This window comes from Exiguobacterium sp. Leaf187 (genome assembly GCF_001423925.1).
Classification (GTDB): domain Bacteria; phylum Bacillota; class Bacilli; order Exiguobacteriales; family Exiguobacteriaceae; genus Exiguobacterium_A; species Exiguobacterium_A indicum.
Genome location: NZ_LMPR01000009.1, coordinates 782,167 through 839,837, shown reverse-complemented (window position 1 = coordinate 839,837; position 57,671 = coordinate 782,167). Strand labels below are relative to the sequence as shown.

Below are 57,671 nucleotides of genomic sequence, written 5' to 3'. Positions count from 1 at the left end.
GGACGTCGAAATCAGCATCCTCGAAAAAGGACTAGGTCGAGCGGATGCCCGGCAAAAAGCAGGCGAGTGGGATAAGATCCGCTCACATTACAAGGTCCGGATTCAAAGCGGGAAAACATCGCCTTCGAAATCGAACAAGGCATTCGTCCGTCCGATGAGCGGTGGCTGGATGGGACGGAAGCAATTCAAGACACCAGCTGGTCATTTCGGGATCGATATCCTGATTGACCGCGCGAAGACCGGAAAAGTACGTTTGCATCCAGTCGCGGATGGTACCGTGACACGATCAGGTTGGTCAACGTCATATGGTTGGGTCGTCTATATCGTCCATTCAATCAACGGTCAGACATGGGAGAGTGTCTATGCTCATATCCACGCGAAGCCAAAGGTGAAGGTCGGTCAGAAGGTGACGGTGAACACGACGATCGGCTATGTCGGGAACACGGGTTGGTCGGATTGGCCGCATCTTCATTTTGAACTCCACCGCGGTCGATGGACCTATAGCAAGAGCCATGCGGTCAATCCGCATACGTACATCAATTTCTAGGAGGGACGAGCATGAAAGATCCAGCTACCCGTTTCAGTCAACTGTTTTTGACACCAACGACATCACAAGAACATATCTTGATTGGGACGGTCGTCCAAGTCGAACCGCTCGTCGTCAACATTTCAGGTGTCGGCGAACGGGACGCGGATGCCTTCGTCATGGATGCGCACTTCTTCGTTAAAGGAGAACTCGTCATCCTGCAGGCAATCAGCGATACCGGCGCAAGTGGTTCCCAGTGGATATTGCAACCGGTGCGACAAGGTGGCTACGTCGGCATCTGCTCGTCGGCGGATTTCATGATCGATGAGAAACGGGTGGCACGTGCAGACGTCTTCGATCCGATGACGACAGCAACGGGAGACCATGTCTTGTTGATGCCGATCCGGAACCGGACAGAAAAATGGATGGTGGTGACCAAATGGCGGACGTAGAAGAACAAGAGGGACTATTACCGGAAGTCGTCGTGGATGACGTCTATGCCGAAGAAGAGACGGAACAAGCGGGTGGCATGTTGACACCGCTATTTGATTTCGAAACAGGCGAGTTCGTGAAAGGCTCGAATGACGAAATCTTTGTCGATGACGGGATCGATGGACTCAAGAACGTCATCTCGAAGATGATCCTGACACCGCGGGATGCCTATCCGATCTATTCGGAGGATTACGGGTGCGAGGCGAAGGATGACATGCGTCTTGACGTCTCAGACGATGTCAAGCGCCTGTTCATCGCGGATAGCTTGATGGATGCAATCGTTTATGACGACCGCATCGTCTCGGTCGACGAGGTCGATGTCATCAAAGTAGAACGGCGTTTCGAGGCGACGATTGATTTGAATACGATCGTCGGCGAAACGACGACGACAGAACAACTGAAGGAGGAAGGACCAGATGGCGAATCTATTGGATCTACCTGATCTCCCGGCACCACTGCAAGAAGACGAGGATGTCATCCTTGACCGAATGCTCAGCATGACCGACCCGAAATGGGACCGACGGGAAGGTTCATACATCTACGACGCCCAGGCACCGGTGGCGAACCAACTCGCGATGCAGCGTCTCTACATGCAGAACATCATGCGGGCGTCCTTCGCGAGTACGGCAGAAGATGAGAACTTGGATCGTGTCGTCCTGAACCGGGTACCGACACTTTCCCGTATCGAGGCACAACCCGCTCGAGCACTCGTCGATATCGAAGGAGCACCAGGGAACGTCATTCCAGCGGATACGACGTTCTCGACCGTCGTTCTTCGGGAGGACGAGGAGGCGATCGAGTTTGAAATCCTCGACCAGACCGAACGTGTCATTCCAGAGAGCGGTCGACTCTCCATCGAAGTCGTGGCAATCGAAGCGGGTGAAATCGGTCGGGTACCTGCTGGTGCGATTCAGCTTGCGTCAGACATCGGCATCAATACGGTGACGAATCCCGTCGCCGCGACGCTCGGTGCAGAAGAAGAGGACAACGACAGTTACCGTTCCCGTTACTTCGCATATGTCTCAGAAGAACGTGGTGGAGGGAATGACGGCGATTACGTGACGTGGGCACTTGGCGTCGACGGCGTCGGTAAAGTAAAAGTCATCCCGCTCTGGGCGGGACGCGGTACCGTGAAAGTCTTGATTACGAAAATCACCTATGAGAAACCGACTGCTGACATCATTGCTGCAGTCAAAGAAAAGATTGACCCAGTAGCAGGAGAAGGACGCGGAAAAGGTGATGCGCCGATCGGTGCGACGGTCACGGTCGTCGGTTCAGAAGAATTGCCGCTGCAGGTGACAGCGACGTTGCAACTACAAGGCGTCTCGCTCGATTCCGTCCGTTCGCAGTTCGCAGAGAAGATGGCCGTGTACTTAGAAGAGTTGAACCAACGGGCGTGGGAAACGAATGACGTGGTCGACTTCCGCGTCAACTATGCGAAGGTCGGTGCACTGTTGATCGATATCGACGGCGTGGTTGATTACACCGGATTGACGCTGAACGGTTCAGCGACGAACGTCGTCGTTCCAGGTGACCGCGTCGTGACACAAGGCGTGGTAAATCTCCATGAATGAAGAAGAATTAAAGGAACGACTGTTTGAGCATGTCTATCCAATCTATCGTCAATCAGCTGTCTGGCAATCCATCTATGGAGCGCAAGCGAAGGAATTGATAATCATCGAGACGTTGCAAGAAGAACTCGAGGCACAACTCGATCTCGAACGTGCAACCTGGGCGTTGTCTTTATGGGAACGTGATTACCGGGTCGCATCATCAGACGGGACGGAAGAAGAGCGGCGAAAACGTATCAAGTCCAAGATTGGGCAGGGCGCGACGCCGAATGAACGATTGATTGAGACGATCGTCGACAGCTACTTGGAAGCGTTCATCTCGAGAGTCGAGAACATGCCGAACGAGTACGCCTTCTGGATTAACTTCCCGGTCGAAGCGATGAAGAACTTTTCTGACATGCGAACAGCCATTCAGAAAGTAAAACCGTCACATCTCGAGATGGTCTTGCGACTATCTTCAGCGGAAAGTCTACACATCGTGGATCGAGTCCGGATCACGGCGCGGACGTATCGGAAAGTAAACGAGTGGCGTGTCGGTCAGGCAGTACTCAAATCAGAGAACGAGGTGATCGTATGACCCTACAGACGACCTATCTATCACGAATCGCGGCAGATTTAGCAGGACGCATCCAGACCATCAAGCTCAATGACACCATCGTCGTACAGAAGGATAGCATCGTAGCGGAAGGACCACTCGTCACGGTCAAAGCATGTAGCTTGAGCGGTATTTCACGGATAACGTCCATTAAGGCGTATGACGAGAATCAGAACTTGATCAATGCGAAGTCGATTGATGTCGCGATTGCCGCGGATCAGTTGATTGATTTCGTATTCACTTGGGAGGTGAAGGCTTGAGTTACACAGCAAAAACGAACTGGCAAGGGAATGATCCCGTTACTGAGAGTGATATCAATCGCTGGGAAGTTGGGATTGAGGAAGCCCATAACGATGCCTCGGTTACAACTAAAGGACGAGTTCAATTATCAAATGCAACAGACAGTAACAGTGAGGTACTTGCTGCCACTCCAAAGGCTGTTAAAACAGTAGCAGATCAAATTGGCGTTTTATTGGATAAGACGGACGATTTGAAGACTATCAAAACGAATAAAGACGCCAACGGCATCTATACGATAGTGACGTATCGTCGCAAGTCTGATAATTCTTTATATGCGACATCCGTCCTCTCGGGCGGTTCCAGTCCAAGTTATACGACGAGAACCATCACATATTACGAGCAGAATGGAACGATAGTTCGAAAGACTGTCACCTTCACTCTTTCATATGATACCGATGGTGTACTCATTTCGGAGGTGTGATCATGCCAGATATTCGAGATCATGGTGGGAACTATGGAGGTAGAAGTCCGAACTTGAAACCAGAGAACATCAAACGAGATGTAAACATCTCCGGTGTGATTGGAACATTGGATCCGGCAACAGCAATTGCTGGTACTGGGTTCATGACGTCTGGTGCGTCTTCCAGTTTAGTGACCGCAAGAGACACTACTTTTACGAAGTACAAAGAAATAAAAGTTCCGGTCAGCGGACAAATTTTAGTTACTTTTAGTTTGTCGATGCCGGGTTCGCAGGGTTTCTCATCCGGTAAAATCTACAAAAATGGAATCCCGGTCGGTGCAGAGCGTCTTTCGGGAAGTGGTTCTTATACAGTTTATTCCGAACTAATCACCGTTTCAAAAAACGATTTAATCCAACTATATTTGAAACACACTGATGGTATTGGTTACGCAGCCGCACGTGACTACAAAGTAGAATACGGGTACACAGCACCGCCAGCACCGACCGTAATTCAATAAAGGAGCGTGATTTCATGTATTACTTGGAGTATGAAAATGATACGAAAATTGTGACGCATATCCATGAAAAACTCCCCTCGCCAATTAAAGAAGGTCATAGTGTTGCAAAGAGTGACCAATTTGAGATTGGTATGGAACTGGAGTTCATGATTACAGTGGACACAGTGAATAAAGAGGGGATTGTATCTGCTTCTAGTACAACTAAACAAACTGTACCAGCATATCAGCTTTTACAAAAAATAAAAGAATTGCAAGACGACAACAGTTCACTTCGTAATCAAAATGAAGCACTCACATTGACGTTAGACAACATTTTGACAGACGTAATTCCAACTCTACTAGGATAAAAGGAGAATACGAAAATGATTACATTTATCGCAGGTCGTATTGAAGCAGAAGCAGACAAGTCACTCGAATTGGGGCAAGCAAAATATCGGGCGTATTTCGTCAACACATTGATTTATGCAAAATACAAACCGGATGTCGATGCGATTCTTAATCAAGATGGATATGCAGATTGCATCGTCGGAGCAGTTCAACAACTCGAAGTACCGACCGAATAAAATCCATCGTACCCGCCAATCGCATCATCTTACATTAAGATAGTACATCTCCACAGCGTCCTTCAGGGCGCTTTTATTTTAACTAAGAAAGAGGTTATTTATGAGAACACATCATTTAATCGAGGGTGCATTTGCTGTAATAGGTACCGTAGTGACGGCATTGTTCGGAGGATGGGACGCTGCATTGAAAATTCTAGTGTGTTTGATGATCGTGGATTATTTAACCGGATTTTTAGCGGCTTATAAACATAAGCGTGTCAACAGTGATGTGATGTTCTGGGGTGGCATTCGAAAAGGAATCGTCTTCATCGTCATCATCATCGCCGTATTGGCAGATGAATTGATCAACGGTGGATTACCGATCATCCGGACATTAGCCCTGTATTACTATATCGCGCGCGAAGCCTTGTCGGTCGCAGAGAATCTAGCATTGTTGAATGTACCGATGCCGCAACAGCTGGTCGATGCTTTAACACAATTGCAAGGTGAGAAGGAACCGCGTGCTGTCGACTCGATCATCGAGACAGCAGCCACACAAGAAGAACAAGTGAAGCCGATTTCAAGTGAGCTGAGTATCGCTGAGGTCAAGGACGACAAAGAACAAGACAAGGCATTATAAGGAGGACGTATCCATGACCGTATCACTTCAATTCGTACAGGAAAAAGCGAACCGCAAACTTGACGACCCGGGACTCAACCCGGTCGTCCGCGAGATGGGGAAACAACTCGTCAAACTCGCGCATGCCCAGGGCGTTCCCGTCTGTATCACGCAAGCGTACCGTTCGAAAGCAGAACAGGACGCCTTGTATGCACAAGGACGTACGAAAGCCGGGAAAATCGTCACGAACGCACCGGGAGGGTATTCGAACCACAATTATGGACTCGCGATCGACTTCGCGCTTTATACGCCGAGCGGACAAGAAGTCACGTGGTCTGAATCCGCGGACTATGATCGGGACGGGGAAGCGGACTGGAAAGAAGTCGTCCGGATCGCAAAGAAACTTGGATTCGAGTGGGGTGGGGATTGGCGGGGATTCCGCGATGCACCACACCTCGAGTACACGTTCGGGTTGACAATTGCACAACTTCGAGCGGGTAAAAAACCACCAACTACCAAAAATGGTACCATAAAACCAGTAACAAGTGTTCCTGTTACCGGAAAATCGTCCACTCATAGAATCGTCGCAGGAGACACCTTAATCGGTATCGCGAAGAAATTCGACGTCTCGGTCGATGAACTGCAGAAATGGAACAAGCTGAATGGCACGACAATCATCAAAGGGAAAGAACTGATCGTCAAAAAACCGGCAGCTAAACCGGCAACTGCATCCGGTGCGAAAGAAGCAATCGTCGACTACCCAGGTGTCGCACTCTACCAAGGGGCAAAAGGGATGAAGACGGAAGACATCACACGGATTCAGAATGCGGTCAAGGTACCGGCCACTGGTCAATTCGATGCGGCTACGACGAAGGGCGTCCGTAATTATCAAAAGCGGAAAGGATTAGAAGTTGATGGAGTAGTTGGACGTGTTACTTGGAATACTTTATTTTAAGATAAACAATCAATTAAATATGAATAAACTCTACCTTCTTCACGGGTAGAGTTTATTTTTTTTGAAGATGAGGTTTCCGACAATGTTTCGATTAAAGCCTTGTATATTTGAATCATCTTCAAATTCCACTATGTATTGCTCTTTAGAAATCTCAAAGTTTTCATTTTTATAATTTATACTCATCAATAATTTTGGCTTATTTAATGGTTTCTCACTATTTTTAGTGACAGCATATACATTAGACAAGACAATGAAGTAGCGAGGTATGTAGATGCTGATGGAATCTCCAGCTTGAATAATAGGCTCGAAATGTTGCAGTGTGTGAACACGAAGTGGGTCAAATTCTCTGCCATCGGCATAATTAGGAACGTTCATTACATTTACATAAAAGTCATCTAAGTTTGCTAATGCGACTTCTTCAAAGTTTTCTACTAAGAGAAATATTTGATAATCAGTTATTTTATTGTGGTAGTGGTAATTAAAAGAGTCTATTCCACCAACTAACTCAAAAGCGATATTGACATCAAGAGCAAAATTTTTACCTACGTTTAGTAGATTTACTTTAAATTCGCTACTATCCAAATGATAATTTGTAGAGCTGATACGATTTTTGACCCAATCAAAATGAATTCCGTAAAAAGGAAAATTAATTGTTTCTGTTAGCGGTATTACTTTTGGATTTTCAAGAACTTTTTGACGTTCTGTTTGATTATTGAACTGATCAGAACTGACTTTAGCTGATTTTAAAGCAGCATATGCTGCAATGGCAGAAAATAAGATACCTCCAGAAGATATAGATAGTGTAATTAATTCCATCGTTTCTTTCTCCATAGTGTTCACCTCATGTATTTCAATGAATTAAACATAATGTTATATCCATAAAAATACAATGCTTATTAAAATGGGTAAATAAGGTAATTTAATGATATACTTAAGTCTCCCACAAGGGAATCCAGGGGAAGGTCGGGCGAAGTCGGTTCAAGTCGACTGGAATTCGCGAAAGGGGACCTCCCCTTTCCCGCTTAATCAAACACAAAGGTAACTTGCTCATTCGTGATTGCTTCCTTTTTACTTGGGAGAATCACGTTTATTTTTTTCATGCATGATGTCTTGAGCAATAGGTCGACCTGACTCCCTACAGTCAACGTCTCGATGACACGATTAATCTCTGTGGCGTCTCCTGTGATCGCTAACTGGTTCTCTCCGAGCAATAGTATCTTCATCCTCAGATGACCTCCCGTTCCCATGACGAGCTGATGCGCACTAATCAGATTAATGAGTATTTACCACGTATTCCCCGCTTAAAAACGAATAAGGTGTGCAATTTTTCATTGCACACCTTATTGCACACTCATTAAATTTCCCTTCTATTGCACACCTTATTGCACACTAGCTACATATCGGAAAACAACCGGAAAAGCGATTCTGAACAGAGCGGANNNNTTCATGTGACTTCCTATTATATAGAGTAGCTATTTCGAACCCCCGTCTCATCGACGAACATGATGTATTTCTTCGGGGCAGGGGTTGAATTCTTAGGAAATCCTTTGACGTCAACGCCTTTGACGTTCGATTGTACCCGTTTGTTCAAATGAATCTCCTCCAATTGCACAATAATTACACAGTCTTTTCGAAAGAAATGCTCTTGATGCCACTTTACACGCTAGGCGGCTGAAAAGCTATAGCCTGATAAGTGAAACCGTAGAAACATTCTCTCGTATGATTAGGTGTTCGACTTAAGGAAGATAATTCCTGTTTTTTAATCGTTATTCTTCACCATTCATCAAGCGATCGATATAACGAACGGATTTAATCGTTTCATTGAAGCGTTTCAGACTCGTTTTTGGCTGAAATGCTTGAACGGAAATTTGCTTTAGTTGATCCACGGCGCTTTCGACCATGCTAGGTCGTAAGTAAGGACTATCCTGGGCATTCGTTTGCCACTGTGCAATCAGTTGATCCGCTCGTTCAACGAACGGTACGACGTCACGATTGAAGTCATATTCGGTTCCGGCACGTCCTTCTTGATAAATACGTTCAATCTCTTGTAATAACGGTTCAATTGTCATTGGTTTTTAACTACTCCTCTCGGCCGATACGGTACAATCACATATCATGGTACAATAAACGCGATAGGAGGGGAATCGTTTTGAATTACCCGAACGGGAAAAAATTTCAAAAGCCACTCGAGTCGCATGGAACCCGAATCAAGAAGGCGCGATCAACCGATTCGACCTTTTCGAATCGAGGGATGACGCTCGAAAAATTATTGAATGAAAGTAATACGTTTTACCTGACCCATAATCGGGCAATCATTCACAAGAAACCCACTCCGTTACAAATCGTCCAAGTCGATTATCCAAAACGGTCGGCAGCGGTCGTCAAGGAAGCCTATTTCAAGCAACCGTCGACGACGGACTATAACGGTGTTTATCGCGGAAAATATATTGATTTCGAAGCGAAGGAGACGACGAATAAAACATCCTTCCCGATAAAAAATTTTCACCCCCATCAAATCGCACACATGCGCCAATGTGTCGAACATGGAGGAATTTGTTTTGTCATCATTCGTTTCAGTCTGTATAATGTGCAATATGTGCTTTCAGTCGAGCACGTGTTCCCCTGGTGGGATCAGCTAGAAAGCGGACGAAAATCTATTCCGCTGACGGTCATTGAACGAGACGGTATCAAAGTCGAGACTGGCGCGTACCCTGCCATCGATTATTTAAAGGCAGTGGACGAACTATATTTCAATTCAGACACTTTTTGATTGAAGGAGAAGGATAGCATATGGAAAGAAGTCGTGTCGCACGTCGTGAAGAGACGAAGTCATCTGAGAAAAAGATGAAACGGACGAAACGTCCCCAAAAGAAAAAGTCAGGTGGAGGTTCCGGTGGGAAAGGTCCACTTTGGAAAAAGTTATTACTGATTGCTACCGGTCTATTCATCTTAATGATGCTGATTGGTGGCGGTTTTGCAGCATATGCCGTAGCTACTGCTCCTGAGCTGGATGAAGCAGAATTACGTGATGCTTTGCCGCTAAAAATTTACGCAAGTAATAAGAAGGAAATTACGAAAGGTGGAACGAGTCGGGAATACGTCTCGATTGATGAAGTCCCTGAAGTCGTCAAGGACGCATTCATTTCGATTGAGGACCGTCGTTTCTATCAGCACAATGGAATCGATTTCCGTCGTCTTGGCGGAGCCATCATCGCGAACGTGACGGACGGATTTGGTTCTGAAGGGGCTTCGACAATCACGCAACAGGTCGTCAAACAGTCGTTCCTGACTTTTGATAAGACGATTACACGGAAAGTCCAAGAGCAATGGCTCGCGATTCGTTTAGAACAGGACTATACAAAAGATCAAATTTTAGAGATGTACTTGAACAAAAACTACTATGGTCAAAATTCATTTGGCATCCAAACCGCTTCAAAAGCATACTTCAATAAGCCTGTAAATAAATTGAATTATGCGGAAGCCGCGATGCTCGCAGGACTCCCACAGCGTCCGACGGCATACGATCCAATTAAAGGAGATCCGAAGTTAACGAAATGGCGTCAGACGCAAGTACTCAATGCGATGCAGACGACAGGCGTCATTACAGAAGCACAACGGGATAAAGCAGTGAAGCAGCCAATCTCAAAATTGATCAATCCGGCACCGAAGTCAACAAAGGATGAATCTTACGATAGTGTCATCTTCGATATGGTATCAAAAGAGTTAGAAGATGATTTTGGCTTGGAAGGAAAAGACATCTATGGTCAAGGTTTAAAAATCTATACATCGATCGATAAACCGATGCACGATTATATGAACGAAGCCATCAAAAAAGACCAAATCGTTAAAATGCCTGAATATGCAGAGACAGCTGCTTCGGCAGTGAATACACAAACGGGTGAGATTTTAGCTGTCGTAGACGGAAAAAATCCGGGTAAGGGAACAGCGAGACGAAACTACGCAAATGAACCGCACCAACCGGGATCGTCCGCAAAACCATTCTTCGCGTATGGTCCAGCGATCGAGAACGATAAATGGTCGACTGCGAAGCAATTGACGGATAAACCAACAGAAGTCAATGGAAAAGAGATTGGTAACTATTATGATGGATACCGTGGCACGAATACGATACGCCACTGGTTAAAAATTTCAGCGAACACACCGGCCATCCAAACGTATCAAGAAATCGGTGGTGACCCAGTTCAAGCATTCGCTGAAAAATCAGGTTTGAAATTAGAAGACGATGAGTCGATTTCACCAGCTTATGCGATTGGTGGGATGAAGCATGGTTTCAATACGACTCAAATGGCTGGGGCTTATGCGACACTCGGAAACGGTGGCGATTATATCAAACCGCACCTGATCAAATCGATTGAATACAGTGATGGATCAAAAATCAAATCACCAGTCAAATCGAAAAAAGCAATGGAAGACTACACGGCGTATATGTTGACGGACATGTTGCGTGATGTCTTGAAACCAGGCGGTACGTTCCCAAGCGCTGGATTATCGTTTGACGCAGCTGGAAAAACTGGGACGACGAATGCTTACAAAGATGTCTGGTTTGCTGGATACACATCAGACGTTTCAATCAGTGTATGGACAGGAACTACGAAGTCCGGCAATAACAATGGTGCAGGGCTCAGTGGTCCGTATAACAGTACGATGGCGCAACAAATCTGGAAAGATTTCATCACGAAGACACGTGATCGTACGCCGGCACCATTTGAACAACCTAGTTCTGTCCTCAGTATCGGAAACGAATTGTACGTGAAAGGGACGAAGGAACCTGTCGTTGAAAAAAAGACGGTACCCGCTCCGACTGGATTACAAGCATCTTACGATGAAGACACAAAGAGCGGTGAACTGACTTGGAACTATAATGATGCTGCGCTTCGTGCCAATGGGTATGACGATGTCTCGTTTGAAGTGACAATGACGGATGCTGATGGTCAATCATCGACAGTCGGAACGAGCTCGACGAATCGAATTGCGATCAGTGGATTGAAGCCAGGTCGCTCGACATTCCAAGTCGTCGCGAAGGCTTCTGGAGAAAAATCAGGTCCGGTTTCGACGACAGTAACGGTCACGGATCCTGAAGCAGAAGAACCGACAACGGACGAACCGACAACGGACGAACCGACAACGGACGAACCGACGACGGACGAACCGACGACGGATGAACCGACGACGGATGAACCGACGACGGATGAGCCGACGACGGATGAACCATCAACGGACGAGCCGACGACGGACGAACCGACGACGGATGAACCGACGACAGATGAACCATCAACGGACGAGCCGACGACGGATGAACCGTCATCGAATGATGGGGCGAATGCTCAAAATAACTCAAATGTACCAGCGGAACGAAACAACAATCCGAACAATCCGAATAACAGTGGAGACGACTCTGAAGATTAATAAAGGAGCGTCACTTGTAAAGTAGACAAGACCAAAGACGAGTAGTTCGTTCTTTGGTCTTGCCTCTTTTTTTGTATAATGAGAAGTGGAAGGAAGTGAAGGCATGCAAGCGAAACAAACGCTCGTTGCATTTCTCGAAGAATTGAAACAGGACCGCTCGTTCATGGAGCGGATTACGTATATGAAAACGATGGAAGCGACAGCTGGGCGTTATGTCGATTTTCCAGAACGACTCCCGGAGCGTTTACGACAAGCCCTTCGCACACGTGGGATCACACAATTGTATCGTCACCAAGGGTTAGCGTTTGAACGTGTACAAGCGGGAGAATCGACGGTCATCGTCACACCGACTGCCTCCGGAAAGACCTATTGTTTTAACTTACCGGTCCTATCGCACCTGCTCGAGCATCCGAACGCGCGGGCATTATATCTCTATCCGACAAAGGCCCTCGCACAGGATCAAAATAGTGAATTACTTGAACTGATCGATCAATTAGAGGCGCCGATCCGATGTTTTACCTATGACGGAGATACGTCACCGACGATTCGAACAAAAGTACGAAAAGCTGGTAATATCGTCATCACGAATCCGGATATGCTACATTCCGGCATCCTACCACACCATACGAAATGGATCGAACTGTTCGAGAACTTGAAGTATATCGTCATCGATGAGCTTCACACCTATCGTGGCGTGTTTGGTAGTCATGTCGCCAATGTCATTCGTCGCTTACGACGGATTTGTCGGTATTATGGTAGTGATCCCGTCTTCATCATGACGAGTGCGACGATTGCCAATCCCAAGGAACTGGCAGAACGTCTGACGGAAAAAACAGTCGGTTTGATTGATGACAACGGTGCGCCAACAGGACGTAAACATTTTCTTGTCTATCAACCACCGATCGTCAACGCACAACTCGGCATTCGACGTTCTGCGACGCTTGAGACGAAACAACTGGCGATGCGTTTCATCAAGAAAAAGTTCCAAACGATCGTCTTTGCACGGTCACGCGTTCGCGTTGAAGTCTTACTGACGTATCTAAGAAGCATCTATCCGCATGAGCTCGGTCCGCGATCGATCGAAGGGTACCGGGGCGGTTATTTGCCGAGTGAGCGTCGCGATATCGAACGACGGTTACGTCAAGGAGAGATCACCGGTATCGTCTCGACGAACGCTCTCGAACTTGGTGTCGACATCGGTCAACTGCAAGTCTGTATCATGAATGGTTATCCGGGAACAATTGCTTCGCTTTGGCAACAAGCAGGACGCGCGGGACGTCGTCAAGATGATGCGTTAATCATTCTTGTCGCTTCTTCCGGTATGCTCGATCAATATGTCGCAGAACGACCAGAGTTATTCTTGAATCAATCCCCGGAAGCAGCCCGACTTGATCCGGATAATCTGATCATTGCCGTTGATCACGTTAAATGTGCAGCGTTTGAATTGCCTTTTACGAAAGGCGAATCATTTGGAACGCTTGAGACGGAAGATATCCTCGAATACTTAGTCGAAGAGCGTGTCCTGCACGAACGGGGCGATCGATTTTATTGGATGAACGATGCGTTTCCGGCTCATGGAATATCGCTTCGGTCGAGTGATCAAGAGAACGTCATCATCGTTGATCAGACCGAGGTACCGAATCGAGTCATCGGTGAAATGGATACGTTTAGTGCGATGACGTTGTTACATGACGAGGCCATCTATCTTCACGGAGCCGATCAATACCAAGTGGAACATTTGGATTTCGAAGAGAAAAAAGCGTTCGTCCGTGCCGTGGACGTCGATTATTATACGGATGCTAATTTTTCAGTCGACCTTTCCGTGCTCGAAGAAGATGAACAGTATGCAGAGGGAGAATATAGTGTTGCACGCGGTGATGTCAGCGTCCGCGGAATGGCGACGATGTTCAAGAAGATTAAGTTCGGTACGCATGAGAACATTGGGTCAGGTCCGATTCACTTACCGGAACGAGAAATTCATACGACAGGTGTCTGGTTCACGTTACCCGATCACGCACGCTCTTCGACAGAGCTCGAACAAGTGTTAGAAGGAGTCGCGAATAGTCTCAGACGTGTCGCGCCGCTTTATTTGATGTGTGATGCCAGTGATGTCTTCGTCGTGCCACAAGTCAAGGCGACACACACGCAACAGCCAACTGTTTATCTATATGATCGTTACCCTGGAGGTGTCGGTCTCGCGGAGTCGATTTATAAGCAACGTGGTGTCATGTTGCGTGCCGCCCGTGATTCGATCGTCACATGTCCTTGTCAGGACGGTTGTCCAGCTTGTATCGGTATGGTTGGCGTAGCAGACGAGAAAGAACGAACGATTCAGTTGTTGGCAGAAATGGAGAAGGAACTATCATGAAAAATCGTCTTAGACGTATGCTGAAATCTACATCAGACGCCGCACCGGAGGATCAAGTGTCTTCCGCTCCTGAAGTGGAGACGCTGAAAACACCAATCGGGTGGACTGACGAACAGCAAGCCTGGATTGATCGTGGGGCCGATATCTTGACGTTCGAAGAAGAGTGGATTGTCAGGATCGACAAGCGATATGCATTAACAGATCGGCATGGAGACCGAAGCTTTGCTGAAGTGTATGAGTCCTTACAACTTCCTCATCCACCGCTTGCACTAGATGTTCCACTTGAGCAAGTCATTTTCTTTGATACGGAGACGACAGGATTACGAGGAACTGGAACGACGATCTTTTTACTCGGGTTCGCGCGCTTTGAGCAGGGCGGATTGCTGATGCGACAATATTTCTTACCGCATCCGCACTTTGAAGCTGCCTTTTACCATCACTTCCTGCACGATATCGGAGATGATGTCCGCTTTGTGACCTATAACGGGAAAAGTTTTGATTGGCCGCAAATCAAGACACGTCATGTCTTCGTTCGGGAACGTGTTCCGCGTTTGCCGAAAGTCGGTCATCTCGATTTACTTCATGTCGCGCGACGAATCTTTAAAGGAATGTATGATTCCTATCGATTGACAGCGATGGAAGAGCGAATCGGATTTGAACGGGAAGGGGATTTACCTGGATTTTTGGCGCCGATGCATTACTTTCAGTACGTCGAACACCAGCATCCGGATATCATGACAGGGGTCTTGCAACATCATCTGGATGATTGTCTGACGCTTGTCGGACTCTATGATGCGTGCAACCGACTCGTCACACATCGAGCGGAGGCGCCTTCCCCAATTCAAGAAAACATCGCGATTTGGCTGGCAGATCTCGGAATTCATGAAGGATCACACGCTCATTTTCAGCAAGTCAAAGAACTATCAGCAGAAGGATGGTTGCGTCAAGGATATTTGCATAAAAAAATGAAGAACCATGAACAAGCTCGAGAGTGTTTCTTGAAGAGCGACAGTTATTTAGGGTATGTCGAGCTTGCGAAGTGGGCAGAGCACATTGCAAAAGATCCGGTGCTTGCTTATGATTATACGGAACGAGCACGACAACACGTCGAGCGCCATCATTGGTTGATTACGAAAAAAGAACGAATCTTAGCAGAGCTGGATCATCGAGGACGTCGGTTGAAAAGGAAGTGTGACGTGTGAAAGTTGTCGCCATCACAGGATATAAACCCAATGAACTAGGTATCTTTGATCAAAAACACCCTGGGATCCGGGTCTTAAAGGCAGCATATCGAGAGCGGATGATTCGCTTAATTGAGGATCGAGGCACAGAGTGGTTTATCACGAATGCCTCACCGGGTTGCGAAATCTGGGCATGCGAGGTCGTACTTGAATTAAAGGAAGAGTATCCCCATATTCGTCTCGGTATTCTGTTGCCGTTCTTGGAACAGGAAGCACGCTGGAAAGAGCCAGTTCAAGCGCAGTACCTTTCCATTCTTGAACAAGCTGACTTCGTCGAAGCAATCAGCCAGAAACCGTATACGGATCCATCGCAGTTACGTAATAAAACCGAGTTCATGATTCAAAAAAGCCAAGGATTATTGTCGGTTTTTGATGAAGAACATGGAGGATCAGCGAAATTTTTAGTAGAGCGTGCTAGAATAGAAATGGAACAATCCGATTATCAGTTGTTTTTAATTACACAAGATGATTTATCTTGGCTCGAACAAGAATTACAATACAATGATCAGTGGGAGTGAAGAGGATGTATAAGCCATTGTTGACAGCGGACGATATTTACAAAAAGGAATTCAAAACCGGCCTCCGTGGCTATGTCATCGAAGATGTCGATGGATATTTGGATCAAATCATTAAAGATTATGAAGGATTCGAACGTGAGATCGAACGTCTGAAGAAAGAGAACGAGGCGTTAAAACAAGCACCAGCACAACCGATAAAACGTGAAGAGCGCCGCGTCGAGCAAGCGGAGCCACAAGTATCAAGTTCATCGAACTATGACATGTTACGTCGTATTTCAAATTTAGAGAAGGCCGTTTTCGGACGTCCGCACCAAGATTGACGCATCAAAAAAGACATTTCTGTCAGATCAGAAGTGTCTTTTTTTATTTCCTTCTTTTTTGAAAGAATCGTCATCTGAGTGAAAACGGTGTTAAGATAACTAATAATACATACTACAAAGGATGATGAACCATGTTACAAGTCATGACTGCTTCTGTTCCTCAACCACCGCGCCGTCGTTTTTTTGCAAGTAAACAAGTGAGTACGACGACGAGTGAAACGGATGCACTCTGTAATGAAATCCGTCATGTTTGTCGTTTTGATTGGATGTTGTTTGATCGGATTCGTCTTTCTGACACGATAGTCATTCCTTTTGCGCTGATCGGACCAAAAGGATTATTCCTCGTGTTACAAAACGATGCGGTCGTAGAATGGATGACGGAGGAATCTTGCCATGTCATGGATGATGAGCATGGAAGAAAAGTGTTTGCACCTCATCCCATCCATCAGTCGAAACAAATCGTTCAAGCGGTTCGAAAAACGCTAAAAGAACAAGGGATCATCATTCCGATTCATGGCATTACACTTTTTCCGAATGCACCACAGATGCGGACGGAACGAATTAAATTCCCGACGGGGAACAGCTTTAAAGATGTGCGGGCGTTCATCGTCTCAAAGAAATCCTCCCCTGTTCAAGAGCAAGAACGAAAACAAGTTGCGTTTTATCTCGCGCAGCAACAGGAATGAACAAAGGCAGTGAAGCGCTCGCTTCACTGCCTTTTCGTTTGAATTCATCGTCTTGGTCGAGACGCAAGAATGTCTTCAGCTTGATCCAAGTCTTCTTTCAAGACATACACCGCTACGCGATCATCCAAGTCTTTACTGAAACGTCGGAATAAAAACGAAGTCTTGACGCCGCGTTCGACTCGAATCTCTAAGTCAGCTGCTTCGAGTCGCGCAGCGTCCTTTAATAAATCTTCTCCTTTTTCACCAAATGCTTCCCCGATCAGTGACCATCGAAGGTTTTCCTTCGTTCGTCTGCTGACGATGACGAGAAATGCAATGACTAAAAGAATGATTAAAACCGTTCGAACTAGCTGTATATCCATCTTTGCCTTCACCTCACCTACTATCATACCGAGTTAACGCGCATAAAGTAAACGTTCAACATAGCGGGCGAACGATTTACTTTTCAAACCTTGTTGGCGATACGCGATATAACCGTCAGGGCGAATCAAATATAATCCGGATTGCTTGATGCCAAAGCGTCGTGCCAGTTCACCACCTTGATCGACGACACCATCCTCTTTAAGGGATTGATGGATCGGTACCGTCTCAAATAGATCGGGATAGGTATAGGCGAGTTCCTTGAATGGCTCAAGAAGATCATCGGTTGCGTTTTTTGGTAAGAACAGCAGTAATAAGAAATTCCGATCGGCACGACGTAATAATAGTTCGTTCTTTTTTGTCCGCGGATGGACGACTTCACTGTAAGGCATCGGTTCACCTGGTTTTGGTGTCAACGGACTAAAGTGTCCTTGTGTGACGAAGGTCGAACTCGCTGGGTAGTGGCTGTTGAGCTGAGCAATCCGGTTCGTCACGAAATGATGTAAGGGTGCGATCTTGAGACTATTTCGAATGACTTTTTCCTGCAAGGGCAATAAAAAAGGGATATTGATTTGCAAGAGTTCCGTCGCAAGATTGGTTGATCGTAAAATACCTTGTGCTGCTTCTCGGCGTTCGACGCTGTAAGAATCAAGTAACGGAAAACTCGCCTTGAACTGATGGACACACCATAGTTTCCAAGCGAGGTTCATCGCATCAGCAATTCCGGTATTCATTCCTTGACCACCGACGGGTGAATTGATGTGTGCTGCATCCCCGATCAAATAAATCCGGTGGTGTCCGAATTTCTCGATAATCCGGTTATGGACGCGAAACATCGAATACCAATGGACTTTTTTGAGCTCAAACGGTACTTTGGCTCGATTTTGTAAAAAATCGTCAATCGCTTTATGGTCGGTCGGAACAGGTCCGCTCGTTAGATTGCCGGTAATCCGGAACAAGTTCGACTGGAGAGGGAACGACTCGATAACGCCATGATCAGAGAAAAAGATATGAACCTCCTCAGAAGAGAGCGGCCAGTCGACCTCGATGTCAGCCAGTGCCCACGATTCTTTAAACGACTTCCCGCTGAACGGAAGCCCGAGCTCACGACGGACGAAACTGTTTGCACCATCTGCTCCGATGATGAAGGAAGCGTCGACCGTCTCTGTTTCTCCTTTATGTTGTAAGGATGCTGTAACGAATGTTGGAAATTGAGCAAACCCTGTTAATTCTGTTTCGCGCTCGACTACGTGTCCATATTTGGCGAGTTGCGCTTCGAGAATCCGTTCCGTCTCACTTTGAGGCAACAGCGTGACGAACGGAAAAGGTGTATTCAAATCCGTAAAATCAAGTTTTGCCTGCCATGCACCATTGACATAGAGGTTTCCTTGATTGATTTTGATTGCATTCTCCATCAAGTCTTCTGCAACACCAAGCCTTGCGAACAACTCCAGAGAACGCGCTTGAATCCCGATCGCTTTTGAGACGACAGATGGTCCGCTTGCACGTTCGACGATGCGAAAGGATAATCCATAGCGTGAGAGTGCGAGTGCGAGTGTTAAACCGGTTGGTCCGGCACCGATAATGAGGACATCTAATTTTTTATTCACGGATAACCCCCCTTAATTTACATCTTAGCCAAAACTCGTTACCATTAAACTATTGATGACACGCTTGACGTGTGAAAGGATGAAACTTGTGAACGAACAACTTTTTACGACAGAACGATTGATTGCGAATTTTAAAGAATATATCCGTCAGAATGAGGCACATCTGACGAAACGACATGCGTTAAACGCCTATTACAAGACGGTAGCAGGATCGATTTTATCGGACCGGATTGCTAAGAATGCGGATCTCATCGTCCGTATGCGCCATCTGGAAGAGGCGTACCAACACGTTGCACAAGAAGGGCGATGAAACAGGTGAACTTAGCCGATATCCGAAAGCATTACGTAGATTCTGAAGAACGTTTACCTCGTCATGCGGCAGCTGTACTCGTTCCATTAGTCGAGCAAGATGGCGAAGTCTATTTGTTATTTCAAGTGAGAGCTAAGACACTACGTTCGCAACCAGGTGAAATCGCTTTTCCAGGTGGTCGGATCGATGGTGGTGAATTACCGAAAGCAGCAGCTGTCCGTGAAACGGTCGAAGAATTAAATGTCAGTGCTTCTGAGATTGAAGTGATTGGAACGCTTGAACCACTCGTGACACCGAACCGGTCGATCATTTACCCGTATCTTGGTATTCTTCATGCGACGGACTTTAATCCTTCGCCGGCCGAAGTCGATCATGTGTTTCTCGTGTCATTAACGGAATTGATGACTTCGAAGCCGATTAAAGGAGATATGGAGTGGCGGATCCGCCCCGGTAAGGAAGTGCCAACCGAACGCATGGCGAATCGAGAAGCCTATCTGGATCGTACGTATACAGTCACGGAGCACTTTTATGAGCACGGGGATTATCTGATTTGGGGATTAACCGCTAAAATCTTGCGCCAGTTCTTAGCTCAATTGACGCGTGACTAGCTTTTTCGGTCGTTATTTTATATGATTAACTGTAATTGAACGTGTCAGGAGATGAGTCAAATGGAAGAAACAGAAGAGTTATTCGATTATATCGTTGGCGATATGGTAAAAACGAAAGAAGGCTGGGTAGCGGAAGTAACGGCAGTATTGACAAATACGGTCGTTGGTGATGTATCCCACACGAAAAACTTTGAGGCACTCGGATTAGAGTTTGAAAAACAAGTCTTATTAAAGTCAGAGATTGAATTGTTAGAACGTAAAACAAAGTAACACATGAAAGCACACCACATGTTGGTGTGTTTTTTTATGTTCATCCAGCGAACTGAATAATAATGAAATCCTACATTCTTTTGATTTTTGAAGAATTGGACAAAATGACTGAAAACATCGAAAAGATACATTTATTACAAAAGAGTAACAAAGATTAATTCGTAACAGAACGGTTACAAAATATAAAAACGTTGATATACAACGATTGAGAGCGTTTTTTGTAAGCGTGTAACCATTTCGTTACTTTTTAACAGATATATTTCAATTCATGGTGTTCGCTTTTCAAACTATTTGTCACCGTGATACGTTGTGCGGGTCGTAAAACGGCGAGAAAGGTTGGCATCAACATGAAACGAACATCATTCCTTTTATCCCTTTGTTTAGCGGGATTCATATTTATTCTTTTGCCGCATCATGAAGCGTCGGCAGCACAAATCGGGATCGGTACGGAGAAAACGATTGTACAAAATCCATTAGAGATGAAGCGTCAAGCTGCTCAAGAGAAGCGTGAACAAGCAGAGGCGAAAAAACAAGCGCGTCTAAAAGCCTTGGCTAAGCAAAAAGCAGACGCAGAGCAAAAAGCAAAAGCAGCACAAGAAGCCAAAAAGGAAACACGACAGGTAAAGAAACAAAGTCGAACACAAGCAAACGCTAACCGTTCCACAAAGCGTACGGAAACGTTTGAGACGACAGCATATACGACGAATCCAGAAAACAATGGAAGCCGTTTGTATAATGGTCGTGCCTTAACAGCATCGGGTTATGACGTCACGAATACGATTACATACGAAGGACGTCGCATCGTTGCTGTCGATCCATCGGTCGTACCGCTTGGAACTAAGGTACATGTAGAAGGTTTCGGCGACGCAATTGCGCTCGATACAGGTGGTGCGATTCGCGGGAAAATCATGGATCTTCTTGTCGGTTCAAAACAAGAAGCTTTAGAATGGGGTCGCCGTCAAGTCACGGTGACGTTCGAATAAGAGCAGTATACGGTTAGGCGATGGATAGTTTCCATCGTCTTTTTTGTTTTGAGGAAGGATAAAAAAACGATCTGTTCGATGTTGGATTTAGAAAACAGGGGAAAGAGTGGACGGAATAGGTTTTAGAATGTCCAAGAAAGGGGAATTTTACAAAGATAATAAACCGGGAAACGAGGGATGGTTCGTGATTGAATTCAAGGATGTCGGCAAAACGTATGCAGACGGAACAAAGGCAGTGCAACACGTGAATTTTACGGTTGAACAAGGCGAGATTTTTTGTTTGATCGGTCCTTCAGGATGCGGTAAAACAACGACGATGAAAATGGTTAATCGATTGATTGATCATACGGAAGGACAAATTTGGATCGATGGTGAACCGATCATGTCGATCAATGAACATGAACTCCGTCGGCGAATTGGCTACGTCTTACAACAGATTGCCCTCTTTCCACATATGACGATTGAGGAGAACGTCAGCGTCGTACCTGAGTTATTGAAGTGGAATAAGGAGAAAGTAGTACAACGGGTCGATGAATTATTTCGGTTGACTGGGTTAAACACCTCACTTAAGAAAAAATATCCAAGTGAACTCTCTGGTGGACAGCAACAACGTGTTGGGGTTATGCGGGCACTCGCAGCAGAACAAGACGTCATCTTGATGGACGAACCATTTTCTGCTCTTGATCCCATTTCACGGGAACAATTACAAAATGATTTGTTGCATCTAAACGAAGAGCTTGGTAAAACAATTTTGTTCGTCACGCATGACATGAATGAAGCGTTGAAACTAGGGAGTCGCATCTGTCTGATGAACGCTGGAGAGATTGCTTTCATCGGTACGAAGGACGAGGTACTAGCCAGTAACGATCCGTTCGTTCAAGAATTCATGCGTCAAGTCAGGGGGAGTGTCGAATGAATGGATTGATCGAAACGTATCAAGACCGGAAGACTGAATTGCTTCAAGCGCTAATCGAGCATATTCAATTATCGGTCATTTCCTTGCTGATCGCATGTGTGATCGCTATTCCACTGGGGATTTACTTATCACGCAATAAACGTCTGAGTGAGTGGTCGATTGGTGTAACCTCTGTCATCCAGACGATTCCATCACTCGCGTTACTCGGTCTGATGATACCACTTGTCGGAATCGGTACAGTCCCGTCGATTATTGCACTTGTCTTGTATTCTTTATTACCGATCGTTCGAAACACTTATACAGGGCTTGCCGAAGTTGATCCTTCGATTAAGGAAGCGGCACGCGCATGTGGGATGACTCCGATGCAGAGCCTTTGGAAAGTCGAGCTCCCACTAGCTTTACCTGTTATGATGGCCGGGATTCGGACCGCGATGGTACTGATCATTGGTACGGCGACGATTGCCGCCCTGATCGGTGCTGGAGGATTAGGCTCGATCATTCTTCTCGGGATTGACCGTAATGATAACTATCTATTATTGCTCGGTGCGATTCCAGCAGCACTGCTCGCGCTTTTATTTGACGGCTTATTACGTCAAACGGAAGTAGCGACTCGTAAACGACAAACAGCACGTCTCGTAACGGCAGTCGTCTTGATGGTTGCGATCGTCGTCGCACCTTTTGCTGTCGGTCGCAGTGAACGACCAGATCTCGTCGTCGCTGGAAAACTAGGTGTAGAACCGGAAATTTTAATGAACATGTATAAGATTGTCATTGAAGATGAAACGGATTTGACGGTACAAGTCAAACCGAACTTCGGGAAGACGACCTTCGTCTATAAGGCGCTCGAATCAGGTGATATCGATGCGTATCCAGAGTTTACAGGAACGGTGCTCGCTAGTTTGACGAATGAAAAACCGAAGTCGAATGATGCAAAAGAAGTGTATGAACAGGCAAAAGCCGGTCTTGAAAAACAAGATTTAGCCTTGCTACCACCGATGAACTATAACAATACCTATGCTGTAGCTGTTCCAAAGAAATTAGCAGACCGTTACGATTTGAAGACGATCTCTGATTTAAAACAGGTTGCGAATCAGTTGACGGCTGGATTCACGTTAGAATTTAAGGATCGACAGGATGGGTATAAAGGGATTCAAGATAAATATGATGTCAATTTCCAGAAAGTCGTCACGATGGAACCAAAATTGCGCTATAAAGCAATCGAGTCAGGTGAGATCGATGTCATTGATGCTTACTCGACAGATCCGGAGATTGCGAAATACGACATGGTCGTCTTAAAAGACGATCAGCAACTATTTCCTCCATATGAAGGAGCTCCTCTTCTGCGACAAGAGACGATCGAGGAGTATCCAGAAGTAAAACAAGCACTTGAGCAATTATCAGGTAAAATTTCAGATGAAGAGATGTCAAAAATGAATGAAGCTGTCGCATACGGCGGAAAGACGGCGAATGAGGTCGCTCGTGATTACCTGAAGAAGGAAGGCGTCATTCAATGAAACTTTTACTGATCAGTAACCCGACAGCTGGGACGAACGGCACCGGATTACTTGGAGAAGTCATCGAACCATTAAGTACATTATTCGATGAAATCGTCATCAAGAATACGAAGCAAGCTGGAGATGCGATGCAATTTGCGGAAGATTCATCCGCATTTGATGCGGTCGTCGTCATCGGTGGAGATGGAACGGTGTTTGAGACAATCAACGGGGTCGCAAAATTGGATGATCGCCCGATACTCGGTATCATTCCTGGAGGGACCTGTAACGACTTCGCTCGAACGCTTGGCTTACCGATGGCTCCTCGGCTTGCTGCAGAAGCGATCGCGATGCAACACGTTGTTCAGGTCGATCTCGGACAAGTCGAAAATAGCTATTTCTTGAATTTCCTTGGTGTCGGTCTTGTCGCAGAGGCATCGATTGGCATCGATACAGAAGAAAAAGCACGCCTCGGGAAGATGGGATATTATCTATCGACGATTCGCTCAAGTCTAGAAGCACAACCCTTCGAATATGAACTGATTTTAGATGAAGGTCGTCACATGACCGGCGAAGCGGTTCTCATTCTTGCGGCAAACGGAGAATCGCTCGGTGGAATCGAGACGAACTTATCAGATGGAGCCTATAATGACGGGAAACTTGATTTAGTGATCGTCGATGAAGTAAATTTAACAACCATTCGAGATGTGATCCTTCAAAAAATTGGTCTTGCCAATGATCCTTCCTTTACACATATCTTGACGAGTGGGTTTCAGTTGAAAACAAAAGACGCAAAAGTGATCGATACAGATGGTGAAAAAGCCATCCATACACCGGTTACAGTTAAAGTATTGCCGGAGTATCTGCGCATGTATGGAGGCACACAATAATATAAAGTAATGAATGAAAAGAAGGTCGTCATAAAAAACGGCCTTCTTTTTTATCTTTCAGTACATATATGCGGTTATGCTTTGACGCTTTAAAGAAAATATTTGATAAAGGATGACTTTCAATGATTCTTTCTGTACAATGAAAAAGTATTTTGAAAAGGAGGTGGAGCACCATGAAAGGAAACGCATGGGCTTCAAAAGTTGGATTTATTTTAGCAGCAGCGGGATCCGCCATTGGTCTGGGGGCCATCTGGAAATTCCCGTACACGACTGGAACGAACGGAGGAGGCGCGTTTTTACTCTTGTTCCTCGTGTTTACCTTATTACTTGGACTGCCCGTTTTAATTGCCGAGTTTTTAATCGGTCGTACGAGTGGAAAAACAGCACTTCAAGCGTTCTCGGCACTTGGTCATAAGAAGTTCACATTCATTGGTGTACTGGGTGTCATCGCCTGTTTCTTGTTGCTCTCTTTCTACAGCGTCATCGGAGGATGGGTTTTGATTTATACCATTCTTGGTTTCACAGGTCGCCTGACGACGATGGACAGTGGTGCGCTTGGTGAATTGTTCGGAACGATTTCCGCCTCACCGTTATATGTCATTTCAGGGCAATTGATTTTCCTCGCTTTGACATGTTGGATCGTCTTACGTGGTGTTCAATCCGGTATTGAAAAAATGAGTAAAATCATGATGCCATTATTATTCGTGTGCTTCATCATCCTTGTCGTTCGATCATTGACACTTGATGGTGCAATGGAAGGTGTTAAATTCTTCATACAGCCTGATTTTTCGGTCCTCAACCGAACTTCTGTCCTGAGTGCGCTTGGCCAAGCGTTCTTCTCCTTATCGCTCGGTGTATCAGCGATGCTGACGTATGCTTCCTACATGAAGGAACGTGGCGAGATTAATCGTTCCGCCGCATGGATCGTCGCGATGAATGTCGCGGTTTCATTATTAGCTGGATTCGCGATTTTCCCAGCTGTTTTTGCTTCGGGTCTTGACCCTGCAGAAGGACCGGCATTGCTTTTCATCGTATTGCCGACTGTTTTCAGTCAGATCCAGTTTGGCTCGTTGTTCTTAACACTTTTCTTCCTTCTGTTTGCTTTCGCATCGATCACTTCATCGATTGCTATGCTTGAGGTCGTTGTTGCTTCATTAACGGATCGTAAGGAGAATGCGACATCGCGTGATAAAAAGCGGACGACATGGCTTGCGACACTTGCGATTGCGATCGTCGGAATTCCGTCCGCACTCTCGTTCGGTATGTTGAGTGATGCTCAATTCATGGGGAAAACGTTCTTTGACAGCGTTGATTTTCTTGTCTCGAATATTTTAATGCCGATTGGTGCTTTACTGATTTCGATTTTTGCTGGGTACAAGCTCGATCGAGCTCTTGTCGAACAGGAACTCGTGACGAGTCCATTCATGAAAAAAATCGTGCCTGTGTGGCGTGTGAGTGTTTGTTACTTGAGTCCGATTGCAATTTTGATCATCCTTGTATGGCCAATGTTCGGATAATAGATCACTTTTTTTGGGTAGTCGACAATTTTGTCGACTACCTTATTTGTTGTCAAAAGAATCATGCGAAAGAAAGAACGAATAGTTCATTCTTCGGTCTGATGCGATATTTTTAAAAGTATGTTGAAATATAAATACACGAGGCGTAACATTTCGGAAAAACGGGAAACTTTTTGTTAGACGTTACGTAATGTTAAAATAAAGACACGTAAACCTGATAGAAGAATCAGTACGAAGGAAGAGGGGATGACATGAAGTCTTCATGGTGGATATTTGGTTCCATCGGTATGATGTTCGTATTTCTACAATTGGCCGATACGTTCAACTTCTCGGGAATCTTCATCGCTCTTGGTTTGTGGTTCATTTGGAGCGGTTATCGAACAAAACCAGGTCGACGATATCGGACAGAACGGAAATCGACCGAAATCAAGCGGAAAAATGTGAAAAAGAAATTACTACTTGATGACGAAGATGAGTTCGTCGGAAGTGTCATTTTAAAACCGGAACGGGCGACACGCCGATTTGAAGAGACGGATGATTTAGAACTTCAAGTATTGCAACGGACGATCGAAGAAGGATTTACAAAAATCCAGACGTACGATCAAATCGTTCCCTCTATTCGAGATAGTGAAATCAGAAGTGAGATGCGCATCGTCTCACGGGAAGCACATGTCTTGTTCGAGGAGTTATATGAAAGTCCACGCGACGTCAAAAAAGTTCGGGACTTCTTTACGTTCTATCTGGATTCCTTACTGTCGATTTCAGAAAAATATGCCGATTTGGAACGCCGTGGCGCTCAAGTTCAATTGGATACGAAAAATCAATTGATTTCGAACTTGAAAATGATCGGACAAAAATTAAAGCAACAACAAACCTTGTTGCTTGAAGGGGATACCGTTGATTTAGAACGGGAACTCTTAACGATTGAAAAGGTATTGACGCAAGAGACTGAACAACGAAAACAGGAGGAGAGTTACCGACATGACCCATTCTGATAAAGATACATGGCAACAATGGCCTGATGAGCAAGATCAACCGACGATTTCTGATCCGTCGGTCGACTTAAACGTAGCGGAGACACCGCCCAAAATGCCGGCTCGCCCTGTCGAAGAAATGATTCCTTCGGATGTTCCGGCAGAACAACGACAAAAGATTGAACGTCTACTGCAGGTGATCGATCTACAAAAAACGGATGCCGTCATGCAATTCGGGGCGCCCGTTCAGCGTGAACTATCCCAATTCTCTGATCAAGTCTTAAGTGAAGTGAAGATGAAGGACGGCGGGGAAGCAGGGAAATTACTGAGTGACTTAATGCAGCGTGTCCGCCAAATGGATCCAGATACGCTTCAAGAAAAAAAGAGCTTCTGGTCGAACGTGCCGGTCATCGGTCGGGCGAAGAAAAAAGCGGAAACGTATTTCTTGCAATACGAGAAAATGAGCGCTTATCTCGAAGAAGTCGTACACAATCTTGATCGATCAAAATTTGGATTGATGAAAGACATCACGTTACTCGATCAAATGTATCAAAAGAACAAGCGTTATTTTGAGGAATTAAACGTCTATATTGCAGCTGGCGAGACGAAAATCGCTCACGTTCGTCAACATGAAATCGAACCGTTACGAACGGAAGTCGAGGTATCGCGGGATCAAACGAAGTTACAGGAATTGAATGACTTGATTCAATTGACGGATCGTTTTGAAAAGAAAATCCATGATTTAAAATTATCCCGAACAATTAGCTTGCAGATGGCACCGCAAATTCGTGTCATTCAACAAAATAACCAAATTCTAGCGGAAAAAATTGAATCAGCAGTCGTCAATACGATTCCACTTTGGAAGAACCAAGTTGTCCTATCTTTGAGTCTGTCGCGTCAAAAAGCAGCACTTGAAATGCAGAAGGATGTCACCAATACGACGAACCAGTTACTTGAGCAAAATTCGAAGTTGCTGAAGGAATCGTCGATTGAAATTGCGGAAGAAAACGAAAAAGGCATCGTATCCGTCGAATCGTTAAAAGTGGCGCACCAAAACTTGATCGAGACACTGGATGAGACATTACGTATCCAACAAGAAGGAAAACAAAAGCGACGCGACGCAGAGCATGAACTAGAGCGAATGGAGAATGAATTGAAACAAAAAGTCATCGAAGTCGCCTCAAAAAGTAGAGAATTACCGAATCGACCATACTAAGGAACACGACATTTCGTGTTCCTTTCCTTCATGAAAGGAGAGTTTGAATGAATAATGAAGAGAAGCAGTTGAAATGGGATACGACATGGTTATTATTCGCACGGATGATGGCAGACCGTCATTCAAAATGTGCCTCAAAATCCGTTGCCTGTGTCATCGTTAAAGATGAAAAGCCAATTTCGATCGGAATAAACGGAACACCTAGTCAGCATGTGAATTGCAACGAAATTTACTTAAAGCAAGATGGTATTCTCTATACATCACGTCCTGACCACCCGATTGTTGAAGAATCGGTTGAACGAAACGGAACTCTCTTTTATCGGTGCGAAAATCAGGAAGAACACCATGAATGGTCGAAGCAACATGAGATTCATGCTGAAATCAACGCGCTCGGTAAGCTAGCAGCTGATTCGACGAGCGCGCGTCATGCAACAGCTTATGTCACACATAGTCCGTGTCATGCGTGTAGTTTAGCGCTCATCGCTTCTAAAATCGATCGTGTCGTTTATTCGACAGGGTATGAGTATGGGGACGGACTGAACCTGATGCGACAAAGTGGAATCGAAGTCATCCACTTGCCACTCGCAAACGAATATTTTCTTGAAAAAATTTAACGAAAAAGGGTTGTAAACGCTTCCATAGCATTGTATGATGAAATCAAGCATTGCCATGGTAATTATTCACTCTTCCATTCGGACTGATTTTCAATCGAAAATCGGTCCACTTTTTTTTTTAGAAAAGAATTGACAGGACTTGAATAGTTTGGCATGATGACTATAGAATATGACGAAGCGGAACGCCGCATTTTCATACAAAACCAATCAAGGAGCTGGAATGCCAGGTCGTTGAATGAAAAATCCTGACTCACATGAGTCAGGATTTTTTTATGGATGAACAAGTGTCGCTTCCTTGAGGCGTTTAGCACGGATTGCGCATTTTGTGGCGACCGCACCTGAGAGGATCGTCATGAATCGCTGACAGAGGATGTCTGGTTGCGATTGATGTAAAAACAGTTGATGTAATAGTCGGTTGAAGGCGGCGTCTAGCGAAGACAAGTGCCGTTTGATTGCAGTGGGAGACATATCTTGAATTTCCTCTGCTTGGTAGCCAGCATCACTTTGGAAAGCAGAGAGGATGAGAAGCTCTGTTTGCGCATCAGCCAACGTTAGCCCTTGTTCTTGGACATGATGACAAGCCTCACGCAATTCATGAATCAACAAATGTTCCAAAGCATACGACGTATGCATTTGATATGGATCGTACACCTGGACAGCTTGCCGAATTTGATCGCGTGTCACAATTTCGGATACCGTCCATTGATCGAGTGTGCCAACAGCTTCACTGTATAGTTGAGTAAGTGGTCGAATCATCGTTTCTCCTCCTTAAGCATAAATGGACTTCCAGTTTCATCATAATTCATTTAGAAAACGCTTACAATATCTGTTTATTAGTAGTCGTGATGAAATCGTGTCTGCTATGATATGAGTGAAGAAAAAGGAGTGAGATGACGTGATTCAATTATTCAAAGCACTTCCGGAAGTGACAATGCCTTCTTATGGAAATGATGCTTTTTCCATCCATCAATCGAATCAACCGATTGGACTTTCGATAGAGACGCTTGTTCCGGGTGAGCGAATCGAAGAAGTGTTACTCGTTGCCTCTGGTGAAATCCGTACTGGTCAAACCGGGAGAGAATGGTTACAGTTCACGTTCAATTCGCCCGCTGGATCTTGTAAGGGAAAACAGTGGATCAATCAAGGAACGGCAGAAGAAGCACTTCGTCCATATCTCGAAACACGAATCGTTCGGGTCGAGGCGAAGGTAGAGGAATATCCGCCGCAATCCGGAAACAAGTCATTGACCGTTCAGCGCGTCACTCCGATTCATGATGCCTCACCGACGCAGTTCTTGCCGCAATTACCGGCAGATGAATCCCTTGAAACGTATCGTGATCAGTTGTTTGGACTAATCGATCAACTTGATTCTCCTTACCAAGAAATCGCACTATCGATTCTGCGACAGTACTGGGCGGATTTTTCAACACGACCGGCTGCTCTGTTTCATCACCATGCCTATATCGGTGGGTTGCTGAAACATACTGCTTGTATGATGACGATTGGTCGAGGAATCTGTGATAGTGAACAACCATACTTGACGCTACTCAAATGTATTCAAGAAGCAGAAGCCGATCATAAAAATGAACTCTTCCAAGCAGCTGAACGAGAGATACGTCAATTTTCTTGGGATGACAGTTTTGATGCCCTCTATCAAGCGGCAAAAGGGATTGCTCTGTTAGATCAACGACCGAATCCGAATGAGTTGTTGCTCGGTATTTTATTGCACGACATCGGAAAGCTATGGGAGTATACGCATGCGGGTGCATCGACAGATCGTTTTTCAAGACTGTTGCACGTAACAGAGGAAGAGGAAGAACTGGCAGGTATTGCGCTTGATCCGGACGGTGTATTGATGGGTCATATGCCATATGGTTGTTTTGTTCTTGAACAAACACTTCGAGAAGAAGATATCCGATTACCGCGTGCTGTTTATCACCGTCTCATGCATATGGTATTATCACACCATGGTAAACGCGAGTGGGGATCAAGTGTTACGCCGCAAACGACAGATGCTTGGTATCTTCATACGATTGATCTACTCGATGCACGAAAAGAAAAATGGCGTCAGCAACAAGGACGCTAAGGAGTGAAATCATGCAAGACAAAATACGTACGACTGTCATCACTGGTTTTTTAGGTGCCGGTAAAACTACGCTACTCAATCATCTCGTTTCTCAACCGACAGAAAAATTTGCCTTGCTCGTCAATGAAGTAGGTTCTGTTCATATTGATGAAGCATTGATTGAACGAAGTGACGAAGAGATGATCGAATTGACGAATGGCTGCATTTGTTGTTCGATTCGCGGCGATTTACGGGATGCGTTGCTACGGATCGCAAAACGCCGTCGAGATGGGGAGTTATCGTTTGATCGATTATTGATTGAGACGACAGGCGTTGCGGATCCAGGACCGATTCTACAGACATTCTACTTTGAGCCGGCTGTTGAACAGTCCTATCAGATTTCAAGTGTTGTCACAGTCATCGATGCGTACCACTTGGAACGTCAACTGACGTTCCAAGAAAATGTGAAACAAATCGGCTTTGCTGACGTCCTGATCTTGAATAAAATGGATTTGATTGACGTGTCAAAGCGCGAAACGTTGTCCGCTTTACTGCGCGAACGAAATCCTTCTGCAGCTATCATTGAAACGGAACAGGCTCAACTTGAATCGGACCGACTGTTTGAAACGTTCCATTTTCCAAAAGAAGAGCAAGTACGACTCAGTCAACAAACGGATCAGATTCATCAGTCGGTTGAGGATTTCACGGCATTGACGATTGTCGAGGAACGACCCTTGAACCGAAATCGATTCGGAATGGTCCTACGTGAGGTGTTAGAAGCGTATGCGGAAGATCTCTATCGCTATAAAGGAATCATTCATTTTGCAGATACGGATCGAAAGGTCATTTTACAAGGTACTGGCATGATTTACGGCACAGCAATCAGAGAACCATTTAGCGAACAACCAAAGACGACGCTCGTCTTCATTGGGAAAGGGCTAGATGAACAAGCGATACGAAAAGGAATCGAGGCGGCAATTGAACATGGTTGAACTTTATTTTGACGGTACGGTCCGTCCTTCAAATGATGAAGCGGCGGTTGGGCTTTTCAGTAAAAATTCCGAGGGAGAAGTCACGGAAAAAATGTATCAAATTCAAGCGATCAATAATCATGAAGCAGAATTTATTGCTTTTGCGAAAGCCGTCGATTGGGCGCACGAACTGATTGCACAAGGCGAGAGCGTCATTTCGTTTCGGACGGATTCAGAAGCGGTTGCACTCGCAGTCGAACGCGAATTCGTCAAGAACAAACGAACGCAGACGATTTTTGATCCTGCCTTTGCGCGTTATCAACTCTTACCACTCGCTTTCGTGAAGTGGATTCCACGGTCGGAGAACAAAGCAGATCGTGTCGCACGAGAAGCGTTACGATTATACGAAGCATGATTGACGACAAACACCCCTATCCTCACGGTAGGGGTGTTTGTTCATGTTCGATGCGCTCGATCAGAATTTGGTCGACGCGTCGTCCGTCTAAATCAACGACTTCAAACCGGTACGGTCCAATTTCGACAGTACTTCCACGGGAGGGTACATCACCTAACGTATATAGAATCAAACCAGCAACCGTATGATAGGCGTTCAACTGTTCACCGGGTAAGTCTTCTGTATAACCGAGCGTCCGCTTTAAATCATCGATGTGCAATAGACCATCCGCGAGGAAGGAGCCATCCTTTCGCATGACGAGTTCCGGTTCTTCCTCGACGCTTGAAATTTCGCCAACGAATGCTTCGAGGATGTCGAATAAGGTGATCATGCCGAGGAAACCACCGTATTCATCAAGAACAAAGGCGATGGATACCGTCTCTTTGCGCATCCGTTCAAGCAAGACGGTTGCTTTTAATTGACGGGGAACGATCAGTGGTGATTGAATCAGTCGTTCAAGTTCTTGAACAGGTCGTTCAGTTGATAGCACCTCTTTCGCATCGATGAAACCGACAAAGTGATCCAAGTCACCATGACCAACCGGTAAGTTTCGATGTCGCGCTTGCCGGAGCTCTTGTAAGATCGTATCGGAGTCATCCGCTAAGTCAATCCATTCGGTAACGGTACGCGGCTCCATCAGTTCGTACGCGTACAAATCATGAAAATCAAACACACGAGAGACTTGCTCCGCTTCAGACCGGTTGAAGGTTCCCTCTTGCGTACCACGAATCAGTAATTGCCGGACTTCGTCTTCCGTCTCGTCTTCTGTTTGCAGGCGATCCAGACCAATCAAACGGAAGATGGAACTCGTCGACTTACTTAGAACCCAAATGAATGGTCGAAGTACAATCGAGAAAAAACGCATCGGTGGGGCAAGCCACATCGTGACCCGTTCTGGGCTGACAAGGGCGACACGTTTAGGAACGAGTTCACCGATGACGAGTGAAATATAGGTGATGATCGTTACGACTAGAATATAGCCGATCGTACTGGCATAAGGGGCGAGCCACGCGAATTGAGCAAGCCACTTGATGACCGGTCCTGAGAGAGCGGCACCACCAAAGGCACCATTGACGATGCCGATTAACGTGATGCCGACTTGAACAGTCGATAACAGATCGGTTGGTCGATCAAGTAACTCTAACGCAACATGGGCTGACTTTTTGCCATCATTCGCTGCTTTCTCTAATTTGGACCGTTTTGAGGAAAGCAAAGCGAGTTCAGTCATCGCAAAAATACCGTTTGCTAGAATCAAAAGCAGTACAATCGTTAAGTTAATCAACCACATGAAATCTTCACTCCTTTTTTCGATAATAAACTATTCCCGAAAACTGTCTCTCTCATTCCCATTCTGTCTACTTTTGCGTTAAACTAAAAGAGAAATAATCAAAAGGGGGAATTTGTTTATGGAATACCGTGTAGAACGTGACACGATGGGGGAAATTCGTGTACCAGAAGCGCAGGAATGGGGCGCACAAACACAACGTAGTCTAGAAAACTTTAAGATCGGAACGGAAAAAATGCCGATTGAAGTTATTCGTGCCTTTGCAGTCCTGAAAAAAGGAGCGGCGCTTGCGAACCGCGACTTAGGCGTGCTTGAGGCAGAAAAAGCGGGTGTCATCGCTGAAGTATGTGACGAGATCATCGCGGGGAAATTCGATGATGAGTTTCCGCTTGTCGTTTGGCAAACGGGTTCAGGTACACAGTCGAATATGAACGTCAATGAAGTGATCGCTCGGGTCGCGACACGCAAGTTAAAAGAACAAGGCAGTGAGACGACGATTCATCCGAATGATGACGTCAACAAATCACAAAGTTCAAATGATACATATCCGACAGCGATGCATTTAGCGGCGAAGACAGTCTTGCTGGAATCACTATTCCCAGCAATCGATGCGTTGCATGCGACACTTGACGAAAAAGCGAACGCGTTTGCGGATATCGTCAAGATTGGACGGACACACTTGCAAGATGCTACACCGATCACACTCGGTCAAGAAATCAGCGGTTGGGTCCGGATGCTTGCACTTTCGAAGCAGATGATCGAACGGACGCTTGATCCGTTAACAGAATTAGCAATCGGAGGTACGGCTGTTGGAACGGGCATCAACGCACATCCTGAGTTCGGTGATTTGGCTGCGCAAAAGATGAGCGAGGAGACGGGATATGAATTCACGAGCGCAGAAAACAAATTCCACGCCCTAACGAGCCACGATCAACTCGTCTTTACACATGGAGCGGTCAAAGCGTTAGCGATGGACGCGATGAAGATCGCAAACGACGTTCGCTGGCTCGCGTCAGGTCCACGAGCAGGAATCGGCGAAATCACGATTCCAGAAAATGAGCCGGGAAGCTCAATCATGCCGGGGAAAGTCAATCCGACTCAAAGTGAAGCGTTGACGATGGTCGCAGCGCAAGTCCTTGGAAACGATGCGACGATTGGTTTTGCTGCAAGTCAAGGAAACTTCGAACTAAACGTCTTCAAGCCGGTCATCATGTATAACTTCATACAATCGGTTCGTTTACTGACAGATGCCTTGCATTCGTTCAATGACCACTGCGCAATCGGAATCGAACCAGAACAGTCCGTTATCGCTGAGAACGTCGAACGTTCGTTGATGCTTGTCACTGCACTCAACCCGCATATCGGATATGAGAATGCGGCGAAAATTGCAAAGGCAGCGCATCAGTCAGGTTCGACATTAAAAGAAGCAGCACTTGCGACTGGTTTATTAACAGAAGAACAATATGATCAATGGATCGTACCAGCAGATATGGTCCGTCCGAACTTAAAAGCGTGAGTTGAAAAAGCGGGGGATTTCCCTCGCTTTCTCTTTATCCGAGGATTGTTCTTCGGATGTATAGAAAGAGAGGGGATTGGATGGAACGAAGTCGAAAACGAATAGAAAAACAACTGCAACAGACGATCATCATGGTCGAGACGTTACTTCGGATGCCGGCCGTGCCACGAACAGAACTACTCGCATTGGCAAGCTGGCTTGAAGGACTCGGGAGAGAGGAACTGTTCAGAGGACTTGCCGATCAAGTGAGTCGGGAAAAAGCGATGTGGGAACAAATGAATGCGGTCATCACGCAGCCAATCGTTAAAGAATTACTGCAGCCAATCGTCGATCAGTTGTCGGACCGTTCACGCGCCAACCGGATTCGAAAAGAATTGGTCGTCACTGTGACAAGACGTTTTCTTGAGAATATCAAATGGAAAAAATCGCTCGAACAGGAGCGCTATATGTCACGATTCTTCAGTTCGGTGGAAGACACGTTGTCGATATCACATGATATTGCTATGGATGCCGTCATTATCGACCATTCATCTATCGTGGAATCATTGGAGTTGTTCCAAAAACTGATCAAACAAATGGAGTCAGCATTCGTTCCCGTCATCATCGTAGGTCCAAACCGGTCTGATATTCGTCAAGTCAGCTATGAGATGGGAGCCGATGACTACTGGGATGAGACAGTGACGAATGAAGAACGACATGTTCGTCTAGCGAGACTATTACGAAAATTAAGGGTCGTATCTTCGACGATCTTGGTCGATGAACTGACGGGAGCTTATAACCGGAAATACCTCCAAAATGCCTTTGATCGTCGCGTAGCACGTCTCGAACGTGAACAGCGGACATTTGGGTTAGCGATTTTTGATATCGATCATTTTAAGAGGATCAATGATTTACATGGACATCCAACGGGGGATTTGGTCCTCTCCGAACTAGCTACCATCGTTCAACAAGCCGCTCGTCTCGATGATGAATTCATTCGTTTCGGTGGTGAGGAATTCATCTTATTGTTTTCAGCAGAAACAGTACCGCAAGCCGTTGCGAGTATGAATAAAATTCGCGAGCGTGTCGAGCGCCATATTTTTGCGAACGGATTAAAAGTAACGGTTTCGATTGGTCTCTCCTTTGCTTTTGATCTCCTCACATCCCTGGCGCAAGCAACAGCAGAGGCAGATGAAGCTCTGTATCAAGCGAAACGTAATGGTCGTAATCAAGTGGTGTCCTATTCGACAGCGATATCGATCGAAAAAATACCAGTCTATATCCGTGTCGAGGAAGGATTCCTTAAACAGGTACATACGCTTGATATGCCGGGTCATCCGAAATACCATATTGAGGTGATTCCGCTAGATGATCAACGGACGTCGCCAATACAATTGGCGATTCTTTCACTCGATCAGTTAGCAAGCGAGAACTTTGTACGATTAGAGGAGTGGAGACAACAACGGGAATCGATCATTGATGCTTTGGTCGTGACGGATCAAGAAGACGATCGTTTAGCCAATGCGCTATCATGCGGTGCGACAGACTATATCATGACCTCACAGATCGATTCTGATATGGAGGAATGGATTGCTGAATGGATCATGCAAATTCCTTAAAAAAACAGCCACATTCGTCCATCATACGGAGCAATGTGGCTGTTTTTTAGTTACTGATCATATCGACGAATGATGAACGGATAATCGTTTCCCTCGACCGCATCATAATGTGTTTCGGAAGTAATCTGAAATGAAGATGGGATTTCGGGATAATGTACATCTCCAGAAAGAACCGTATCAATTTCAGTGACATACAGGCGGCGAGCAAGAGGAAGCGTTTGAGCAAACAACTCTCCACCACCAATCAAAAAGACTTCTTCTTCTGAATCGACGTATGGTTGCAAAGCAGATAGATCATGCCATACCGTTACACCTTCGGCTGCAAACGTCTGATCGCGCGTAATGACGATGTTCTCTCGACCGGGCAACGGTCGTCCGATGGATTCGAACGTCTTTCGTCCCATGATGATAGGTTTGCCAATCGTCGTACGCTTGAAGTGAGCTAAATCAGCTGGAAGGTGCCAAGGCATCGCATTGTCACGACCGATGACATGATTTTTTGTAAACGCTACGATATGTGTGATCATACGGCTACCACACCTTTAATGTGCGGATCAGGATCATAGCCTTCAATGATGATGTCTTCGAAGCGGAAGTCTTCAATACGATCGACTGTTCGAGCGAAGCGCAGCGTCGGTAATTTTTTCGGGGTACGCGTCAACTGAAGATTAACTTGTTCAATATGATTTGAATAGATATGAGCGTCACCGAGCGTATGAACGAAGTCACCAACCTCAAGTCCACACACATGAGCAATCATATGTGTCAGTAACGCATAAGATGCAATATTAAATGGTACGCCTAGGAAAACATCAGCTGAACGTTGATACAATTGGCATGATAGTTTTCCGTCAGCGACATAAAATTGGAACAAGAGATGACAAGGTGGTAAAGCCATCTCATCGACTTGTCCAGGATTCCAAGCACTGACGATCAAACGACGAGAATCCGGATTCGTCTTAATCTGTTCAATGACTTGTGCTAGCTGATCGACCGTCGTGCCATCTGGACGTGGAAAAGAGCGCCATTGTGCCCCGTAAACAGGACCTAGATCTCCGTTCTCATCGGCCCATTCGTTCCAAATCCGCACACCATTTTCCTGTAGATAACGAATATTCGTATCACCCGAGATGAACCAAATCAACTCATGGATGATCGACTTCATATGTAACTTTTTCGTCGTAATGAGAGGAAAACCATCTTGAAGGGAGAAGCGCATTTGGTGACCAAACACGCTGAGTGTTCCCGTTCCCGTCCGGTCTTCCTTTTTTGTTCCGTGTTCCAAAATGTGTTCGCAAAGTGCATGATATTGTTCCATCGGATGACATCTCCTTTTCGAAAAATCCAAATTTCATTGTACCATAAATTAAGATTTTGAGGATGTCGGTAAATGTCTTGCGAATAGATAACGGAATAAGCCAAAGAGCGGAATCACGTCTTGCCACTCTAGTGATTGTGCATTCCGAACACGAATGCGCCGGAGCAGATAGACTTGCAGAATGTAGAATAATAACAAATCGACGGTCATCGTTCGAACGAATTGATTGGTCTCAAAGTAGATGCGGAATATACTCCAATCAGACCGAGCAAGAGCAATCCAAAGCAATAATGTCGTCACGACGCTAAGTAAGGCGACGACGGTAGGAATCCACCCGCGACGACGAAAAGGAAGAAACGTTTTCCTTGGAATAGCGAGGGCGACATAAGGCATCAACACGAAGGCACCTAAGAAGAACGATCCAATACTTGCGACGAGCGGTCCGGGGCGCATGAATCGTTTCTCATCTAGAAATAGTAAAAAGAAAGCGAACGGATAAATGCCGAGTAAGGCAAATAAACTTAACGCGGATGTATCAAATTGACTTTGGTCGAAACGTAAAAACGACATCAAGAAACCTTCTGGAAAGACACGATTATTTCCAAATAATAAGATGAAGACAATAGCAATCGCCCAGACAAGGAAGAGCAAATATCGACGATACATTTGTCCACACTCCTTTCTCATACCTTTCTTTCCCATCATCTTGGATGTAGTAAACACTTGTATTTCATATTTCATGATATCAAATATGTTAAGGTTCTTGCTTGAGCACCTCTCATGGACATGTTAAGATGACGTTGTGATAATTGAAAGCGCTTTTACAAATTGATGCAATCGTTTGCTCAATATGTAGCACGTTACGTACATAAAAGAGGAGAGTGTTGAGGATGGAACGTAAATGGTGGCATGATAGTGTCGTTTATCAAATTTACCCACGTAGTTATAATGATTCGAATGGGGATGGAATCGGTGACTTGAACGGAATCATCGAAAAGTTGGATTATTTGAAGACACTTGGTATCGACGTCATTTGGCTAAGTCCTGTCTATGATTCACCGAATGACGATAATGGCTATGATATCCGTGATTATGAAGCCATCATGAAGGAATTCGGGACGATGGATGATTTTGATCGTCTTCTAGATGAGGCACATGCACGAGATATCAAAATCGTCATGGACCTCGTCATCAATCATTCGTCAGATGAACATCAGTGGTTCGCGGAGTCGCGTCAAAGCAAGGACAATCCATATCGGGATTATTATATGTGGCGCCCGGCAAATTCAGACGGTTCGCTACCAAACAACTGGGGATCGATTTTCTCTGGACCTGCCTGGGAATATGATGAAACAACGAATGAGTATTACTTACACTTATTCTCGAAGAAGCAGCCTGACTTGAACTGGGAAAATGAGCAGATGCGTCATGATGTGTACGGGATGATTCGTCGGTGGTTGGATCGAGGGATTGATGGTTTCCGAATGGATGTCATCAACTTGATTTCGAAGACACCTGACTTACCAGATGCGACGGTCCATCCAGGAGCACTGTATGGAGATGGTGGAGAACATTATATCAACGGACCGCGTGTCCATGAGTTTTTACACGAGATGAACGAAGCCTCCTTCGGTAAATACGATGTCCTGACAGTCGGTGAGATGCCAGGAGCGACGACGGATGATGCCATTCTTTACACGGATCCGGCACGTAAAGAGGTCAACATGGTCTTTACGTTCGAACATATGGATCTCGATTCAGGTCCGAATGGGAAATGGGACGTCATTCCGTTTGATTTACTTAAACTCAAGCAAAACTTCACCAAATGGCAGACGGCCTTACATGAGACGGGCTGGAACTCGCTCTATTGGAACAACCACGATCAACCCCGTGTCGTTAGTCGATTCGGAAATGACACGACGTACCGCGTCGAGTCAGCTAAAATGCTTGCTACATTATTGCATTTGTTAAAAGGGACGCCATATATCTATCAAGGCGAGGAAATCGGTATGACGAACGTCGCTTTTGAAGACATTGCAGACTATGAAGATATCGAAATTCGGAACATGTGGAAAGAACGTACGGAACAAGGAGCATCACCGGCTGAACTACTACGTTCCATCCATGTCAAAGGACGTGACAATGCGCGGACACCGATGCAGTGGGATGCGTCGGAGAACGCTGGTTTCTCAACGGGAACACCATGGTTGAAGGTCAATCCGAACTATCCGGAAATCAACGTCGAACAGGCGCTTGCAGATGAGCAATCCATCTTTTATTACTATCAACAGTTGATTCGTCTACGACATGACCATGAGCTCGTCGTCTATGGTCGCTATCAACTCTTACTCGAAGATCATCCAGAAGTTTACGCCTACTCACGAACGCTTGAAGGGGAGACATGGTATGTCTACTGTTCGTTTGCGGATCATGATGTGAATATTCCGTCTACGCATGATACGTCAGATCGGGTCATCGGAAACTATGAAGAGTCCGTCATTACCGACGAACTCACACTTCGACCTTATGAGGCAGTCGTCTTCCGTACGTTTGAAGGTTGATTCATCTAGCCATAAAACAGAGGGCTGACTCAAAAAAAGAATGACGCGTCTTTTCACGCCCCTTTCTCAGGCGAGACACTAAGCCCGCTTTCCTACTTCATTCAAGCAGGAAAGCGGGTCTTGTTTGTCTCTGAAGCGCATAAATGCGCTGTTTCCTATAGAAGTTGCGTGTGACGCGTCATTTTTTACGAGAAAAGGGTGGCAGATCATCATTCTGCCACCCTTTCTTTATAAATTATCGCTCCAATTGAGCGACTTGTTTAACCTGAGCGATGATTGTATCACGATCAGTCGTTGATGGATTGAGGCGGATGCCATACAGTCTTTCGGGACCCACTGGCTTCTCGTGCAATAACTGACCTTCGATGCACAAAGGTTCTTGACCCTCGATCAATGAGAACTCAACCACGATTTTCATTGATTTGAGGAGTGGAAGTTTTAGTTCTGTGCTGATTGCTAGTCCGTTCGGTGAGATATTATGAATTTTCATCAGCCCTTTAGGAGTACGCTGGTCATTTTTCAATAAATGAAATTCACCTGTTATTGGTTTTTTCAGCGTATATCGAAAGGGTTCATTCCGTTTAATTTTCATGTAGGCACCTCCACTCCCATTATCCGACAATTTCGTCAAGTCTTCTAGTTTTTTTTAGGTCATGCAGCAGCGTCTGTCGATTGTTTCGTTGGGTGGATACGTTTTGCTAAATACATGAATGGTGTCGCGAACCAAGCGACGACGAATTTCGCAAGATACGTCGTAATGAAGATTTGCCACCAGATGGAGAAGGGCATATCGTGAAAGGCAATCGCACAAAACGTCAACGTATCAAGCAATTGACTTAATACGGTTGACCCTGTCGTCCGTAACCAAAGCTTACGTTCGCCTGTCTTCTGACGGATCTTTGAATAGATAAAGACATCGAATAGTTGCGAGACGAGATAAGCGGCAAGACTACCAACAGCAATCCATGGTAAGAGTCCAAACAATAAATGCAAGGAATCGGATGTTTCGAGTGCAGCCTTATCAGCAAGTGGTGTATACAAGAGACTGAACTGCATGAGGACGGTCGTCGTGATCAGGGAGAAGAACCCCATATAGACGCCTTTACGAGCGACCTGTTTTCCGTATTTTTCATTGAGGATATCTGTCGCTAGATAACAACTGCCATACACGACGTTCCCTAACGTGAAGACGAAACCAAAAATATCGACGGTTTGTGTGACTTGGATGTTTGCAATGATTGTTGCGATGGCAATCCACATCAACAATCCTGTCTTACCAAATAAATAATAACTGAAAATCAATAATCCCATCGTTAAAAAAATGGAAGGGATCCATAACCATTCGTTCATGAGATGTACTCCTTTCTGTTCATACAGATGAAAATTGTACGCTGAAATTCATCAACTGTCAAAGGTGACGAAGCGATGAGGGGCATTAAAAAAAGACCATGAGTTTCATGGTCTTTCGGATGGTCTTTAGCCCATTCGTTGCAGAGAGTACCGACGACGTCTTCCTTTGACGTAATAGTTCTCTGTCGACGTAAAATCATTCGCTTCCAAAATGCGTTTTGCAAACGAAGCGTGTGGTGATTGTTCAAGGACACGCGCGCGTACTTCGTGACGATCTAGTACCCCAGAATACGTCAATGCTTCAGCAACTGCTTGAGTAGCTAGACCCCGACGCGTATAGGGATCAAACACCATGAAGTCGAGTTGGAAGTAGTGACCCATTTTTAAGAGCAGAACCCGCCCCATGATCGTATCCGCTTCAACGATATCAAAGTAATAATCTTCAGGATAGCTGTGCTCGACGGAATCAAAAGCCCGCTCTTCTCCAAGCTCATGGTCATACCCTTTGATTTCTTGCGGAGTCAGTCCATATGCTTGCTCGCCATACTTCAAGAAATGATCGTACTCAGCTTGATCGACATGACGTAATGTTCGACGTCTCAATTCCATCACAAAATCCTCCCTCATCCCAATTGATGCTTCGTTTACATTATAGCGATACCCTCCGTGCAATTGCAAAAATTAACTAAAGCCGATGCGTAGTGACAAATATAAAAAAAGTCATTCTGTAATCATCTTGTGATTGTTTTAATTCCCGTGGAATATGGTAAAGTAATGATGTAGACAACTGCATACTGGAAGGGGCTGGAAAACGTGTTCACAGAACGTGACGGAATCAAATTGCGTCTAGAGCAAATCGAACGATTGTATTCGGACTTGAATCGTGAAGCGAAACAATTGACGGAACGCTTACGCCAATTAGATGAACAAGGGGATGAAGTTCAACATGATCTTTCCCTTAATAAAGAAGACCGCGATCATTTGAAGTCAAGCATCGATGAAACGCTTCAGGCACTCATGAAGCGGACGACGGTCGATGCAAAAGTCGAACAGGAAAAGCAAGAAGACCTAATTTCGAAAAAAGCATTGATTGAAGATATCGAAGGATTATTGAAGAAAAAGAAATAAGCTAGCTCCGGCTAGCTTATTTTTTTATGGAGGAACGCATTATGAAACCAACCATTGGACTGACGACATGTCTTCGTCCGACTGACGACGTGCATCATCGTGTGAAGCAGTTGTTAGCGGATGAGACGATACATTTTATCTATGTCGTGCGTCAGAAAAAAAGCATAGAACACTTGCAACAGGAGACAGGATTACCGGTGCTTGTCGTCGATAAACAACGGCTTGATTTATATCCACTAGGTGAGACCACATCGTTCTTTTTCCATCCTTCAAGTGCGGTGTTTCGCATCAAACAAATTGATGCAGGAGGAGGCGATCCTCTCGTTACAATCGGACGCTTATCGGAAGGGATGCGTGTGCTTGACTGCACACTTGGTCTTGGAGCAGATGCCATTGTCATGAGTCATTCCATCGGAGAGCGGGGGCGGATCATCGGGTTAGAAAGCCGGGTTGAGACAGCATTTGTCGTCAAGAATGGATTAAAACGGTGGGAAGAATCTTACGAACCGATCAATCAAGCGATGCGACGAATCGAAGTGAAAGTCAAACACCATTTAGCCTTTTTGAAAGAATGTCCGGATAACTCCTTTGATGTCATCTACTTTGATCCTATGTTCGAACAGACCGTCGAAGAATCGACGCATCTCGACGCTTTACGAACGCTTGCGAACTATGAAGCTTTATCTGTGGAAGCGATGGTGGAGGCGAAGCGTGTGGCACGTCAGCGTATCGTTTTAAAAGCACATTATGAGAGCCCCTTGTTTGAACGGTTTGGGTTCGAACGAACAAAGCGTAAAACGTCGAAGTTGCATTATGGCGTGATTGAACTGTAGATCAAAAAAAGACCTCTGCCAATCATACGGCAGAGGTCTTACTCGTTATTCGCTGATTATTGAACAGCGTCTTTTAATTCGTCTTCCATCTCTTCAAACGTTTCCTGAACGGCATTGACTGGTTGTTTCGTCATCAAGCTGACAACGACCGTAAAGATCAAGCTTGTGAAGAATCCAGGTACCATTTCGTAAAGCGTCGTACTAAGTCCGAGTTGAACCCAGATGATGACAGTCAAGGCACCTGAGATGATACCAGCCAGTGCACCTTGTTTCGTCATCCGTTTCCAGTAGAGAGAAAGCAAGATGATCGGACCAAAGGCAGAACCGAATCCAGCCCATGCATAACCGACAAGTGCAAGAATCGTCGCTGACGGATTCCAAGCGAGTACACTTGCAACGATTGCTACGAGAAGCACAGAGATTCGACCAGTAAAGACGAGTTGTTTATCCGTTGCATCCTTTTTCAAGAACGTTTTATAAAAATCTTCTGTCAACGCACTCGAAGTAACGAGCAACTGTGATGAAATCGTCGACATGATTGCTGCAAGAATCGCAGCCATCAAGAACCCAGTGATATAAGGGTGGAACAGTACGTCAGAGAAGCGGATAAAGACCGTTTCCGGGTCGCCAAGTCCGTTTCCTTGACCTTCGAAATAGGCGATTCCGACGAGTCCTGTCATCATCGCACCAAGAATCGAGATGAACATCCATCCGATCCCGATACGACGGGCGCTTTTTAAATCCTTGACTGAGCGAATCGCCATGAAACGGACGATGATGTGTGGTTGACCGAAGTAACCAAGTCCCCAGGCAAGGAATCCGATGATTCCAAGAACTGTTGTTCCTTTAAGTGGATCAAACAACGAAGGGTCTAATTTTTCAGCGTAGTTGTATGCACCATCGACTCCGCCGACGTCTGTCAATGCGACGACAGGAACAAGCACGAGTGCGATGAACATGATACAGCCCTGGACGAAGTCGGTCCAACTAACTGCGAGAAAACCGCCAAATAACGTGTAGGCGATTACGACCGCAATCGTCAAGAGCATACCATAGTGGTAATCAAATCCGAATGAGCTGACAAATAATTTTCCACCTGAGACGATTCCAGCTGATGTGTAGAACGTGAAGAAGATGATGATGACGAGTGCTGATACAGTACGAAGCACACGTGATTTGTCTTCAAAACGATTCTCTAAGAAATCAGGGATCGTAATCGAGTCGTTCGCCATTTCCGTATAAAGTCGAAAACGTGGTGCGAGTACTAAATAGTTTACGTAACATCCAATCAATAATCCGAGTGCGAGCCAGAGTGCTGAAACACCTGTCGCGTACATGGCGCCGGGAAGTCCCATGAGCATCCATCCACTCATATCCGATGCACCAGCAGAGAGTGCTGTGACACCTGGACCGAGATCGCGTCCGCCTAACATGTAATCTTCTGTATTCGTCGTTCGCTTGTAGGCAAAATAACCGATTGCCAACATGAGAACAAGATACAGGATGATTGAAATCCATTCTTGCGTCATAAAGTTAAATCCTCCAAATGCAATAGTTTTTTTCAGCGATCAAGCATGTATTGACTCATTCGCCAAATGATATGTTCCCCACCTTACAGGGGATAAAACGACTTTGCAAGTCACGTCAAATTCATGAAAAGTACCGCTACGCCTAGTGCCTTAAGGGATTGGGACGGTTTTAGTCCCTGTTGAAGTTCTACTAGTTCGAATGTTCAGAATAATTAAATGAAAAATAAATGACCCTAATAAATTAGGATCATTCGTGTCATGTTAATGGGTCCAAAACTGTTGGTATGCGGAGCTTAAACGGTCTAATGCCTGATCTAATTGTGCACGAGGACACCCGATATTTAACCGTTCAAATGTTTCTCCGCCAGATCCGAACGAAGAACCATGTGTTAGAGCGATTTTTGCCTCCTTGACGAGCCAATCTGCTCGTGTTTTACTATCCAGTTTGAGTGCTTTGAAGTCGATCCACAACAAGAAAGTTGCTTCTGGAATGACAACGTCTAATTTTGGCATCTCTTGGCGAATCCGACGGATGGCATGGTCACGATTTCCTTCTAAATACACAAGTAATTGTGACAGCCATTGTTCACTCATAGCATCACCATACGCTGCTGAAATCGCAGTCGAAGCCAATGCATTCGGGTGAACGAAATGACGTTGTTGGACACGTTCGATTTGTTGACGAATCGAGATGTCAGGTACGATTAGATAAGACGCATAGAGACCCGGAATATTGAACGTTTTGGATGGGGCACTCACTAAAATGAGTTTTTCATAATCCAAACCGAGAATGGGCGTGTGCACGGAACCTGTATAGACGAGGTCCGCATGAATCTCATCGGATACAAGATAAACATCATGTTGCTTCGCGAGTTCGACGATTTGTTGTAATTCTTCTCTCGGATAGACTTTACCGCTTGGATTATGCGGGCTACAAAGAATCATCATACGTGCTGTTCGCATTTGCCGTTCGAGAAGTGAAAAGTCAGTCTGGTACGTCTCACCGTCTAAAAGAAGCGGATTTTCAATGAGTTGTCGTTGATTAGACTGAATGATTTGATGAAATGGAGGATAGACCGGTGTCTGGATGATGATTTCATCACTCGGTTCCGTCAGTGCGAGGACAGTATGTGCAAGTCCTGGAACAACACCACTTGAGTAGAGAATGGAATCAGTAGTGATTGTGACGTCATATCGCTTTTGAAACCATTGTTGAATTGCTCGTTTGGCTTCGTCTTCAAACATCGAGTAACCGAAATGACCTGTAGCAGCACGTCTAGTCAATCGTTCTGTCAAATTGTGGGGTGGACGGACGTCCATGTCGGCGACCCACATTGGAATCAGCTCATCTGATCCATATAGCGAAGGGAGCCCGTCCCACTTGACGGATCCTGTATTTCGTTTCTCGATCGTTTCATCAAAATTGATTTGTTCCATCAGACTTCACTCCTGTTCTTCAATAGTTGAATGACTCCATTTCACCATAGCGGATAGAGAGAGAGTGGGGCAAGTCGAAAAAATAAAGGTTTAACATTTATACGATCAGGCAATTACTAAACTCGAACCTACCATAATGAAACGGAGTGATGATCATGTTGCATTCTAAAGTAGTCGTCGGGCGATCGCCTGAGGAATTAGAGGAAAGACTTAATGAATTTTTTGAAAATAATGGGGTCGGATCAAACGCCATCATTACATTAAAATTTTCAACATTCGTTGCGTCTAAAGCGGATGAACATTATTCAGTTTTAGTCGTCTATGATAACTCGCTAACGAAAACTACACTGTAAATGAGTGACAAGAAGTTGAGCTGAAAAGCATCGACTTCTTGTTTTGTCTTTTTCTATAAGTTATACTAGAATTAGGTTTTACAAGCTTCCGTAGGTTAATGGCAGACCTCAGCAATGGTAATGCTGCAGTGCGAGTTCGATTCTCGCCGGAAGCATAGACACGTCTTCCGTCTCAAGTGATATATACTTGAAACGGAAGACTTTTTTCATGAGTTCGATATTTTTGATTTGAGGAGTGACCTCTATGCATCCAGTCATTCAATTCTGTTGGTGATAAAATCAAACAAGAACGAAAAAAACAAGGAATGACACAAAAAGCACTTTGTGAAGGAATTTGTAGTCAGGCTGAAATCAGTAAAATCGAAAATGGTCGAAATTCCCCAACGATTGATTTGTTACAGCAGATTTGTCGAAGACTACGCATCCCGATTTCATTGTTTTTTGAAGATGAAATCGTCTCACAAAAATTAAATGAAATAGACCAACGAATGATTCGGCATTTGCGTGAAAAAACGTACTCAGATATGGCAAAAGACTTAGCAAAATATGAGAACGTCAATAATGCGGTTGAAACTCAAATTTTAATTCGCTACCATCAAGAATTACTAGACTATGAAAGAGGAAATATTGATTTTCGGACATGTATCGCCTCTTTATTACAAGTTGTCAGACAGGAACAGATCAAAGACAAATCATTTCTTCTTTATACACGAATTCAGATGGTAATTGCTGTTCTGTATACGAACCACGAAGAATATAGTCGTGCCCATCAAATCTATAAAGAACTATTAGACTTACCTTATCAAACAAGAGAATATAAAAAAATTCGAATGAAGATCATGTATAATTTCATACGTAATTTAGTAGAGTTTGAACGATTCGAAGAAGGGTTGCAGGAAGTTGAGAAGGTCATCGAAGAGACAAAACAATTGCAGGATTTAACGTATCTCGGACAGTTTTATTTTCAAAAAGGAATCTTATTAGAGGCGTTAAAAGCATCTGAATCAGAAACAAAAGAAGCGTATACGACCGCTTATTCTTTTTTCATTGCTACTCAGAATCACTCTTATCTAAAAATCCTTGAAACCTATTTTTCTGATCACCTCTTATTTCCGATTAATGAAAGTGAGTGAACAAAAAATGATAGATTTACCAACTTCATCGATTGGTAAAAAAATTAAGATGTTACGATTAGAAAAACGGATGACTCAAAAGGAACTGTGTGAGGATATTTGTAGTCAAGCTGAGATTAGTAAAATCGAGAATGGAAGAAACATTCCAACAATTGATTTATTACAACAAATTTCTAGAAAACTACGAATACCCATTTCTTTATTTTTTGCGGATGAACAGGTCTCGCAAAAGTTGAACGAAATTGACCAAAAAATGTTACGGCATTTTAGAGAAAAAACGTATGGGGAAATGTCAGCAGAGTTAGTTCAATATTCTAACTCTACAACCATATTTGAAATTAGAATTTTTATTCATTATTATCAAGTCCTGCTTGAATATGAAAGAGGAAATATTGATTTTCGTTCATGCATTACATCCTTACTTCAATTAGTTGCGCAAAAGAAAATCATGGAACAGTCGTCTCTTCTTTATATTCGAATTCAAATGGCAATTGCTGTTCTCTATACGAATAATAAGGAATATGCGCATTCTCACCAAATTTATGAAGATTTATTAAAAATGCCATATCAGACCTGTGAATATAAAAAAATTAAAATGAAAATCATGTACAATTATTTAAGAAATTTGTATAGACTAAAGCGATTTGAAGAAGGATTGCAAGAAGTTGAACAAGTAATTGAAGAGACAAAAAGACTACAAGATTTAACATATCTTGGTCACTTTTATTATCAAAAAGGTTTCTTTTTAGAATCATTACATGCTGCAAATAATGATATTAGAGAGGCATATACCATTGCCTATTCCTTTTTTATTGCAACAAATAATCATGCTTATCAAAAAATTCTTGAAGTGCATTTAGCAGAACTATTGCTATTCCCAATAGATGAAAGTGAGTGAAAAATGATGAAGATGAATTCACTAACTTCATCGATTGGTACAAAAATAAAACAGTTGCGTATTGAAAAGCAGATGACACAAAACGAACTGTGTAATGGTATTTGTAGCCAAGCTGAGATTAGTAAAATTGAAAATGGTTTGAATTCACCCACTGTAGATTTAATGAAGCAAATTGCCACTCGATTAAAAGTTCCAATTGCACTTTTATTCGAAGAACTTCAAGAAAACGAAGAAATGGAACGCTTTGATCAGACTGTTTCAGCGCTACTTCGAGATGAAAAGTATGAGCAGATCAAGAGATACATTTCTAAGCACAATAATAATGAAAATATTGAGTTAGTCATATTAAATGCATATTTTCGAATCATCGTCGACTTGAAACAAGATCAGTATGATTTTAGGACCGCGACTTTCCTATTAAATAACCTTCTAATTGAACGGGATGTTCAAAACGAATCAATCACTTTGTTCATTCGAATCAAAACCGCGATTGCCAATTTATATGCTGAACATAAGCTATTCCATTTAACGACGAATTCTTATTTGGATATCGAAATTTTATTAGAGAGTCTTAATAGCTCATTATATGTCACCTCTTTAATCAAAATTTATTTTAATCATGCCCAAATCCTTTTGTATCAAGATCTGTTTGAAGAATCAAAAATATATATTCAAAAAGGAATTGAATTATGTTTACTTCATCAGCAAACTTTTCTTTTAGGGCATTTGTATTTTCAATTAGGTAACTATCAAGAAGCGGTAGGAATAGATTCATTTCAAAAAACATATACAGTTGCGTATACATTGTTGCATGCATTAGAGCTTAAATCGACTAAACAAAAAGTTGTTGATCTAAAAGAGGAACACTTATTATTTACTTTTGAGTAGACTTAAAAGTAATCCTATATAGGCGCTTGTCCCAATGAGAAATCTTATACTATATCTTGTTTTTTAGAGTGCATAAAATTCGCTATCTTCTTTATCTGTTAAGAAAAATTTTTCGGAATCATAAACTGATTTCTCCGTATACTTAATCAAATAATAAACACGCTGTTAAGTGGAAATGAAACTACAAGAAAGGAGCAGAAATTTTGGAAATCGAAGCATTTGGTCAACATATTAAACAACTACGTGTCGAAAGAAATTTAACGCAAACAGAATTAGCAAGAGATGTATGTAGCCAAGCGGAATTGAGTAAAATCGAAAATGGAAAAATCATGCCGACGATAGATATTGTTCAACGGTTATCCCAAAAGCTCCATACTTCAACGGCTCATCTCTTCATTGATGCGAATGAGACCAGTCTATTTCATCAATTTGATAGACAATTGTCTGACTTTTCTAGACGACATCGTTATGATGACATGCTTGATTTCATTAAACAAACACCAAATGATTTACCTTCTTCTGTTCAATTATTAATTCGTTATTTTGAGTGGGTAGCTCGTGAGGGTAAAAAAGATATTGACTACCGTACTTGTATTTCTCAATTACTTTACTTATCAGATCAAGAACAAATGGAAATCGAATACCCATCTATTTTCTTAAGAATTAAAATGTCTGTCGCAAACTATTATTATTTAAATCACCAATATCAATATGCGCGAAAAATATATGAAGAATTATTAGAGTATGATTATATGACATATGATTTGATAAAACTAAAATCTAAAATTATGTATAACTATGCGCAGCAACTGTACTTTCAATCAGATTTTGAAATGGGACTGAAGATAACGGAAAAAGGCATTCAATCATCTCTAGAAAGAAAAGATACGTCATTGTTAGGTCATTTTTTTTATCAACGAGGTTGTTTTTATGAAAAGTTAGATTATCCTCGTAAGGACATTCAAGAAGCATTTACTCACGCGTATACCATATTTCACGCGTTAGACAATAGAAATCACGCTGAACTAGTATTAAATGGTAAACGTGATTTTTTATACTTTGAACTTTAAAATAGATGAAGGAGGAGATCGTATGAGTCATTTATCTTCATCAATAGGATATGAAATTAAACGGATTCGAAAAGAGAAAAATATGACTCAAGCTGAATTATGTAAGGGAATATGTAGTCAAGCCGAAATTAGTAAAGTAGAAAATGGTAAAAATTCACCAACAATTGATTGGTTACAACAAGTTGCAAAACGTCTTAAGGTACCGCTCTCCATGTTGTTTGAAGATCATCTTCGGAGTGATATGTTTACATCTTATGATCAACAATTATTGAGGTTGTTACAAAGTCATCAATTTGAAGAAGCCTGCATGATTATTGATGATATAAAAAACAAAATAGACTACGATGAGATAAAATTTTTAGCAATGTATTATGAAATTATCATTCATGAAAAACGAAATTTTAGAACTTATCTTGAAACCATTGGTGAATTTAAACAATTATTGATGCATACGTCATTACAATTCAAATCTCCAACGCTTTATTTAAGAATTCATATGGCAATCGCGATTTCTTTTATTGAGCATGAGGATTTTGATTCAGCAGAAAATAGCTTTCAAGAATTGCTTCGGTTTAACTATGACACAACTGAACTGAAAAAAGTTCGTATTAAGATTCTTTATAACTATGCAAAACAACTATCTGAACAAAATCGAAATCAACTTGGATTAGAGATTACTGAACAAGGCATTCAAGAGAGCTTGCAAATTGAAGATGGTCAACTTTTAGGTCAACTATATTATCAAAGAGGTTACTTCAAAAAAATTTTGAATCGTAACCCCTCTGACATCCAAAAAGACTTTACAATGGCGTACTCATTATTCCGTACCTTTAATCTACCTGTTCATGAAAAAATCTTACTTGAAAAAAATAGTTCATTTGTTTTATTTCGTATTTAGAATCGTTCACCTGTCTTTTTACATGCAAGAAGTGCCTGTTCAATCAATTCAGATGCACGATCGGGGTATTGTTGATGCCCTTCTAAAATGACTGTCGATACATCATCAATTCCGAAAAATGCTAATAAGTCTAACATGTAGCGAACAGCGTGTTCACTTGGTGCTTTCTCTTTTGTCGAGTAATCGCCACCGCGTGAATGAATCAACAACACTTGTTTGTTTTCAACCAGTCCGATCGAACCTTCAGCTGTGTAACGAAACGTTTGACCAGCCTGTGCGAGATAATCCATATAGTTGTGAAGCGGTGCAGGAACTGTTAAGTTCCACATCGGAAATGAAAAGACGACCTTATCGGCATCTAAGAATCCGTTTAAATATTCTTGAAGCCGTTGTGCGTGGATCGCATCATCTCCCGTTAATTCCTCTCCTTTAAATAGTCGACCTGCCGCATTCGCAAGCTTTAAATCAAAGAAGGGGAGACGTTCCTCGAATAAATTCAAAACCGTGATTGTATCGCCAGGATGATGCTCACGATACGCATTTAGGAAAGCATCGTTCAATTCAGAACTAATGCCTTTTTTTTGATGTGTGCTATCGTTGGCTTCAATAAAAAGTAGATGAGACATAGTTAATCGCTCCTTTCTATACCTATCTATTCCCATTCTAATCAAAATCATGACTTCCCATTATTTTATTATTTTTAGAAAATTCAGGTTTTGTTTTGGTTCTGATAAGGAAAATAACCGACAGGAACTAGAAAGAGGGGATGGCGGTGAACACACAGCGACGTTCTTCCAATAGTTTGCAATATCATCGAGAAATCCGGGCAAATTATCAGTTGTTCGGGATGATCATTTTTGTATTGACGAGTTGTGGTGCCATTTTATATATCGTTGCTAACCTGTTTAGTCGTTCTGGTTTAAATGGGGAGGATTGGATTCGCGCTCTCGTCATTGCGAGTGCTGGAATAGCACAATACTTCATTGGTAAAAGTACACTGTCAGATCGACTAAAGCCACATATAATGTCGAGTGTTTTTTTGTTGATTCCGTACATTTATTATCCGTTCATCGATCGTGGTGTCCAAACGGTTTGGGCATGTGCACTTCTTTTCATTTTAGCGTCATTAGTCGTCATTAATCGGACAATGTTGCTGTATGCAACGAGCATTACGACGATTTCTCTTCTCTATATTTGGTATCATACTCCATCTTTTGAAAATGCCACGATGTTTGCATCCGATCACATCGCGCGCATTGGACTTATCTTGATTGCGACGATCATTAGTTTATTGATTCATAATCAATACGTCACCCGTCTTGAACGTAATATTGACTACCTAGCCCGTTTACAAGAACAAGCATTCACGGATCCTGTGACAGGTTTATCAAACCGATCTTCATTTGTGATTGAAGTAGATAAGAAGAAACGAGAAGGTGATATGATTTGTCTCGTTGATCTGGACGATTTCAAAACAGTCAACGATGCATTCGGATACCGAACTGGAGACCGCTCGTTACACATCATTGGCCGGCGATTGATGAATCACTTTCCGGACTGTACAATTGCGAAAGCAAGTGGAAGTGCTTTTTTATTGCATGCACCACACCATTACGATGCACGCGTGCTCTGTGATGATATTTTGTCGAGTGTAGCAGAACGTGTACAAATCGATTTTAAGCAGATTAATGTAACTGCAAGTATCGGTGTTTCATACATGAACGATGAAACAACAGACCATGTCATTAACGATGCAGAGATTGCATTATTTACAGCAAAGGCAAATCGAAAAAATACGTATGCGATTACAGATTTAGCGACTCAAAATGAACGAAAGCGAGCGCTTCAATTAACACGCGATTTGTACGATGCAGAGTTGGATCGTGATTTCTTCGTTTTATTTCAACCTCAAGTCAATGCACGAACGCGTCAAATCACAGGAGTGGAAGCATTAATTCGTTGGAATCACCCGGAGTATGGTCTCGTTCCGCCAAATGAGTTCATTCCACTTGCGGAACGGACACGTTTCATTGAAACGCTTGGAAGCTGGGTCATGCGACAAGCTTGCTTACAAGGAAAAGTATGGTTGGAAGAAGGGAAGGAACCTATAACGATTTCAGTGAATGTTTCGCCTTGGGAATTGCGACAACCTGATTTTACAGATCGAGTACTGACGACCTTAAAACAAACAGGTTTTCCACCATCACTCCTTGAAATCGAGATGACAGAACACATCTTCATCGAGGGAACGGAACAAATCATTGAGACATTGAATGCGCTCCATTTATACGGAATTCGAATTGCACTCGATGATTTCGGAACCGGTTTTTCCTCTATGCAGCCTCTCGTTGAACTTCCATTCGATCAATTGAAGATTCCGAAAGAAATCGTTCAAGAAGCGATTCATTCTGAAAAAAAACGAGCGATGATCGAGACAATCATTCAATTAGGGAAACGATTAGATATGACGATCGTCGCAGAAGGAATCGAACTAGAAGAAGAGGCAGCGTTGCTCGAGCGGTTAGGATGTCATACGTTGCAAGGGTACCTCTTCCATCGACCGCTACAACCGCGGCAACTCGAACATTTTTTAGCGATGTATCGGGAAGGGTAACCAATCAGTAAAAATTTAAAAAGCAAACAGGCGATGGACATGGTCCATCGCCTGTTTGTATAACAGTTTGCGAAATAATGAATCAGAGATACCGTGCAAAACGACGCTCGAGAATCTCTTGGATGACTGCGATACAGGAACAAATTCCCCAGTAAATGAACGCAACGACAAAGTAAACGGTCATATAATCAAATTCACGCCCACCAACGATTTTTGCCTTTTGAAATATTTCAGGGACAGTAATCATGGCAGCAAGCGACGAGGCTTTGACGAGATCAAGCAAGACGTTTGAAAGCGGTGGGATGGCGATTCGGATCGCTTGTGGCAAAATAATACCAACGAACGTTCGATATCGCGATAAACCAAGCGAAGCTGCCGCTTCTTCCTGACCACGATCAATCGATAGTAAGGAAGAACGAATGATCTCTGCCATGTACGCAGCACTATTCAAACTAAAACCGGTAATTGCTGCTGTTAACGCGTCCAGTTGAATATTGATGACCGGCAGTCCGAAATACAACATGAACAGCAACACGAGAATCGGAACACCTCGCATGAACGAGATGTAGGCGCTCGCTCCGATACGTAAAAGTCGAAGCCTAGACAGACGACAAAGGGCAAGGAGCAAACCAATTCCAAGACCAATGGCCATGCTGAGCAAGGAAATCCATAGCGTCTGTCCCAGTCCACTCAAAATATAAGGAAACGATTCAACCGCCAATTCCGGATTGAAGACGGACCGCCAATCAATCGAAGACATCGTTAATTCACATCGACGATCGTCGTTTTGACGTCAGGCATTTGAGAGACATCTTTTCCAGCATAGAATTGCTTCGAAATTTCCTTTAATGTGCCATCTTCCTTCATTTTATCGAGTTGTTCGTTAATGTTGGATTGAAGTTCCTTGTTATCTAAATCCATGATTAAACCAACCTGACTTGGATTATAAGCGATATCAGGGTGAATCGTAATATCGAAGTCCTTGAAGAAATCGACAGCGAGTGTTTGCAAGTAGTAATCATTCAAGATGACGTCTGTTCGACCATTTGAGACATCTCGTAGATACTGATCGTTCGTCGCGTTATCGTACGTGACTTCTTTTGCACCGTATTTTTTAGCAATCTGCATATATGTCGTTGTAGCTTCTCCGGCAGCTTTTTTCCCTTTCAAGTCTTCAAGAGACTTGATGCCTGATAAATCACTTTTACGGACGATTGCCGTACCATACGTATATTTATATGGTTTTGAGAACGCGAATTTTTCTTTACGATCATCGGTAATCGTAATGTCGTTAGCAGCAAGATCGACTTGACCTGTATTGACGCTTGTCAACATACCGTCGAATGACATCTCTTTGAATTTCACTTTCAAATCAAGACGCTTTGCTACTTCTTTGACGACTTCGACATCAAATCCAGTCAACTTATTGTTTTTCTCTTCATGGTAAGATGTCGGGAAAAGTGTACCAGCCGTCGCGACAACAATTGTGCCATCTTTTTGAATCTTGTCATATGCGGTTGCCTTCTCCTCTTGCTGACCACATGCGCTTAATAAGATCGAGCTTCCTGCGATCAAGAGACCCGTAAATTGCATTGTTTTTTTCATCGTATTATTCCTCTCTCTACTTCCATGATCAATAACTCTTTTCATAGTTAAAAATACCACGGAATCTTATGTTCGGGCAAAGTAATACGCGCACAAAGTGTAGAATTCAACTAAAAAAAATATTGAATGAATATCCATATTTATGTAAGCGTTATCAATGTTGATATATGGTATTTCTATCTTCAAAGGTTAAATAAAATGGTGATTATGCATAGTAGCGAATAAACATAAAAGAGTGTAAAGTATAATTTAACTGAATATACAGAAAATTAAGAAGGCAAGGAGAGTGCTACCATGACATTTCATCAGTACCCTGAACAGCAGGGATTATACGACCCTCGTATGGAACATGATGCGTGCGGGATCGGGGTTTACGCACATCAAACAGGACGAGCGAGTCATGAAATTGTTGAACATGCATTGGCCATGCTTTGTCAAATGGAACATCGTGGTGGACAAGGAAGCGATGCGAAGACGGGAGACGGGGCGGGTATTTTAACGCAATTACCAGATCGTTTGTTTCGTGAAACGGTTCGCCACATTTCCTTCCCTAAAAAAGGGGATTATGGCGTTTTCATGATGTTCTTACCACGTGAGGAACGGGAACGGATGCGACTCGAACGAACATTAGAATCCATCATCTTGACAGAAGGACAAGACGTCTTAGGATGGCGTACTGTACCTGTTCAGTCAGAAGTGCTTGGGTCGGGTGCCCGCCGCACGGAGCCAGTCATTCGTCAATGTTTCATTGGTGCAAAGGCGATGGAAGGATTGACATTTGAACGAACACTCTTTTTGATTCGTCGCGCATTTGAACGTGAATCAGAACAACTCGGTCTTGAACAATACGTCTTGAGTAGCTCGAGTGAAACGATCGTTTACAAAGGACTCGTGACGACGGATCAATTGCGCGCGTACTTCGATGACTTACGAGATGAGCGCTATCAATCAGGATTTGGTATCGTGCATTCGCGTTTTAGTACGAATACGTTCCCAAGTTGGAAACGTGCTCACCCGAACCGTTATTTGATTCACAACGGTGAAATCAACACGTTGCAAGGAAATATTCGGGCGATGCGCGGTCGAGAACGTCGACTGGCCGAGACGACGTATGGTAATCGGGCAGAGGAAGTGTTACCGATTCTAGATGAGACAGGTAGTGACTCGTCGATGCTTGATAATGCGTTTGAGTTTCTTCATCTGTCCGGACTCTCGCTCGCTGAGACAGCACTGATGCTCGTACCAGAACCATTCGAACATGCTGAGATCAGACCGGCTAAGCGCGCATATTATGAGTACCACAGTAGCATGATGGAGCCATGGGATGG

At 44.0% G+C, this 57,671-nt stretch carries 64 protein-coding genes and 1 tRNA gene (2 of these 65 only partly in view); 46 read left to right on the top strand and 19 right to left on the bottom strand.

Going from position 1 to position 57,671, the window contains the following annotated elements:
- The 12 genes from ASF99_RS08660 to ASF99_RS08605 all read left to right on the top strand — a co-directional run.
- Nucleotides 1-547, top strand: the 3' portion of a protein-coding gene (locus ASF99_RS08660; protein WP_055968507.1) for an XkdQ/YqbQ family protein. 1,316 nt of this gene lie to the left of the window's left edge; the window shows 547 of its 1,863 coding nt (coding positions 1,317-1,863); the start codon falls outside the window, past its left edge; its stop codon occupies nucleotides 545-547.
- Between the two features lie 11 nt (nucleotides 548-558).
- Nucleotides 559-978 (top strand): DUF2577 family protein, encoded by a 420-nt coding sequence (locus ASF99_RS08655; protein ID WP_055968506.1) that lies wholly within the window; start codon nucleotides 559-561, stop codon nucleotides 976-978.
- The gene (locus ASF99_RS08650) at nucleotides 966-1,460 is read left to right on the top strand and encodes a DUF2634 domain-containing protein (protein ID WP_055968504.1); all 495 of its coding nucleotides are present in this window, start codon (nucleotides 966-968) and stop codon (nucleotides 1,458-1,460) included. The genes ASF99_RS08655 and ASF99_RS08650 overlap by 13 nt, the downstream gene beginning before the upstream one ends.
- Entirely contained in the window at nucleotides 1,435-2,592 is a 1,158-nt protein-coding gene (locus ASF99_RS08645; protein WP_055968502.1) for a baseplate J/gp47 family protein, read from the top strand. Before ASF99_RS08650 ends, ASF99_RS08645 begins: the two co-directional genes overlap by 26 nt.
- A complete protein-coding gene (locus tag ASF99_RS08640) occupies nucleotides 2,585-3,166 on the top strand; it encodes a putative phage tail protein (protein WP_055968500.1) in 582 nt (193 codons plus the stop codon). Before ASF99_RS08645 ends, ASF99_RS08640 begins: the two co-directional genes overlap by 8 nt.
- Nucleotides 3,163-3,444 carry a hypothetical protein gene (locus ASF99_RS08635; protein WP_055968498.1) on the top strand — a complete coding sequence of 94 codons (282 nt, stop codon included), beginning with the start codon at nucleotides 3,163-3,165 and terminating at the stop codon, nucleotides 3,442-3,444. Before ASF99_RS08640 ends, ASF99_RS08635 begins: the two co-directional genes overlap by 4 nt.
- Complete coding sequence (locus tag ASF99_RS17430; protein WP_055968495.1) at nucleotides 3,441-3,905, top strand: phage tail protein; 465 nt, start codon at nucleotides 3,441-3,443, stop codon at nucleotides 3,903-3,905. Before ASF99_RS08635 ends, ASF99_RS17430 begins: the two co-directional genes overlap by 4 nt.
- A 2-nt stretch (nucleotides 3,906-3,907) precedes the next feature.
- Nucleotides 3,908-4,402, top strand: coding sequence for a hypothetical protein (locus tag ASF99_RS08625; protein WP_055968492.1), 495 nt, complete (start codon nucleotides 3,908-3,910; stop codon nucleotides 4,400-4,402).
- Nucleotides 4,403-4,416: 14 nt separating this feature from the next.
- Entirely contained in the window at nucleotides 4,417-4,749 is a 333-nt protein-coding gene (locus tag ASF99_RS08620; protein WP_055968490.1) for a hypothetical protein, read from the top strand.
- A 15-nt stretch (nucleotides 4,750-4,764) separates the two neighbouring features.
- Nucleotides 4,765-4,965 (top strand): hypothetical protein, encoded by a 201-nt coding sequence (locus ASF99_RS08615; RefSeq protein ID WP_055968488.1) that lies wholly within the window; start codon nucleotides 4,765-4,767, stop codon nucleotides 4,963-4,965.
- Between the two features lie 100 nt (nucleotides 4,966-5,065).
- Nucleotides 5,066-5,584: a phage holin family protein gene (locus ASF99_RS08610; RefSeq protein WP_082487109.1), complete on the top strand. Its 519-nt coding sequence runs from the start codon at nucleotides 5,066-5,068 to the stop codon at nucleotides 5,582-5,584.
- Between the two features lie 13 nt (nucleotides 5,585-5,597).
- A complete protein-coding gene (locus ASF99_RS08605; RefSeq protein WP_055968486.1) occupies nucleotides 5,598-6,518 on the top strand; it encodes a M15 family metallopeptidase in 921 nt (306 codons plus the stop codon).
- A gap of 39 nt (nucleotides 6,519-6,557) precedes the next feature.
- Here the strand turns inward: ASF99_RS08605 and ASF99_RS08600 are convergent, their stop codons facing one another.
- The 4 genes from ASF99_RS08600 to ASF99_RS08590 form a co-directional block, all read right to left on the bottom strand.
- Entirely contained in the window at nucleotides 6,558-7,349 is a 792-nt protein-coding gene (locus ASF99_RS08600) for a hypothetical protein (protein ID WP_055968484.1), read from the bottom strand.
- Between the two features lie 191 nt (nucleotides 7,350-7,540).
- Nucleotides 7,541-7,741, bottom strand: coding sequence for a hypothetical protein (locus ASF99_RS08595; RefSeq protein ID WP_055968483.1), 201 nt, complete (start codon nucleotides 7,739-7,741; stop codon nucleotides 7,541-7,543).
- A 236-nt stretch (nucleotides 7,742-7,977) separates the two neighbouring features.
- Nucleotides 7,978-8,109: a hypothetical protein gene (locus ASF99_RS17720; RefSeq protein ID WP_268761039.1), complete on the bottom strand. Its 132-nt coding sequence runs from the start codon at nucleotides 8,107-8,109 to the stop codon at nucleotides 7,978-7,980.
- 175 nt (nucleotides 8,110-8,284) lie between these two features.
- A complete protein-coding gene (locus ASF99_RS08590) occupies nucleotides 8,285-8,587 on the bottom strand; it encodes a DUF1798 family protein (protein WP_023468613.1) in 303 nt (100 codons plus the stop codon).
- A gap of 74 nt (nucleotides 8,588-8,661) precedes the next feature.
- Between ASF99_RS08590 and recU the strand changes: the two genes are divergently transcribed.
- From recU to ASF99_RS08555, 7 genes are all read left to right on the top strand, one after another.
- Nucleotides 8,662-9,288 (top strand): Holliday junction resolvase RecU, encoded by a 627-nt coding sequence (gene recU / locus ASF99_RS08585; RefSeq protein ID WP_035396916.1) that lies wholly within the window; start codon nucleotides 8,662-8,664, stop codon nucleotides 9,286-9,288.
- A gap of 20 nt (nucleotides 9,289-9,308) precedes the next feature.
- The gene (locus ASF99_RS08580) at nucleotides 9,309-11,945 is read left to right on the top strand and encodes a PBP1A family penicillin-binding protein (protein WP_052017100.1); all 2,637 of its coding nucleotides are present in this window, start codon (nucleotides 9,309-9,311) and stop codon (nucleotides 11,943-11,945) included.
- Between the two features lie 103 nt (nucleotides 11,946-12,048).
- On the top strand, nucleotides 12,049-14,313 hold the full coding sequence (locus tag ASF99_RS08575) for a DEAD/DEAH box helicase (protein ID WP_023468610.1): 2,265 nt from the start codon (nucleotides 12,049-12,051) through the stop codon (nucleotides 14,311-14,313).
- A complete protein-coding gene (locus ASF99_RS08570; RefSeq protein WP_035396853.1) occupies nucleotides 14,310-15,515 on the top strand; it encodes a ribonuclease H-like domain-containing protein in 1,206 nt (401 codons plus the stop codon). Before ASF99_RS08575 ends, ASF99_RS08570 begins: the two co-directional genes overlap by 4 nt.
- Nucleotides 15,512-16,072, top strand: coding sequence for an SLOG family protein (locus ASF99_RS08565; RefSeq protein ID WP_023468608.1), 561 nt, complete (start codon nucleotides 15,512-15,514; stop codon nucleotides 16,070-16,072). Before ASF99_RS08570 ends, ASF99_RS08565 begins: the two co-directional genes overlap by 4 nt.
- A 5-nt stretch (nucleotides 16,073-16,077) precedes the next feature.
- Nucleotides 16,078-16,392 (top strand): cell division regulator GpsB, encoded by a 315-nt coding sequence (gene gpsB, locus ASF99_RS08560; RefSeq protein WP_055968481.1) that lies wholly within the window; start codon nucleotides 16,078-16,080, stop codon nucleotides 16,390-16,392.
- A gap of 131 nt (nucleotides 16,393-16,523) precedes the next feature.
- Nucleotides 16,524-17,078, top strand: a complete 555-nt coding sequence (locus ASF99_RS08555; RefSeq protein WP_023468606.1) for a nuclease-related domain-containing protein — start codon at nucleotides 16,524-16,526, stop codon at nucleotides 17,076-17,078.
- A gap of 44 nt (nucleotides 17,079-17,122) precedes the next feature.
- Here ASF99_RS08555 and ASF99_RS08550 read toward each other — a convergent pair whose 3' ends face one another.
- A complete protein-coding gene (locus ASF99_RS08550) occupies nucleotides 17,123-17,440 on the bottom strand; it encodes a hypothetical protein (RefSeq protein ID WP_023468605.1) in 318 nt (105 codons plus the stop codon).
- A 33-nt stretch (nucleotides 17,441-17,473) separates the two neighbouring features.
- Nucleotides 17,474-19,048 carry an FAD-dependent monooxygenase gene (locus ASF99_RS08545; protein WP_023468604.1) on the bottom strand — a complete coding sequence of 525 codons (1,575 nt, stop codon included), beginning with the start codon at nucleotides 19,046-19,048 and terminating at the stop codon, nucleotides 17,474-17,476.
- 88 nt (nucleotides 19,049-19,136) lie between these two features.
- Between ASF99_RS08545 and yvfG the strand changes: the two genes are divergently transcribed.
- From yvfG to ASF99_RS08490, 11 genes are all read left to right on the top strand, one after another.
- Nucleotides 19,137-19,358, top strand: coding sequence for a protein YvfG (yvfG, locus tag ASF99_RS08540; RefSeq protein ID WP_023468603.1), 222 nt, complete (start codon nucleotides 19,137-19,139; stop codon nucleotides 19,356-19,358).
- Nucleotides 19,355-19,966 carry an NUDIX hydrolase gene (locus ASF99_RS08535; protein ID WP_023468602.1) on the top strand — a complete coding sequence of 204 codons (612 nt, stop codon included), beginning with the start codon at nucleotides 19,355-19,357 and terminating at the stop codon, nucleotides 19,964-19,966. Before yvfG ends, ASF99_RS08535 begins: the two co-directional genes overlap by 4 nt.
- A gap of 60 nt (nucleotides 19,967-20,026) precedes the next feature.
- Nucleotides 20,027-20,236, top strand: a complete 210-nt coding sequence (locus ASF99_RS08530; protein WP_023468601.1) for a hypothetical protein — start codon at nucleotides 20,027-20,029, stop codon at nucleotides 20,234-20,236.
- Nucleotides 20,237-20,583: 347 nt separating this feature from the next.
- On the top strand, nucleotides 20,584-21,219 hold the full coding sequence (locus ASF99_RS17075) for a 3D domain-containing protein (protein WP_023468600.1): 636 nt from the start codon (nucleotides 20,584-20,586) through the stop codon (nucleotides 21,217-21,219).
- 184 nt (nucleotides 21,220-21,403) lie between these two features.
- On the top strand, nucleotides 21,404-22,135 hold the full coding sequence (locus tag ASF99_RS08520) for an ABC transporter ATP-binding protein (protein WP_035396921.1): 732 nt from the start codon (nucleotides 21,404-21,406) through the stop codon (nucleotides 22,133-22,135).
- Nucleotides 22,132-23,649 carry an ABC transporter permease/substrate-binding protein gene (locus ASF99_RS08515; protein WP_023468598.1) on the top strand — a complete coding sequence of 506 codons (1,518 nt, stop codon included), beginning with the start codon at nucleotides 22,132-22,134 and terminating at the stop codon, nucleotides 23,647-23,649. The genes ASF99_RS08520 and ASF99_RS08515 overlap by 4 nt, the downstream gene beginning before the upstream one ends.
- Nucleotides 23,646-24,518, top strand: a complete 873-nt coding sequence (locus ASF99_RS08510) for a diacylglycerol/lipid kinase family protein (RefSeq protein WP_035396868.1) — start codon at nucleotides 23,646-23,648, stop codon at nucleotides 24,516-24,518. Before ASF99_RS08515 ends, ASF99_RS08510 begins: the two co-directional genes overlap by 4 nt.
- A gap of 173 nt (nucleotides 24,519-24,691) precedes the next feature.
- Nucleotides 24,692-26,035 carry a sodium-dependent transporter gene (locus ASF99_RS08505; protein WP_023468596.1) on the top strand — a complete coding sequence of 448 codons (1,344 nt, stop codon included), beginning with the start codon at nucleotides 24,692-24,694 and terminating at the stop codon, nucleotides 26,033-26,035.
- 251 nt (nucleotides 26,036-26,286) lie between these two features.
- Nucleotides 26,287-27,030 (top strand): 5-bromo-4-chloroindolyl phosphate hydrolysis family protein, encoded by a 744-nt coding sequence (locus ASF99_RS08500; protein ID WP_023468595.1) that lies wholly within the window; start codon nucleotides 26,287-26,289, stop codon nucleotides 27,028-27,030.
- Nucleotides 27,017-28,225, top strand: coding sequence for a toxic anion resistance protein (locus ASF99_RS08495; RefSeq protein ID WP_023468594.1), 1,209 nt, complete (start codon nucleotides 27,017-27,019; stop codon nucleotides 28,223-28,225). The genes ASF99_RS08500 and ASF99_RS08495 overlap by 14 nt, the downstream gene beginning before the upstream one ends.
- Nucleotides 28,226-28,272: 47 nt before the next feature.
- On the top strand, nucleotides 28,273-28,839 hold the full coding sequence (locus ASF99_RS08490; protein ID WP_023468593.1) for a deoxycytidylate deaminase: 567 nt from the start codon (nucleotides 28,273-28,275) through the stop codon (nucleotides 28,837-28,839).
- A 270-nt stretch (nucleotides 28,840-29,109) separates the two neighbouring features.
- Here the strand turns inward: ASF99_RS08490 and ASF99_RS08480 are convergent, their stop codons facing one another.
- Nucleotides 29,110-29,595 carry a hypothetical protein gene (locus ASF99_RS08480; RefSeq protein ID WP_023468592.1) on the bottom strand — a complete coding sequence of 162 codons (486 nt, stop codon included), beginning with the start codon at nucleotides 29,593-29,595 and terminating at the stop codon, nucleotides 29,110-29,112.
- 139 nt (nucleotides 29,596-29,734) lie between these two features.
- Between ASF99_RS08480 and ASF99_RS08475 the strand changes: the two genes are divergently transcribed.
- The 3 genes from ASF99_RS08475 to ASF99_RS08465 are packed head-to-tail and all read left to right on the top strand — an operon-like array spanning nucleotide 29,735 to nucleotide 32,290.
- Nucleotides 29,735-30,925, top strand: coding sequence for an HD domain-containing protein (locus ASF99_RS08475; protein WP_055968476.1), 1,191 nt, complete (start codon nucleotides 29,735-29,737; stop codon nucleotides 30,923-30,925).
- 11 nt (nucleotides 30,926-30,936) lie between these two features.
- The gene (locus ASF99_RS08470; RefSeq protein ID WP_055968474.1) at nucleotides 30,937-31,896 is read left to right on the top strand and encodes a CobW family GTP-binding protein; all 960 of its coding nucleotides are present in this window, start codon (nucleotides 30,937-30,939) and stop codon (nucleotides 31,894-31,896) included.
- On the top strand, nucleotides 31,889-32,290 hold the full coding sequence (locus ASF99_RS08465; protein ID WP_023468589.1) for a reverse transcriptase-like protein: 402 nt from the start codon (nucleotides 31,889-31,891) through the stop codon (nucleotides 32,288-32,290). The genes ASF99_RS08470 and ASF99_RS08465 overlap by 8 nt, the downstream gene beginning before the upstream one ends.
- A gap of 22 nt (nucleotides 32,291-32,312) precedes the next feature.
- On the opposite strand, the gene ASF99_RS08460 is transcribed toward ASF99_RS08465, so the two are convergent.
- Nucleotides 32,313-33,617: a hemolysin family protein gene (locus ASF99_RS08460; protein ID WP_055968472.1), complete on the bottom strand. Its 1,305-nt coding sequence runs from the start codon at nucleotides 33,615-33,617 to the stop codon at nucleotides 32,313-32,315.
- Nucleotides 33,618-33,735: 118 nt separating this feature from the next.
- On the opposite strand from ASF99_RS08460, the gene fumC reads away from it, so the two are divergent.
- Together fumC and ASF99_RS08450 are read left to right on the top strand one after the other, a co-directional pair.
- Nucleotides 33,736-35,130 carry a class II fumarate hydratase gene (gene fumC / locus ASF99_RS08455; RefSeq protein WP_050677406.1) on the top strand — a complete coding sequence of 465 codons (1,395 nt, stop codon included), beginning with the start codon at nucleotides 33,736-33,738 and terminating at the stop codon, nucleotides 35,128-35,130.
- An 80-nt stretch (nucleotides 35,131-35,210) separates the two neighbouring features.
- On the top strand, nucleotides 35,211-36,728 hold the full coding sequence (locus tag ASF99_RS08450) for a GGDEF domain-containing protein (RefSeq protein ID WP_055968470.1): 1,518 nt from the start codon (nucleotides 35,211-35,213) through the stop codon (nucleotides 36,726-36,728).
- Between the two features lie 50 nt (nucleotides 36,729-36,778).
- On the opposite strand, the gene ASF99_RS08445 is transcribed toward ASF99_RS08450, so the two are convergent.
- From ASF99_RS08445 to ASF99_RS08435, 3 genes are read right to left on the bottom strand one after another with little or no spacing between them, the layout of a single operon-like run.
- The gene (locus tag ASF99_RS08445) at nucleotides 36,779-37,255 is read right to left on the bottom strand and encodes a dihydrofolate reductase (RefSeq protein WP_035396944.1); all 477 of its coding nucleotides are present in this window, start codon (nucleotides 37,253-37,255) and stop codon (nucleotides 36,779-36,781) included.
- On the bottom strand, nucleotides 37,252-38,046 hold the full coding sequence (locus ASF99_RS08440; protein WP_055968468.1) for a thymidylate synthase: 795 nt from the start codon (nucleotides 38,044-38,046) through the stop codon (nucleotides 37,252-37,254). The genes ASF99_RS08445 and ASF99_RS08440 overlap by 4 nt, the downstream gene beginning before the upstream one ends.
- A 48-nt stretch (nucleotides 38,047-38,094) precedes the next feature.
- On the bottom strand, nucleotides 38,095-38,712 hold the full coding sequence (locus ASF99_RS08435; RefSeq protein ID WP_023468584.1) for a hypothetical protein: 618 nt from the start codon (nucleotides 38,710-38,712) through the stop codon (nucleotides 38,095-38,097).
- Nucleotides 38,713-38,936: 224 nt separating this feature from the next.
- On the opposite strand from ASF99_RS08435, the gene ASF99_RS08430 reads away from it, so the two are divergent.
- Nucleotides 38,937-40,607, top strand: a complete 1,671-nt coding sequence (locus tag ASF99_RS08430) for a glycoside hydrolase family 13 protein (RefSeq protein WP_055968466.1) — start codon at nucleotides 38,937-38,939, stop codon at nucleotides 40,605-40,607.
- Nucleotides 40,608-40,842: 235 nt separating this feature from the next.
- Here ASF99_RS08430 and ASF99_RS08425 read toward each other — a convergent pair whose 3' ends face one another.
- The 3 genes from ASF99_RS08425 to ASF99_RS08415 form a co-directional block, all read right to left on the bottom strand.
- A complete protein-coding gene (locus ASF99_RS08425) occupies nucleotides 40,843-41,199 on the bottom strand; it encodes a PilZ domain-containing protein (protein ID WP_023468582.1) in 357 nt (118 codons plus the stop codon).
- Between the two features lie 59 nt (nucleotides 41,200-41,258).
- Entirely contained in the window at nucleotides 41,259-41,957 is a 699-nt protein-coding gene (locus ASF99_RS08420; protein ID WP_029341956.1) for a queuosine precursor transporter, read from the bottom strand.
- A gap of 126 nt (nucleotides 41,958-42,083) precedes the next feature.
- Entirely contained in the window at nucleotides 42,084-42,566 is a 483-nt protein-coding gene (locus tag ASF99_RS08415) for a GNAT family N-acetyltransferase (RefSeq protein ID WP_023468580.1), read from the bottom strand.
- Between the two features lie 204 nt (nucleotides 42,567-42,770).
- On the opposite strand from ASF99_RS08415, the gene ASF99_RS08410 reads away from it, so the two are divergent.
- Entirely contained in the window at nucleotides 42,771-43,085 is a 315-nt protein-coding gene (locus ASF99_RS08410) for a hypothetical protein (protein ID WP_023468579.1), read from the top strand.
- Between the two features lie 41 nt (nucleotides 43,086-43,126).
- Nucleotides 43,127-43,918 (top strand): class I SAM-dependent methyltransferase, encoded by a 792-nt coding sequence (locus ASF99_RS08405; protein WP_023468578.1) that lies wholly within the window; start codon nucleotides 43,127-43,129, stop codon nucleotides 43,916-43,918.
- A 56-nt stretch (nucleotides 43,919-43,974) separates the two neighbouring features.
- Here the strand turns inward: ASF99_RS08405 and putP are convergent, their stop codons facing one another.
- Complete coding sequence (gene putP / locus ASF99_RS08400) at nucleotides 43,975-45,447, bottom strand: sodium/proline symporter PutP (protein ID WP_023468577.1); 1,473 nt, start codon at nucleotides 45,445-45,447, stop codon at nucleotides 43,975-43,977.
- A 261-nt stretch (nucleotides 45,448-45,708) separates the two neighbouring features.
- Nucleotides 45,709-46,884: a MalY/PatB family protein gene (locus tag ASF99_RS08395; protein WP_023468576.1), complete on the bottom strand. Its 1,176-nt coding sequence runs from the start codon at nucleotides 46,882-46,884 to the stop codon at nucleotides 45,709-45,711.
- Between the two features lie 437 nt (nucleotides 46,885-47,321).
- Here ASF99_RS08395 and ASF99_RS08385 point away from each other — a divergent pair.
- The 6 genes from ASF99_RS08385 (at nucleotide 47,322) to ASF99_RS08360 (ending at nucleotide 52,124) form a co-directional block, all read left to right on the top strand.
- Nucleotides 47,322-47,392 (top strand) — tRNA-Thr (locus ASF99_RS08385).
- Between the two features lie 93 nt (nucleotides 47,393-47,485).
- The gene (locus ASF99_RS08380) at nucleotides 47,486-48,370 is read left to right on the top strand and encodes a helix-turn-helix domain-containing protein (protein WP_326937830.1); all 885 of its coding nucleotides are present in this window, start codon (nucleotides 47,486-47,488) and stop codon (nucleotides 48,368-48,370) included.
- A 7-nt stretch (nucleotides 48,371-48,377) separates the two neighbouring features.
- Nucleotides 48,378-49,268, top strand: coding sequence for a helix-turn-helix domain-containing protein (locus tag ASF99_RS08375; RefSeq protein WP_035396959.1), 891 nt, complete (start codon nucleotides 48,378-48,380; stop codon nucleotides 49,266-49,268).
- Between the two features lie 6 nt (nucleotides 49,269-49,274).
- Nucleotides 49,275-50,156, top strand: coding sequence for a helix-turn-helix domain-containing protein (locus ASF99_RS08370; RefSeq protein ID WP_158024754.1), 882 nt, complete (start codon nucleotides 49,275-49,277; stop codon nucleotides 50,154-50,156).
- A gap of 203 nt (nucleotides 50,157-50,359) precedes the next feature.
- Nucleotides 50,360-51,226: a helix-turn-helix domain-containing protein gene (locus ASF99_RS08365; protein ID WP_023468571.1), complete on the top strand. Its 867-nt coding sequence runs from the start codon at nucleotides 50,360-50,362 to the stop codon at nucleotides 51,224-51,226.
- Nucleotides 51,227-51,248: 22 nt separating this feature from the next.
- On the top strand, nucleotides 51,249-52,124 hold the full coding sequence (locus tag ASF99_RS08360; protein WP_055968462.1) for a helix-turn-helix domain-containing protein: 876 nt from the start codon (nucleotides 51,249-51,251) through the stop codon (nucleotides 52,122-52,124).
- Here the strand turns inward: ASF99_RS08360 and ASF99_RS08355 are convergent.
- Nucleotides 52,121-52,750, bottom strand: a complete 630-nt coding sequence (locus ASF99_RS08355; RefSeq protein WP_023468569.1) for an FMN-dependent NADH-azoreductase — start codon at nucleotides 52,748-52,750, stop codon at nucleotides 52,121-52,123. The genes ASF99_RS08360 and ASF99_RS08355 overlap by 4 nt on opposite strands.
- 146 nt (nucleotides 52,751-52,896) lie before the next feature.
- On the opposite strand from ASF99_RS08355, the gene ASF99_RS08350 reads away from it, so the two are divergent.
- Nucleotides 52,897-54,738, top strand: coding sequence for a putative bifunctional diguanylate cyclase/phosphodiesterase (locus ASF99_RS08350; RefSeq protein ID WP_370688659.1), 1,842 nt, complete (start codon nucleotides 52,897-52,899; stop codon nucleotides 54,736-54,738).
- 82 nt (nucleotides 54,739-54,820) lie between these two features.
- On the opposite strand, the gene ASF99_RS08345 is transcribed toward ASF99_RS08350, so the two are convergent.
- A complete protein-coding gene (locus tag ASF99_RS08345) occupies nucleotides 54,821-55,498 on the bottom strand; it encodes an amino acid ABC transporter permease (protein ID WP_023468567.1) in 678 nt (225 codons plus the stop codon).
- A gap of 2 nt (nucleotides 55,499-55,500) precedes the next feature.
- A complete protein-coding gene (locus tag ASF99_RS08340; RefSeq protein ID WP_023468566.1) occupies nucleotides 55,501-56,343 on the bottom strand; it encodes a transporter substrate-binding domain-containing protein in 843 nt (280 codons plus the stop codon).
- A gap of 294 nt (nucleotides 56,344-56,637) precedes the next feature.
- Here ASF99_RS08340 and gltB point away from each other — a divergent pair, with 294 nt between their 5' ends.
- Nucleotides 56,638-57,671, top strand: the beginning of a protein-coding gene (gltB, locus tag ASF99_RS08335) for a glutamate synthase large subunit (RefSeq protein ID WP_055968460.1). Its footprint extends 3,439 nt past the window's final position; the window shows 1,034 of its 4,473 coding nt (coding positions 1-1,034); the start codon lies at nucleotides 56,638-56,640; its stop codon lies beyond the right edge, outside the window.

Coding starts and splice junctions, on each gene's coding strand:
- ASF99_RS08620 (WP_055968490.1), top strand. CDS start 4,417: ATGTATTACTTGGAGTATGAAAATGATACGAAAATTGTGACGCATATC.
- ASF99_RS08580 (WP_052017100.1), top strand. CDS start 9,309: ATGGAAAGAAGTCGTGTCGCACGTCGTGAAGAGACGAAGTCATCTGAG.
- ASF99_RS08640 (WP_055968500.1), top strand. CDS start 2,585: ATGAATGAAGAAGAATTAAAGGAACGACTGTTTGAGCATGTCTATCCA.
- ASF99_RS08345 (WP_023468567.1), bottom strand. CDS start 55,498: ATGTCTTCGATTGATTGGCGGTCCGTCTTCAATCCGGAATTGGCGGTT.
- ASF99_RS08555 (WP_023468606.1), top strand. CDS start 16,524: ATGTTACAAGTCATGACTGCTTCTGTTCCTCAACCACCGCGCCGTCGT.
- putP (WP_023468577.1), bottom strand. CDS start 45,447: ATGACGCAAGAATGGATTTCAATCATCCTGTATCTTGTTCTCATGTTG.
- ASF99_RS08450 (WP_055968470.1), top strand. CDS start 35,211: ATGGAACGAAGTCGAAAACGAATAGAAAAACAACTGCAACAGACGATC.
- ASF99_RS08425 (WP_023468582.1), bottom strand. CDS start 41,199: ATGAAAATTAAACGGAATGAACCCTTTCGATATACGCTGAAAAAACCA.
- ASF99_RS08395 (WP_023468576.1), bottom strand. CDS start 46,884: ATGGAACAAATCAATTTTGATGAAACGATCGAGAAACGAAATACAGGA.
- ASF99_RS08570 (WP_035396853.1), top strand. CDS start 14,310: ATGAAAAATCGTCTTAGACGTATGCTGAAATCTACATCAGACGCCGCA.
- ASF99_RS08435 (WP_023468584.1), bottom strand. CDS start 38,712: ATGTATCGTCGATATTTGCTCTTCCTTGTCTGGGCGATTGCTATTGTC.
- ASF99_RS08595 (WP_055968483.1), bottom strand. CDS start 7,741: ATGAAGATACTATTGCTCGGAGAGAACCAGTTAGCGATCACAGGAGAC.
- ASF99_RS08355 (WP_023468569.1), bottom strand. CDS start 52,750: ATGTCTCATCTACTTTTTATTGAAGCCAACGATAGCACACATCAAAAA.
- ASF99_RS08500 (WP_023468595.1), top strand. CDS start 26,287: ATGAAGTCTTCATGGTGGATATTTGGTTCCATCGGTATGATGTTCGTA.
- ASF99_RS08505 (WP_023468596.1), top strand. CDS start 24,692: ATGAAAGGAAACGCATGGGCTTCAAAAGTTGGATTTATTTTAGCAGCA.
- ASF99_RS08490 (WP_023468593.1), top strand. CDS start 28,273: ATGAATAATGAAGAGAAGCAGTTGAAATGGGATACGACATGGTTATTA.
- ASF99_RS08510 (WP_035396868.1), top strand. CDS start 23,646: ATGAAACTTTTACTGATCAGTAACCCGACAGCTGGGACGAACGGCACC.
- fumC (WP_050677406.1), top strand. CDS start 33,736: ATGGAATACCGTGTAGAACGTGACACGATGGGGGAAATTCGTGTACCA.
- ASF99_RS08445 (WP_035396944.1), bottom strand. CDS start 37,255: ATGATCACACATATCGTAGCGTTTACAAAAAATCATGTCATCGGTCGT.
- ASF99_RS08610 (WP_082487109.1), top strand. CDS start 5,066: ATGAGAACACATCATTTAATCGAGGGTGCATTTGCTGTAATAGGTACC.
- ASF99_RS08615 (WP_055968488.1), top strand. CDS start 4,765: ATGATTACATTTATCGCAGGTCGTATTGAAGCAGAAGCAGACAAGTCA.
- ASF99_RS08515 (WP_023468598.1), top strand. CDS start 22,132: ATGAATGGATTGATCGAAACGTATCAAGACCGGAAGACTGAATTGCTT.
- ASF99_RS08360 (WP_055968462.1), top strand. CDS start 51,249: ATGAGTCATTTATCTTCATCAATAGGATATGAAATTAAACGGATTCGA.
- ASF99_RS08495 (WP_023468594.1), top strand. CDS start 27,017: ATGACCCATTCTGATAAAGATACATGGCAACAATGGCCTGATGAGCAA.
- gpsB (WP_055968481.1), top strand. CDS start 16,078: ATGTATAAGCCATTGTTGACAGCGGACGATATTTACAAAAAGGAATTC.
- ASF99_RS08375 (WP_035396959.1), top strand. CDS start 48,378: ATGATAGATTTACCAACTTCATCGATTGGTAAAAAAATTAAGATGTTA.
- ASF99_RS08440 (WP_055968468.1), bottom strand. CDS start 38,046: ATGGAACAATATCATGCACTTTGCGAACACATTTTGGAACACGGAACA.
- ASF99_RS08535 (WP_023468602.1), top strand. CDS start 19,355: ATGAAACAGGTGAACTTAGCCGATATCCGAAAGCATTACGTAGATTCT.
- ASF99_RS08590 (WP_023468613.1), bottom strand. CDS start 8,587: ATGACAATTGAACCGTTATTACAAGAGATTGAACGTATTTATCAAGAA.
- ASF99_RS08600 (WP_055968484.1), bottom strand. CDS start 7,349: ATGGAGAAAGAAACGATGGAATTAATTACACTATCTATATCTTCTGGA.
- ASF99_RS08650 (WP_055968504.1), top strand. CDS start 966: ATGGCGGACGTAGAAGAACAAGAGGGACTATTACCGGAAGTCGTCGTG.
- ASF99_RS08550 (WP_023468605.1), bottom strand. CDS start 17,440: ATGGATATACAGCTAGTTCGAACGGTTTTAATCATTCTTTTAGTCATT.
- ASF99_RS08370 (WP_158024754.1), top strand. CDS start 49,275: ATGAAGATGAATTCACTAACTTCATCGATTGGTACAAAAATAAAACAG.
- ASF99_RS08460 (WP_055968472.1), bottom strand. CDS start 33,617: ATGTGGTTGATTAACTTAACGATTGTACTGCTTTTGATTCTAGCAAAC.
- ASF99_RS08430 (WP_055968466.1), top strand. CDS start 38,937: ATGGAACGTAAATGGTGGCATGATAGTGTCGTTTATCAAATTTACCCA.
- ASF99_RS08340 (WP_023468566.1), bottom strand. CDS start 56,343: ATGAAAAAAACAATGCAATTTACGGGTCTCTTGATCGCAGGAAGCTCG.
- ASF99_RS08575 (WP_023468610.1), top strand. CDS start 12,049: ATGCAAGCGAAACAAACGCTCGTTGCATTTCTCGAAGAATTGAAACAG.
- ASF99_RS08645 (WP_055968502.1), top strand. CDS start 1,435: ATGGCGAATCTATTGGATCTACCTGATCTCCCGGCACCACTGCAAGAA.
- ASF99_RS08420 (WP_029341956.1), bottom strand. CDS start 41,957: ATGAACGAATGGTTATGGATCCCTTCCATTTTTTTAACGATGGGATTA.
- ASF99_RS08470 (WP_055968474.1), top strand. CDS start 30,937: ATGCAAGACAAAATACGTACGACTGTCATCACTGGTTTTTTAGGTGCC.
- ASF99_RS08635 (WP_055968498.1), top strand. CDS start 3,163: ATGACCCTACAGACGACCTATCTATCACGAATCGCGGCAGATTTAGCA.
- ASF99_RS08605 (WP_055968486.1), top strand. CDS start 5,598: ATGACCGTATCACTTCAATTCGTACAGGAAAAAGCGAACCGCAAACTT.
- ASF99_RS08655 (WP_055968506.1), top strand. CDS start 559: ATGAAAGATCCAGCTACCCGTTTCAGTCAACTGTTTTTGACACCAACG.
- ASF99_RS08530 (WP_023468601.1), top strand. CDS start 20,027: ATGGAAGAAACAGAAGAGTTATTCGATTATATCGTTGGCGATATGGTA.
- ASF99_RS08405 (WP_023468578.1), top strand. CDS start 43,127: ATGAAACCAACCATTGGACTGACGACATGTCTTCGTCCGACTGACGAC.
- ASF99_RS08465 (WP_023468589.1), top strand. CDS start 31,889: ATGGTTGAACTTTATTTTGACGGTACGGTCCGTCCTTCAAATGATGAA.
- ASF99_RS17075 (WP_023468600.1), top strand. CDS start 20,584: ATGAAACGAACATCATTCCTTTTATCCCTTTGTTTAGCGGGATTCATA.
- ASF99_RS08480 (WP_023468592.1), bottom strand. CDS start 29,595: ATGATTCGACCACTTACTCAACTATACAGTGAAGCTGTTGGCACACTC.
- ASF99_RS08415 (WP_023468580.1), bottom strand. CDS start 42,566: ATGGAATTGAGACGTCGAACATTACGTCATGTCGATCAAGCTGAGTAC.
- ASF99_RS08625 (WP_055968492.1), top strand. CDS start 3,908: ATGCCAGATATTCGAGATCATGGTGGGAACTATGGAGGTAGAAGTCCG.